Below are 56,745 nucleotides of genomic sequence, written 5' to 3' on the forward strand. Positions count from 1 at the left end.
GGAGGTGACACCGGCGGGCAGGGCCGCGTGGAGTGAACCCGCCGTGTGCGACCGCTCCGTGCGGCTACCCGCCCCTCAGAACTTCCCCGCAAGCCCGCACCAGCCGCTCGTCGTCCAGCACGTCATGGCTGCCGTGCCCACCGGACGGTGATGGCAGATGCCGTCGCCGGGCCGCCAGTTCCGTGTGAAGGAGATCGTGGAGGGGTGCGCCTGCCGGGCCCAGGGCGGCCAGGCAGGCGGTGATGGTCCGGCGGGTGGACGGATTCTCCGTCCACGCCGTCCGCAGGACCGGCGCGGCGAGCTCCCCGTCCCCGGAGATCCGCCAGACCGCACACCCGGCGGACACCCGCTCCCACAGATCCTCCGCCGTGACCAACCGCCGCAACCCCGGCAGCGCCGGCCGAGCCTCCGGCCCAAGCCGCACCAACGCCTCCGCGGCCGCCCGTCGTCGTGGCCTTCCGTCCGTCAACTCGCGGATCAACACGGGCAGTACGACCGACGCGTCCCCCTCGACGGACCACAGCGCCTCCGCCGCGACCGCCGCGCACTCCGTCCCCAGCAACTCACGCAGCACCGGTATGACCTCGGCGGCCGCCGCGTGCCCGAACGTGCCGAGAGCACGAACGGCCGACTCCACCACGGGATCCCGCAGCGGCAGCCCCATGGGCAGCCCCCGCAACAGCCGCAGCACCTCCGGTACGGCCTCCGTGTCGCCCAGCGCGGTGAGCGCCGACCACAGCGGTACGGCCCGTTCGAACGTCCCGGGGGAGTCCGGCACGACCTCGCCCAGCCGACGACGCAGTGCGGGCGCGAGCGGGGCCGCCCCCGTCCCCAGGTGTCCGATCACATGGCCCAGATCATCCGGTACGACAGGAGCGGCCAGCACCTGCGCCAGTACCGGTGTCGCCCGGGAATCCCCGCTCCTGGCAAGGGCCTTGAGCGGCCCGCCCAGTGTCGGCGCCCCGCGCTCCCGGCGCCGTACCCACAGGTCGGGCCGGGAGGCCACCAGGGCGGCCAGGTCGTCGGCGGCCGGTGCGGCCAGACCGAAGAGGCCCTCCAGGACGGACACCGCGGCATCGCGCAACCTGTCCTCCTCGGTGCCCAGTTGAGCACCGACCAGAGCGACCGGCTCGGTCCAGTCGGCACGCCACTCGCGGAACAGCCCCGCCGACATCCATACGGCGTTGCACCGGTCGACGGCGTCCGGACTGGTCAACTGCCCCTTGAGGAGGGCCGTCCGCTCGTCGAGCCGGTCACCGAGCCCGCGGTGCAGGGTCCGCAGCAACTGCGAGCCCTGCTCGTCAGAGGGACGCAGCCGCCGCAGCCGAGTCACGAGGGGATCGGAGTGGGGGCACCCGACGCCGGTCCGTCTGCCGGCCCGCCGCGCGGAGCGCTCCCGGAGCAGCCCGACGGCGACCGTCACCAGGTCGGGCGGAAGCCGGTCCGGAGCGCAGTCGGCGAGCTGACCGAGGGCGGCGAGCCGCAGCCCGGGGTCGTACGGTGCCGCGCTCCGCGCCGTCAGCAACTCCAGCGCCCCGGCGGCGTGCCCGGGGTGCCGCCGTACGAAGAGGCCCAGGCTCTCGGTGAGGGCGTGCAGGACCCGGTCGTCCCGCTCCAACGCGCAGCGCTCGCGCAACAGGCCCAGCACGCGGGCCGGTTCGTCCATGAACCGCACGAGGGCCTCCGGGGCGGCCCGGCGGACGGAGGGGTCGGCGTCCTCCGTCAGCCGGACGAACACGTCGGCTCCGGCGCGCACGCCGCCCCGCGCCCGCGCGCCCAGCCCGCTCCCGCCATCGTCCTCTCGTGCCGCGTCCTGCGCCCCGATGCTGACGAGGAGTTCGAGGATGCCGGCCCGGTCCTCGATCTCCCCGCTCGCCGCGAGCGCGAGCAGAAACGGAACGCAGGCCAGTGTCGAGTCGTACACCTCTCCCTGGTGGTGCAAGGCGCCGTACATTCCGTCGAGGGCCGTCTCCCGCTCGGCGGGATCCGCGGAGGCCAGCCCCCGCAGCAGCCCGGGCACGTCCTCCGCACTGCCGTACGCATGCCGCAGCGAGGCCCAGTCGACCTCGTCGATCCCCGTGAACACGTTGTCCTCCCCAGGCGAAGTACCAACTGATCGGAGTCTGCACCACGGGACTGACAACCCAAGCGGAATCGGCAGGTGACGGTGAGCGATCCGGACAGCGGGGGAGGGATCAGTTCCGGCCAGGCAGTGCTCGGTCGAGGACCGCGTCCACGTCCGCCGCGTCGGGCAGGGTGCCGAAGGAGTGTCCCCAGTCGCCACCGAGCCGTGTCGCGCAGAAGGCGTCGGCGACCGCGGACGGGGCGTGCCGGACGAGGAGGGACGCCTGGAGGGTGAGGGCCATGTGCTCCACCAGTCGGCGGGCGCCCGCCTCGGACGTCGTGGCCAACAGGTCCTTGAGCCGGGCGACGGCCGCGTCCAGGCGGGCGTCCGCCCCCTGGGCCAGGGCGAGTTCGCCGAACAGCGCCTGAGCGGTGTCCGGCGCACGGCGCAACGCCCGCAGGACGTCGAGGGCGTTGACGTTCCCGGACCCCTCCCAGATCGACAGCAGAGGTGCCTCCCGGTAGTGCCGGGGCATGCCCGAGTCCTCCACGTAGCCGTTGCCACCCAGGCATTCCAGGGCCTCCGCGGTGAAGGCCGGGCCCCGCTTGGTGACCCAGTACTTGCCGACTGCGGTGGCGATACGGCGGAACGCCTGCTCGCCGGCGTCTCCGCGCACCGCCCGGTCGGCGGCGCCCGCCAGCCGTAGCGTGAGGGCGGTGGCGGCCTCGGACTCCAGGGCCAGATCGGCCAGGACATTGCGCATCAGCGGCTGGTCCACCAGCCGGGCGCCGAACGCGCTGCGATGCCGAGCATGGTGTCCCGCCTCGACGAGCGTCCGGCGCATCAGGGTCGCCGACATCATCACGCAGTCCAGGCGCGTGCAGTTGACCATCTCGATGATCGTCTTGACGCCCTGTCCCTCGGGACCGACCAGCCAGGCGACCGTCCCGTCGAACTCGGGCTCGGAGGAGGCGTTCGACCGGTTGCCGAGCTTGTCCTTGAGGCGCTGGATGCGGAAGGTGTTGCGGCTGCCGTCCGGCAGGACGCGCGGGACGAGGAAGCACGACAGCCCGCCCGGCGCCTGCGCCAGCACCAGGAACACGTCGCACATCGGCGCCGACGTGAACCACTTGTGCCCGCGCAGCGTGTACACGCCCGACTCCGCGGTGGGCGACGCCGTCGTGGTGTTCGTGCGGACGTCGGAGCCGCCCTGCTTCTCGGTCATCCCCATGCCGGCGAGCAGACCGCGCTTCTCGGCCGGCACCCTCAGTTCCGGCTCGTACTCGCGGCCGGTCAGCAGGGGTTCGTAGACCTTCGCCAGCTCCGGCTCCTTGCGCAGCGCCGGGATCGCCGCGTACGTCATCGACGTGGGACAGCCGTGGCCCGCGTCCGTGTGCCCCCACACCAACCCGCCCGCCGTACGGGCGACATGGGCGCCGGGCCGGTCCTCGGACCACGGGGTGCCGGCCAGCCCCTCGGCGACGGCGGTCCTCATCAGGTGGTGCCAGCTCGGGTGGAAGTCGACCTCGTCGACGCGGTTGCCGTACCGGTCGTGGGTGCGCAGTACCGGCTCGTGCCGGTTGGCCTGATCCGCCCACTCCTGGGCCTCGGCGCTCCCGGCCCGCAGACCGAGCCGCCGGATGCCCTCCTCGGCCCAGCCGGCGCCCTCGCGGCGCAGCCCTTCCAGCAGGACGGGATCGTCGGAGGCGTCGTACGGGGCCAGCGGAGGCGGCTGGTTGGTGACGGCGTGGGTGGCGGCCTGTTCGGGCGCGGGTATGGAGACCATGGCCACCATGTTGCACTCCTGCTGCGACCGTAGCAATAGTGCAACAATGAGGGAGTCGTACAGTACGTGACCATGCGCAGGAACGTGTCGGAGCAGCTCGGTGAGGTCGACCTGCGGCCGCTGTCGGCCCGGTCGGTCGTGCTGAGCCTGCTGCTCGGCGCGCATCCGCCGGAGATGCCCGTGAAGGACCTGCTCCGCGCGGTGGAGCCGTTCGGCGTCGGCGGCTCCACGCTGCGTGCCGCCCTCAGCCGGATGGTGAGCGCCGGTGACCTGCGACGCGCCGACACCGTGTACGGCCTCAGCGACCGGCTGCTCGCCCGGCAGCGCCGTCAGGACGACTCCGTGCACCCCCGCACGCGCGCGTGGAGCGGCGACTGGGAGATGGTCGTGATCACGGCGACGGGCCGAGGACCGGCCGAACGCGCCGAGCTGCGCGCACGGCTGACCGCCCTCCGGCTCGCCGAACTCCGTGAGGGCGTCTGGCTGCGCCCCGCCAACCTGCTCCGATCGCTGCCGGACGACCTCGACGCGGTCGCCCAGTGCTACACGGCTCGCCCCGGTCGCCCCGGGCCGGAACTGGCAGCCGAGCTGTGGTCCCTCGGCGGCTGGGCGGCCCGGTCCCGGGCGCTGCTCACCCATATCGGGCGCGCGGACCGGCCCGCGGACCGGCTCACCGGCTTCGCGGCCGTCGTACGGCATCTGCTGACCGACCCGGTGCTGCCGCTCGAGCTTCTGCCGCCCGACTGGCCGGGCGCGGAACTGCGGTCCGCGTACGCGGACTATCAAGGGGAGCTGGCGGACACCGTGCCCCAGAATCAGCTCCGCACATGACACGGCGGCCGTGCGAAGCGCCGTGCGGGGACGCTTCGTACGGCCGCCTTCACCTACCGAGCGGCTACTTGTAGGTGATGTCGGACGTGGCGTACTTGCAATAAGTACTGTCCGGTCCGGAGCCGTTCGTGGTCGGCTCCTTGCCCGTGTTGTTCCCGATGTACTTCTGGCACGGGACGATCTTCTTGCTGGTGTCGCCGACGATCGTGATCTTCTTCAGGGTCGCGCTGTCGCCGTAGTTGGTGTTGATGCCGACGAGCTTGTTGCCCGAGTAGGTCGCCTCGATGGTGTTGAGGTTGATCGTCCGCTTGTACTGCGTCGAGCAGTTGCCGCAGGACCGCACGAAGGTGCCGAAGTTCTGCACGGCGAAGTTGGAGACGTTGAGCGTCCCGGCGCCGTTGAACTGGAACACCTTGTCGCTCGCCGACTTCGCGCCACCGCCGGAGACGGTGTACACGTTCGACGACGAGGAGCCGCGGAAGGTCGCCGCGTCCTCGCCGACGTCCTCCCACCACACGTTCTGCAGCGTGCAGCTGCCCGCGCAGTGGATGCCGTCGGCGGCGGGAGCCCCGATGATGACGTTCTTCAGGACGGTCCCGGCCGCGAGGTTCAGGATCGGCCCCTGGTCCTCGTCCTGGCTGTCGCTGCCCAGGTCGCCCGTGCCGTACAGGCGCTTCATCCCGTAGTCCTTGGTGCCGGACAGCTCGATGGTCGAGGAGACCGCCTGGCTGCCGTTCGCCGTCGGCCAGGTGGCGGCGCTGGCCGTCGGCGCGTTGAGTGTCATGATCATGCCAACTGAGAGGCCGAGTGCGGCCATGGCTCCGGTCAGCGCGCGGGTACGCGCGCGTGGACGTGCCGAAGAAGTCATGTCCCGATTCCTTCTTCCGTGTCGGGGGGTGGACGGGTTGAGGGTGGTCAGATCTTTCCGGTGCCCGCGCCGCCGGTCACCGAGGCGACGACGGAGGAGGCGGGCTCGGCGGTGTAGCTGTACGGAGCGGTGGTGAAGGTGCCGACCTGGGAGACCTCGGTGGCGGCTCCGCCGAGGTCGTTGCCGCGCAGGTTGGCGTAGCCGTCAACGTCACTGTTCCGATTCGTGGTGACAGCGACTCCGGTGCTCCGGAAGACGTTGTTCTCCACGAGCATCTGGGCGCCCATGCGCGAGTGCACCGCGGTCTCGGCGCCGACGACGTAGTTGTCGTAGAAGTGCCCGGTGCCGAAGCGCAGACTGGGGATGCGCGAGTTGACGTTGTTGAACCAGTTGTGGTGGTACGTCACCTTCAAGTGGCCGGTGTCCTGGCTCGCGTTGTTGTCGCTGTGGCCGACGAGCGAGCCCTTGAAGTGGTCCTTGAAGGTGTTCCAGGACACCGTGACGTTGTCGGAGCCGTGGTTGATGTCCAGCAGCCCGTCGTAGTAGTCCTTGTCGTGATCACGGTCCGCCGAGAAGGAGTTGTGGTCGATCCACACCTTCGTCGAGGCCTGCACCTCGATGCCGTCGGCGGGCGCGAGGGGCTTGCTGATGTTCAGGTTGCGGACGACGACGTTCGTGACCTTCTTCAGCCGCAGCCCGCCGCCGGTGAACCCGGAGGACGAACCGACGCCGAGCACCGTGGTGTTGGAGCCGACGTCGACCGTACCGCTGAGCGAGATCAGGCCGTTGACCTTGACGACCTTCGCCGTGCTGCCGGTGACGGCCGTTTTGAAGGCGCTCAGCGTGGAGACGGTGACCGCGGAGGCGCTGCCGCCGCCGGTCGTTCCGGCGCCGAAACCGATGGGGGAGGTCTCGGCGGCCCCGGCCGGCTGCGGCACGGCCAGGGCGGCCGCCGTCGCGAGCGCGGCCGCACCGGCGGCCAGAGCGGATCTTTGCGCGTGTGTACGTGGGGGGCGAGTACGCATGCGGGTGCGTCCCTTCGTGGTGCCTGCGTAGTGCTTGGTCGGTCATGTACGTGAGAGTTGTTCGCCATGTTGAACGACGTGCGCAGTGCAGAGCGGCAATGTATGGCCCTGTGGGGATGGGCTGGTCACATCGCTGAACGGAACGTAGACGGTAAGCGCTTTCTGGTCAACGCTTTGCGCAGAAGACATTCAGCCGTCCAGGTGGCGGGCGGGCCGACGGGGGCGAGCGAATTCTTTCGACGTGTGGGAGCGCTTCCATGGCGGCCATGTGCATGCCACGATGCTCGCCGGACGCTTCCCTTCCGAGAGATTTCCAAGAACTTCCGAGAGGGGCGAGTCGGTGGCGACTCCACCTGTGCGTACGTTCTTCAGCGGCGAGTTGCTCACCTTGCTCGCCCGGGGACTCGCGGCCCTCGCCCTCGGGCCGGCGGCGGCGGGCCCGCTGCCGGGTTCCTTCGGCTGGTTCTCCACCGGTCCGCTGATCGGCCCCGACCCGGACGCCGGCCATCCGATCGTCTCCACGAAGGACCCGACGGCCCTCCGGTACAAGAAACGTCCGCACGTCCGCATGACGACCGCGGACTGTGCCGGCGCGCGGAGCCTCGCCCGGCCGAGCTTCGCCGACCGGTCGCGGGCGGCCGACGCGCCCCCGACCTTCCTGGGCGCCGACCCGGACAACGGCAACAGGTACGGGGTCGCGCCCCAGGTCGTCTGCTTCGCGCCGCAGAAGCGCTGGTACATGGTCAACTCCCGGTTGCCATGCCGGTCGGCCCGGTCGACCAGGACGAACTCCTCCCGCTGATACCGCTGACCGAAAGGGGCAAGGACATGTCCACCACCCCCAGGAGACCGTTGAGGTCGGTGCTGCCGGCCCTGCTGCTGTTAATCGCGGCGGTGCTCGTCGCCGCCCCCACCGCATCGGCCCGCACGGAGGCCGCCCCCACGGCGACCCTCACCGAGATCACCGGCTTCGGTACGAATCCCAGCAATCTCCAGATGTACCTGTACGTGCCGGACAACGTCACCGCGCACCCCGCGGTCGTCGTGGCCGTGCACTACTGCACCGGCTCCGGACCGGCCATGTACAACGGCACCGAGTGGGCCCAACTGGCCGACACCTACGGCTTCGTGGTGATCTACCCCTCGGTCACCCGGTCCAGCAAGTGCTTCGACGTGTCCTCGCCACAGGCGCTGAAGCGGGGCGGCGGCAGCGACCCCGTCGGCATCAAGTCGATGATCGACTGGACGGTGAGCACCTACTCCGCCGACACCAGCAGGATCTACGCCACCGGCATCTCCTCCGGCGCGATGATGACGAACGTCCTGCTCGGCGACTACCCGGACGTGTTCGCGGCGGGCGCGGCCTTCTCCGGCGTCCCCTTCGGCTGCTTCGCGACGACCGACGGCTCGGAGTGGAACAGCGCCTGCTCGGGCGGCACGATCACCCACACCCCGCAGGAGTGGGGCGACCTGGTCCGCGCCGCCTACCCCGGCTACACCGGCACCCGGCCGCGCATGCAGGTGTGGCACGGCACCGAGGACGACGTGCTGCGCTACCCCAACTTCGGGGAGGAGATCAAGCAGTGGACGAACGTCCTCGGCGTCAGCCAGACGCCGGCCGCCACCGACTCGCCGGTCTCCGGCTGGACCCGCACCCGCTACGGCGCCACCGGTGACCGTGCTCCCGTCGAGGCGATCAGTCTCCAGGGCGTCGGCCACAACCTCTACGCCTGGGGCATGGCCGCCCGCGCCCTCACCTTCTTCGGCCTCGACGACTCGGGCCCGGCACCCCAACCCCAGCCGGGCGCCTGCAAGGTGACGGCCACGACCAACGCCTGGAACACGGGCCTGACGGCGTCCGTGACGATCACCAACACCGGCACCACCGCGATCAACGGCTGGCAACTGGCCTTCACCCTCCCCACCGGCCAGACCATCACGAACGGCTGGGGCGCCACGTACACCCCGTCCTCCGGCACGGTGACGGCGACGAACGCGGCGTACAACGGCACGATCGCACCGAACGCGAGCGTCAGCATCGGGTACCAGGCCAATCACGGCGGGAACAGTGCGGCGCCGGGTGGCTTCACGCTCAACGGGACGGCCTGTACGGCGAGTTGACGCTCACCGGCCATCGCGGTCCTCCGGCGGGGCGTTCCGGCTCAGTGTGCGGGCGCCCCGCCGGGAGCGCGGCAGAACCCGCTCGTCAAACGGACCGGTGGTACTGCTCCGGAACACGCACCGCTTCGCCCAGCTCCCGCGCGGCATGCCGCGCCCAGGACGGGTTCCGCAGCAGTTCGCGGCCCAGCAGCACCGCGTCCGCCTCACCGTTGGAGAGGATCTTCTCGGCCTGTCCGGTCTCCGTGATGAGGCCGACCGCGGCGACCGGGAGGGTGGTCTCCGCCTTGACGCGGGCGGCGAAGGGGACCTGGTAGCCGGGGCCGACCGGGATACGCACGCCCGACGCGTTGCCGCCGGTGGAGACATCCAGGAGGTCGATGCCGTGGGCCTGGAGGTCACGGGCGAAGCGGACGGTGTCGTCCGGGGTCCAGCCGCCCTCCTCCAGCCAGTCGGTCGCCGAGATGCGGAAGAAGAGGGGCTTGTCGTCGGGCCAGACCTCGCGCACCGCGTCGACGACCTCCAGCGCGAAGCGGGTGCGGTTCTCGTAGGAGCCGCCGTACTCGTCGGTGCGGTGATTGCTGTGCGGGGAGAGGAAGTTGTTGATCAGATAGCCGTGGGCGCCGTGGATCTCGGCGACTTCGAAACCGGCGGCGAGAGCGCGACCGGCCGCGTCCGCGAACTGGCCCACCACGTGCTTGATGTGATCGGCCGTCAGTTCTGTCGGAACCGGGTGCTTCGCGTCGTACGCCAGTGCGCTGGGGCCCAGCGGCTGCCATCCCCCCGCGGCCGGGGCGAGCGGCGCGCCGCCCTTCCACGGCTGGTCGGTGGACGCCTTGCGGCCGGCGTGAGCGAGCTGGATTCCCGGGACCGTGCCCTGGGAGACCAGGAAGCGGGTGATGCGGCGGAACGCCTCGACCTGGGTGTCGTTCCAGATGCCGAGGTCGTAGGGGGAGATGCGGCCCTCGGGGCTGACGCCGGTGGCCTCGACGATGATCAGGCCCGTGCCGCCGGTCGCGCGCGCCGCGTAGTGCGCGAAGTGCCAGTCGTTCGGGGCGCCGGTATCGGGACCCTCAGGAGCGGCCGAGTACTGGCACATCGGCGGCATCCACACCCGGTTCGGGATCGTCACGTCGCGGAGGGTGCGGGGCTCGAAGAGTGCGCTCACGGCGGGCTCCATCCATCAAGGCCGGTGGTGGTCGACTCGTACGATAGGCATCGTAGTACGTCGAATGTCAAACTACGAAAGGTCTCGTACAATGGGATTCCCGAGGACCGGCCCCCGAGTCCGAAGACCCCGGGAAACCTGGAGAAGTGGAGCCGCCGTGACCTCCCCCGCCGTCAGCAGTCGTGCCCTCCCGCACCCCGAGCGCGGCGAGATCCGGCTGGAGGGCATCCTGCACGCCCTCTCCGACCCGATGCGTCTGCAGATCGCGCGAGAGCTCGCCGCGGTCGGCGACGAGCTCTCCTGTTCGCACTTCGATCTGCCCGTGACCAAGTCGACGACCACCCACCACTTCCGGGTGCTGCGCGAGAGCGGAGTGATCCGCCAGGTCTACCGGGGCACCGCCAAGATGAACGGCCTGCGCCGGGACGACCTAGACGACCTCTTCCCGGGACTTCTCGACGCCCTCCTCGGCGCCGCCGCCCGCCAGGCCGTCCGGCTCGGGAGCGGCTGAACCGGCCTTCGCGGGCAGGTGGTTGAAGAGCAGGTTCAGCACGATCGCCGTCAGACAGCCCGCGCTGATGCCGCTGTTCATCACCGTCTGGAACCAGTCGGGGAACTTCGCGTAGATCGTCGGCACGCCCACCGGCAGCACGCCCATGGCCACCGAGACGGCCACCACGGTCAGGTTGTGGTTGCCCTTGAAGTCCACCCGGGTGAGGGTCCGCAGGCCACTCGCCGCGACCGTCCCGAACATCACCAGGCCCGCCCCGCCCAGCACCGGAGCCGGCACGGCCGCGACCACGGCCCCCAGCTTGGGCAGCAGGCCCAGCAGGACCAGGATGCCGCCGGCCGTGGCGACGACCCAGCGGCTGCGCACCCGGGTCATGCCGACGAGACCGACGTTCTGGGCGTACGCCGTGTACGGGAAGGTGTTGAAGACACCGCCGAGCACGGTCGACAGGCCGTCGGCGCGCAGACCGTCCGAGAGGGAGTGCGGTTCGACCCTGCGGTCGGTCATCTCGCCCACCGCGATCAGGTCGCCGGTCGTCTCGGTCATCGTCACCAGGGCCACGACCAGCATCGACACGATCGCCGAGAACTCGAAGGTCGGCGCCCCGAAGTGGAACGGCGTGCTGATCCCGACCCAGTCCGCGTCACCGACCCCCTCGAAGTCCGTGAACCCGAAGGGGACCGCCACCGCCAGGCCGACTCCGATGCCGATCAGTACCGCGATCCGGCTCAGGAACGCCGGCGCGAACCGCTGCACAACCAGCACCACCACCAGGACGAACATGGCGAGCGCGATGTTCTTCGGGGCGCCGAAGTCGGCCGATCCCGCGCCGCCCGCGACCCAGTTGCCGGCCACCGGCAGCAGCGAGATGCCGATGATCAGGATCACCGTGCCCGTGACCAGCGGCGGGAAGAAGCGGAGCAACCTGCCGAAGACGGGTGCGAGCAGCATGATCGCGAGGCCCGCGACGATCACCGAGCCGTAGATCGCCGGGAGTCCGCCACCCGTCGTGCCGATCAGGACCATCGGTGACACGGCCGCGAAGGTGCAACCTTGCATGATCGGGAGCCGTACGCCGAAACGCCAGAAGCCGACGCACTGGATGAGCGTGGCGATACCGCACACCAGGAGGTCGGCGGTGATCAGATACGCCAGATCCGCGGGCGACAGCTTCATCGCGCCGCCGACGATCAGGGGAACGGCCACGGCGCCCGCGTACATCGCGAGGACGTGCTGAAGGCCGAAGGCGGCGAGCTGCCGTACCGGGGGTACTTCGTCAACGGGGTGCACAGGGGTGGTTTGAGCCATGTCCGAGACCGTAAATGTGTTGAACAGTTTGTTGATTTCGCGGGTGTTGCCGGTTCGTTGCCCGGGGCGGGCCGGGGGCGCACGGACCTCTAAGAGGCACTGCCGTGCACCGCGTTCATCAGGGCCTGCCAGTCCGGGAGCTTCACCACCCCCCGGCCCAGGGACGCACCGAGCTCCGCTTCCGCTCGCTCGATCGCACACCAACCCGCCCACTCCACGGGTTCGGCGCCCGCTGCCCGCAGCGCGTCGAGCGGGTCATCGCGCAGATCCTTGTGTACGAGCGTGGGGGGCGTCCTCGAGCAACGAGGTCACCGTCTCCTTGGCGTCCGGGCGGTTGGTGCCGATCACGCCGGTCGGGCCGCGCTTGATCCAGCCGGCCACGTACTCTCCCGGGACGGCGGAACCGCCGCGCACGACACGTCCGTCGACGTTGGGTACCGTGCCGCTCCCCGCGTCGAACGGCAGACCCTCCACCGGCATGCCCCGGTAGCCCACCGAGCGCAGCACCAACTGGGCCTCGATCTCCTCGAATTCACCGGTGCCGCGCACGCCGCCGCGCCCGTCCGGCACCGTCCTCTCGAAGCGGACCGCGCCCACGCGGCCGCCGTCGGCGAGGAGTTCGACGGGACGCAGGAAGAAGCGCAACGAGATTCTTCGGGAGACCGGTCGTGGCTCGGCGGCCGCCCAGCCTCGCAGCACCTCCACGTTCCGCCGCTGCGGCGCCGGCAGGGGGGAGGGGTCGAGGTACGCCGGGTCCAGTGCCAACTCCGCCGCGCTCACAGTTACTTCGGTGTCCGGCAGTGAACCCAGCTCGCGCAGCTCCTTGGTGGTGAAACGGGCCTGGGAAGGGCCCCGCCGACCCACCATGCGGACCTCCGTCACCCGGCTCGCGGCCAGCGCGTTGAGCGCCGGATCCGGCATGTCGGTGGGGCTGAGCTCCGTCACCCCGCGGGCCAGCATCCGTGTCACGTCGACCGCCACGTTCCCCACGCCGATGACCACCGCCGACCGGGCGCCGATCACGAAACCGTCGGCCGTGGAGTCAGGGTGCGCGCTGTACCAGGACACGAACTCCGTCGCCGACCAGCTGCCCGGCAGATCCTCGCCCGGGATCCCCAGATGCCGGTCGGTCGCGGCGCCCACGCAGTACACGACGGCGTGGTACAGCTCGCGCAGCCGCGCGGCCGGCACCCCGCCCGGGCCGATCTCGATGCCGCCGAGAAACCGCACCCGCTCGTGCTCAAGGACCGTCCGAAGATTGTTCTGGAGCGATTTGATCTTCTCGTGGTCCGGTGCCACGCCGTAGCGCACCAGGCCGTACGGGCACGGCAGCCGGTCCAGGACGTCGACGAGCACGTCGGGATCCTGCTGGACGAGGCTCTGGGCGGTGTAACACCCGCTGGGCCCGGAGCCGACGACGGCGACACGCATGCTTCCAGGATCGCACCGCCCCCGCTCCGCTGACAGGGTGCCGCGCGTGGCAGGCGTACGCGTGTCCGTTCGGAAGGAGTGTGATCATGCGGTTACGTTGCGTGTGTGCTGGAAGCATCCTTTCTTCATCTTTCCGAGCGTCGTCCGGCGGACGGCAGCGTGTCCGTGTGGCCCGCGTGGGAAGTGCGGGAGGACGGCGGCACGATGACGTGGTTCCATGTCCGGCTGGCCTTCGCCGACGGCGCCCGGGTGGACACGCTCGTGGTTGTGGCCGGAGGAGGCGTGTCCCTGGAGGACGTACGGGCGCAGCCGGCGTTGTCGCTCGAGGACCTGGGCGACCTCGCCGACTGGATCGAGGGCCCGCTCTTCGAGGCCTGCGGAGTGACGCCCTCCGGTGCCGCGGAACGGCTGGTCAGCCATGCCCGCCCCGCCTGGCCGTGCGGCATGGAAGGGCGCTGGTTGATCGCCCAGGAGTACCGAGCCGCCCAGGAGGGCGGCGTCGACCCGGTCCTCGCGGTGATGTGCGCGACCGGGCACAGCCGCCGCAAGTCGCTCCGGCTCATCTCCCAGGCGCGCGACGCGGGCTTCCTGACGCCACGTCACGCAAGGCGCTGAACCGAACAGTTCACCGAAGCATCCCGCTCAGAGCATGTCCCGCATCCGGTTGATCTCGCTCGTCTGCTGGGCGACCACGTCGTCGGCCATCTCCTCGATCCGGATGTTGTTGCCCTGCCCCTTCACGTCCGTCGCCATGGTGATCGCCCCTTCGTGGTGAGTGATCATCAGCGTCAGGAAGAGCTCGTCGAACGCCTTCCCCTTCGCCGCTCGCAGCTTCTTCAGCTGGGCCCCTGTCGCCATGCCGGGCATCGTGGCGTGCGTGTGGTCGTCGCTCTTCTCGGGCTGGTCGTACTCCTTCAGCCAGGCCCTCATCGCGGCGATCTCCGGCCCCTGGGCGGCCGAGATCCGCTCGGCGAGCGCCTTGAGCCTCGCCGACTCGGCGCGGCCGGGGGCCAGTTCGGTCAGTTCCAGCGCCTGGGTGTGGTGCTCGATCATCATCCGCGCATACGAGACGTCCGCCGAGTTGGGAGTGTCGTCGTCGGCCCGCTGCTCCTCCGCGTCCTGAGCGGACAGCGTGCGGTTCGCCTCGCCCGGCTTGCCAGGTGCGAGCACCGAAGGCCCGGTCCCCGAGGCCGACTTGGGATCCGCGTCGGAGTCGCAGCCCCCGATGGCCAGGGCCGCCACGGTGGCCAGGGTCGCCGTCAGCACGGGCGCACGGCGGAAAAGCACAGTGGCCGCCCATGGTCCCTTCATTACAGGTTCGTTGCCCTCTGTTGATCTGTGCATGGTGAAGACGATACTGCGGTGACGCGTGAACCGTTCCACATGAACGGCACAGGGAGGAAAACAGTGATCCTGTTGAAAGAGTCCCGAACCCGGCGCAGACGCCTGGGAGTTGCTGCGGCCGCCGCGGGTCTCCTGGCCGCGCTGCTGACCGCAGGACCGGCCGTCGCGACCCCCGACCCCGGGGACGGTCCGGCCGCGGGCAAGGGAGTCTCCAAGAGCACCGAGGCCGAGGTGAAGGCGGCGATCGCCGACGGCGAGATACCCGGCCAGGACGAGATCGTCCACTCCGACAACATCGAACACCTCGTCAACATCCCCAAGGACGCACTGCCCGGCACCAATTCGGACCTGGCCTTCCAGGGCAGGTACGCCTTCTCCGGCAACTACGACGGCTTCCGCATCTTCGACATCAGCAACCCGAAGGCACCCAGGACCGTCGCCCAGGTGCTGTGCCCCGGATCGCAGAACGACATCTCCGTCTCCGGGAACCTGCTGTTCCTGTCCACCGACTCCTCGCGCAGCGACAGCAGTTGCAGCAGCACCACGCAGCCCGCGACCGAGAAGTCGTCGTGGGAGGGCATGAAGGTCTTCGACATCAGCGACAAGACGAACCCGAAGTACGTCGCCGCCGTCGAGACCGCCTGCGGCTCGCACACCCACACGCTGGTGCCCGAGCGCAGGAACGTCTACCTCTACGTCTCCTCGTACTCGCCGAACGCGACCTACCCCGACTGCCAGCCGCCGCACGACGGCATCTCCGTCATCAAGGTGCCCCGCGACGCGCCCGAGAAGGCGGCGGTCGTGGACTTCCCGGTGCTCTTCCCCGGCGAGGGCCCCGACGGCGGCGGCAACCCGGGCGCGCCCACCAACCCGGGTGTCTCCAAGACCACCGGCTGCCACGACATCACGGTGCTCCCGGACAAGGACCTGGCGGCGGGTGCCTGCATGGGTGACGGCATCCTGTTCTCCATCAAGGACCCGGAGAAGCCGAAGGTCATCGACCGGGTGCAGGACAACGTGAACTTCGCGTTCTGGCACTCGGCCACCTTCAACCAGAAGGCGGACAAGGTCGTCTTCACCGACGAGCTGGGCGGCGGCGGCGCGGCCACCTGCAACGCGGAGATCGGTCCGAACCGCGGTGCCGACGGCATCTACGACATCGTTGGCAAGGGCGACAAGCGCAAGCTCGTCTTCCGCAGCTACTACAAGATCCCGCGTCACCAGGCCGACACCGAGAACTGCGTGGCCCACAACGGCTCGCTGGTCCCGGTCAAGGGCAAGGACATCATGGTCCAGGCCTGGTACCAGGGCGGCGTCTCCGTCTGGGACTTCACCAACTCCTCGAAGCCCAAGGAGATCGCGTACTTCGAGCGCGGCCCGCTGACCACCGGCGCGCTCACGGTGGGCGGCTCCTGGTCGGCGTACTACTACAACGGCTACATCTACTCGAACGACATCGCCAAGGGCTTCGACGTCCTGAAGCTCAGCGACCGCCGCACGGATCCCGCCAAGAAGGTGCGGCTCGGCGAGCTCAACGTCCAGACGCAGCCGGACTACTTCGACTGATCCCCTGAGTCCTGGCCCGTCTCGAAGAAACGCGACAGATCCCTGTCGTACGTCCCGTCGGGTGCCTCGGTGCCCGGCGGGACGCCCTGCTCCCAGTCGAGCCGGTAGCGCGTGAACAGCTCGGCGCGCAGCGTCGCCATCGACATCGGGACGTTCGGTACGACCATCGCGTAGACCGCGCCCATGAGCTGCGAGCGCAGCATCGGGTAGTCGGTCTCGACCGTCTGCGAACCGTGCCGTTCCATCGTGTCGCGCAGCAGCTCGGCGAGGCGCTGCTGCTCCGGGCACTCCACGAAGCCGGCGGTGTCCAGCAGGCCCGCCATGTGCTGGCGCATCAGCACGGTCCGGTCCCGGGCCAGGCCCAGGACCGCGTCGATGGCCCGGGCCATCCGCTCCCTGCCGTCCTCGGTACGCGGCTCGCGCTCCAGCGCCTCCTCCAGCGTGCGGTGCATGAGCCGGTGCACGGCGGACTGCACGAGTTGGCGCTTGCCGGGGAAGTAGTACGACACCAGGCCGCGTGCCGAACCGGCCCGGTCCGCGATGTCGCCGAGAGTCGTGGCCTCGTAACCGCGCTCGGAGACGAGTTCGATCGCCGCCTGCAGGAGCCGCTCCCGGGAACGACGGCGCAGCTCTTCATTGACCGAGGCGCTGCGCGGGGACATGCTGTAACTCCTGCGTTGACTGGCTCTCAGCCAACTATACTCAAATGCGTCCGGACCGGCCCGCGAAAGGCCAGGTCGGGGCTGCCGCCTGCTCTGGGCGACGCGGGGGATCGTCCAGAGTGGGCGGGTATACGACCTGATGGTGTCCTCAGGCGACCACTCCGGCGGGGTGACCACCCGGTTTTCGGACACCTTTCTGGTGTCGATTCCGGGTGCCGACGCTGAGTGCCGATCCGGGTCTCAGCCCACCAGGCCGAGGACCGGCCGCAGCCCGTCGGGCCGCTGCGCCGCCGGCAGGTGATCCACGAAGTGCACCCCGCAGCCCAGGGCCGCCGCACCGCCGTCCGCCCGCCGGTCGTCGCCGACCATCAGGACGTCCCGCGGCTCGACGCCGAGCGCCGTGCAGGCGGTCCTGAACAGCCGGGGGTCCGGCTTCTGGATGCCGTGTTCGTACGACAGCACATACGCGTCGACATACGGATCGAGCCCGTGCGCGCGGAAGACGGGCCGCAGGTCCCAGCCGATGTTGCTGACCACACCCACCCCGATCCCGCGCTCCCGCAGCCCACGCAGGACCTCGCCGGCATCGGGATACGGCTGCCAGGCGGCGGGGGACATGTGCCGGTCGTACAACGCGTCGTGCAGGGCGGGATCCGGCAGCGGGACCAGTCGTGAGAGCCCGGTGTACGCGGCCCGGTGCAACTCGGCACTCTCGTCCCGGACCCCCCACACGGCGGCGACCGCGTCCGGTATCGGCGCCCGGGGTGCCACCCCGCCGGGCAACGCCCCCACCCTCTCCAGCTCCAGCGCGGCCCGCGTCAACTCCGCCTCGGCGAGGGCGATTCCCGCCTCGTCGAGAGCAGCCCTCAACCAGGACTCGGTGGACTCGATCCGGAAGAGGGTTCCCGAGAAGTCGAACAGGACGGCAGCCATACGATGATCTTACGGGCCCGCGTTCCACTCGGCGGGGAGCTCGGCCTCGCAGAACACGCAGACGAAATCCGCCTCGCGCACGATCGACCGCTCCCCGCACTCCTCGCAGCGCCGGAACACCACCTCGTGCGTGAACCGGCCGGGGTGCTCGACGCCGGCCCGGTCGAGCGCGCGCCCGACCGCCTGCCATGAATCGAGGTCCGGGCAGTAACCCGTGGAGTGGTTGGTGACCTCATGGACCGCCCAGCGGCCGGAGGCCCGGGCGAACCCCATCTCGCCGGCGGCCCGCACGTCCGCGCCGCCCGCGCAGGCCACGTGCTCGCTCCTCCGGGGCGCGAGCCGCAGCAGACCGTCGAGGGCGACGACGAAGGTGAAGGGCTCCAAGGTATCGGCCGCCCCGCGCCCGGACAGCCAGGCGTCGAGGTCGGCGGCGCTGCGGATGATCCGGCCCTCGCTGTCCGGCCGTACCGTCGAGCGCAGCTCGGGCGGGCCCACATAGCCGTAGACCCGGCTCGGGCCGTCGGTCACGGCCGGTGCCGCTGGTGGACCATCACCGCCAGTGCCACCAGCATCGCGCCCAGGAGCCAGCCGCCGAGCACGTCGGAGGGCCAGTGGACGCCGAGCCAGATACGGGTCAGGCCGACGCCGACCACGGAGAGCGCGGCGAGAGCCAGGGCCGTGAACCACAGGGCGCGGCCGACGCCGTAGTGGTGGAGGAGCCACAGGAGGAGTCCGCAGACGACCGTGGCCGTCAGGGCGTGGCCCGACGGGTAGGCCGCGAAGTGCGCGGTGTCGACGGGGTCGGGCCAGACAGGACGCGGACGGCCGACCGCGGCCTTCAGCACCTGCTGGACCAATGTGCCCAGCGCACACGTGGCCGCCAGCCATACGGCGGTCCACCATGCGTTCCGCCGCCACACCAGCCACAGCACCGCGACCGCAGCCAGGACGCGCATCGCCCAGGGGTCCCAGACCCAGTCCGTGAGGATGCGGAAGACGTGGGTGACCCCCGGCTCGTCGACCGCCCAGCGGTGGGTGGTGTCGGCGATGTCGCCGTCCACGGTGAGCAACGGATGCCACTCGACCGCGACCAGGACGAGCAGCAGCACCGAGCACAGGGCGAGAACACCGGCCGCTCGGGCGGCGGTCCGGTGCTCCGGGGTGCGAGTCGGGGAGTCGACGGACGGCGTGTGCATACTGCGATCCTCGCCGACCGGTGCGGCTTGAGGCCAATTCCGGGGCGGGGGCGGGCCTGAGCGACCGTTGCGCGGGGGCGACCGGCGCTGTCCCGGTCCAAGTGATGCACCCGCCGTGGGACATGGCCGGAGGGCGGGGCAAGGGACGAACACGCCCCGGTTCTCGTCGAGTTCGCCCCGCATACGCGGCCAGTGGTTGCGTGCGCCGCCCCTCGCCCGGCCGGCCGCCTCAGAGCGTCAGCAGCATGGCCACCATCGCGATCCCCATCGACAGCCGACACGCGCGCGCGAGTTCGGGGCGGTCGCCCCAGCCGACGGTTCCACCACCGGCGGTCACCGGGATCAGGCGGACACCGGACAGCAGGACAAAGCCCGCGAAGTAGAGGAGCAGCACGCCCGTCACCACGGGCACTCCCGCGCCGCCGTGGTGCCCGGGGGAGGTCGCCATCACCACCGCCATGTAGACCATGGCCCCGGCTCCCACCAGGTGGTGCAGATGATGGGTGCTCGTGCGCGCCGCCCACAGCGCGCGCAGCGCGGCCCCGCCGAACACGGCCGCACAGAGCGGCCAGGCCCACGACGGTGGCGTGAACACGGCGGCGGGTACGGCCATCGCGGCCATCCCGAAGCCCATCAGCGCCTCGCCGCCCGCGGCCCGGCGCTGTTCCTCGACGCTGCTGCGCATCCGCAGCAGGCAGTACGCCCCGGTCGCCGCGCAGAGCGCCACCAGCAGCCAGCCGGGCGAAGCCGGTCCGTGCACGCCCACCTCCCCGCTCGACGTCGGTCAAGAAATGCCCGGGCCATGCGGCGCGCAATCGAGCGCAAGGGTGTACGCGGGGAGCGTGCGACGGAGCACAGCAGGTCAGAGAGGTCACCCTCCTACTGTTTACGAGTAAAACACCTGCTAAAGTATTGACTCATGAGCAGTGCGACCCCTTCTGCCGGCGCCCCGCGCGTCCGCCGTCTCCCCCTGGCCGGTGTGCTGCGCCTCGGCAGGCCCTCCGACATCTGGTTCAAGCCCGCCCTGAGCGTGGTCGTCGCGGTCGCCCCGCCCAACCTGACCCTCCTGGCCCTCGGCCGCCTGGACCTGGCGATGTACACCATGGCCGGGTCCCTGTGCGCGCTGTACGCCCACCACCGGCCCTACGCCGCCCGGGCCCGCGCCCTGGCCTGGGTCGTGCTCGGCATGGTCGCCGGGCTGGGCGTCGGCCTGGTCGCCGCCTCGCTCACCGGCAGCGCGGTGGTGCTGGTCACCGTCGGTGCCCTGGTGGCCGCCGTACAGAAAGCGCTCTGTGACGCGACCCGGATCGGCCCGCCGGGTCATGTGGTCCTCACCTTCATCAGCTCCGCCTCCCTGTTCGCCCCGCAGACCCTCGCCCAGGTGCCCGGCCACCTCGCCCTGGCCCTCGCCGCGGGCGCCTGGGCCTGGCTGGTCGGCATGGCACCCGGTCTGTTCCGGCCGCACGGCCCGGAGCGACGGGCCACCGCCCACGCGCTGAACGCGGCTGCCGCATACGCGGAGAACCGGCGCCCGGCTGCAAGCGGAGCCGCCCATGCCGCCGTGCAGGCCGCCTGGCAGACCCTTCTCTCGGCCGGCGCCCGCTCCAAGACCCGACGTGCCCTCGAACGTCTCGTCGTCCGCGCCGAGGTCGCCCTCGCCGCTCCCGCCGACGCGGACCCGCACCGCCTGCGCGCCTGGGCCCGCGAACTGCGTGGCACGGGGCCGGTCCCGTGGGCGGCGTACGACGTCGAACTCCTCGGCGTGGACGCCGAACTCGCCGCCCCGGCCCGCCGGTGGTGGCGTGCCCTCGGGCCGCTCGCCCCGATCGCGATGCGCACCGCCCTGGGCTGCGCCTTCGCCGGCTACGCGTCCCTCGCGCTCGGCGTCGGCCGCCCCTACTGGGCGCTGGTCACCGCCGCCTCGCTCTACCAGGCCAACGTCACCCTCACCTGGAGACGGGGCGTCCAGCGCGTCGTCGGCAACCTCGTCGGGGTGCTCGTGTTCGCCGCCGTGGTCCCGCTCGCCCACCTCGGGCCCGCCGCCCTCGTCCTGTGCTGCCTCGCCTTCAACTTCGGCGCCGAGGCCCTCATCGGCCGCAACTACTGGCTCGGCAGCATCTGTGTCACCCCGATGGCGCTGCTCATCACCGAGTTCGCCGGATACCAGGAGCCGGGCCGGCTGATATCCGAGCGGGTCGTGGACACGCTCGTCGGGGCGCTGGTCGGACTCGTCGCCGCCATGGCCGTCACCAACCGGCGCGCGGGCGACCGCGTCGAACACGCGCTGGCCGCCGTGGAACGCGCCCGCGCCCGCGCCGCCCGCCTTCTCGCGGAGCCGCACCCCGCTCCCGGAAGCCTGGACTCCGCCCACCGTGCACTCGCCGCCGCCCTGGTCGACCTGCGGGCCGGCGTCGAGGCCGCGTCCGGCGAATGGTGGCAGCGTGCCCTGCCCCAGGAGAGGGTCGTACGCGCCGAACAGGCCGGACACCGTACGCTCGCCGCGACGATCCGGCACCACAGAGCGGAGGGCGCACGCCCATGACGGCACCGAACGGACGACCGGAGGAACCGGCGAGGCACGACACCGTCGCCGCCGTCGTCCGGCAGTGGCAGACCGTCCACCCCGGCCTCGACACCGGCCCCATGGAGATCATCGGCCGCGTCAACCGCTGCGCGGCCCTCCTCCAGCAGGCCGAGGACGCCCCCCTGCGCCGGGCCGGACTCAGCCGTCCCGAGTTCGACCTGCTCGGCGCCCTGCGCCGCACCGGCCACGAGCTGACCCCCGGCGACCTGGCCCGTGAGACCTTCTCCTCCGGAGCCGCCGTCACCAAGCGGCTCAAGCAGCTGACCGAGCGGGGTCTGGTGGAGCGCCGGGGCGACACCCGCGACCGCCGCGTCGCCCACGTCAGGCTCACCGAGGCCGGCCGCGACCTCGTCGACGGCATCCTGCCCGAGCAACTGGCGTACGAGACAGCCGTGCTGTCCGTCTTGACCCCCGAGGCGCGCGACGAACTCGCCGGTCGGCTGGGGGAACTGCTCGGCCGGCTGGAGGGCACCCTCGGAGTGCTGCGCGCCTGACGGCTCCGACCTGCGGTTTCGGAACTTTCGAAGCCCGCTGCCTGTTGACGCGGTCCCTCCGCGCTTTCTACGTTCGTCCAGGTCGGTGCGGATCATCGACTGTCGTACGGAATGTCGAACGAAGGATGATGCCGTGGCAGCCGAAGGCCCCGCCCCCGAGAAGCTCACCATCGATCTCGGGACCGAGACCGGACCCTTCCACGGGGGAGCGAGCGGCACGCTCTACGGGCTTTACGGCGACGGCGTGCCCAGCCGCGTCGTGGTCGAGGGCATGTACCCGCGCACGGTGACGACCAAGGCCCAGGACGGCACCCAGCATCCCGGCGGCGACGCCCTGGAGATCCTGCCCGCCTTCGTCGCGGCGGGCGGCAAGGACGTCTACGTCTATCTGCCCGACTTCTACCGGGGGTTTCCGTACGAGTGGCCGGGCGCCACGGGTAAGGAGCGGCTCGCCGGACATCTGGACGTGATCCGCCGTCAGGTCGAACACGTGCTGACCCTGGGTGAGTTGAAGGAACACGTCGTGTACGTGCCGTTCAACGAACCCGAGGGCAACATGTTCGGCGAGGAGGAGTGGAGCTACGACCAGGTCTCCTGGCGGACCGAGCCGGACCGCTACTTCGCCGCGTGGGAAGCCGCGTACCGCCTCATCAAGGACCTCGACCCGGACGCGCGCGTGGCCGGACCCAACACCTGCATTCTGTACCCCGAGGTCAGGGACTTCCTTCAGTTCGCGAAGGCGCATGGCGTGCTGCCCGACATCGTCACCTGGCACGAGCTGTCCTCGCCCGCCGAGGTCCGCACCAACATCGCCAAGTACCGGGATCTGGAACGGGAGCTGGGCATCGGCCCGCTGCCCGTCAACATCAACGAGTACGCGCACAACTACCACGTCTCCGTCCCCGGACAGATGATCCAGTGGATCGCGGCGATCGAGGAGTCCAAGGTCGACGCCGACATCGCCTACTGGAACATCGCCGGGAACCTCAACGACTCGGCGGTCGAGGCGAACAAGGCCAACGGCCAGTGGTGGCTCTACAACGCCTACGGGCAGCTGACTGGTAACACCGTCCGGGTGCTCGCCCCGCACCCCAACGAGCAGTACACGCTGCAGGGCGTCGCCGCCCTCGACCGGGACAAGCGGCAGGCGCGGGCGCTGTTCGGGGGAGCGGACGGCGCGGCGGACGTCGTCTTCGAGGGCGTGGACGCGGAGGTGTTCGGTGGAGTGGTCCACGTCCGTGTCATGGAGATCCCCTGGACGGGGCAAGTGGGCGCCGCGGAACAGCCGTTGCGACTGCGGGACGAGGAACTGCCGGTCACCGACGGGAAGGTGACGCTCGGTCTGACCGGCCTCGACGCGATGTCCGCCTATCAGGTGATCCTGTCGCCGGGTGGCAACGGGGCCGTGGCCCTGCCGCCCGCGGTGCGTTGGAGGCGGACCTACGAGGCCGAGGACGCCACCTACACGGGAGGCGGTTACTCGAAGAACGGGCCCGAGGGGTCCCCGTCCGCCGTCGACCGGTTCGCGACCTCCGGTGGCTTCCACGTGAGCGGCCTGCGCACCGGCTCCGACGGCGTGCTCGCCTTCGACGTCGAGGTGCCGCAGGACGGGACGTACGACCTCGCGGTGTTCGCGGGCTCGCACAACCTCGCCGACCTGGTGCGCGAACAGGGCCCCACCAACGTCTTCCTGCGCGTCGACGGCGGGAATCCTCGCGAACTGCGGCTGCCGCTCGGCTACAAGCCGGCGGTGTGGGGGCACACCGACACCCGGGTGGAGCTGACGGCGGGCCGGCACCGGATCACCCTCGCCGCCCAGGACCCCGACCTCGGAGTCACCAAGGGTGACGCCGACGTCGACAAGCTGGATCTCGTACTGCGGAGCGAGGACGAAACGGCCCTGTACGACGCCGAGTTCGCGGACCTCGCCGACGGGGCCCGGGTCAGTCACGCCCACCGCGGCGCCTCGGGGCCCGGGGTCGCCGTGCTCCCGCGAGGTGGCACCGTCACCTTCTGGACGTACGCGGCCGATGACGGCGAGGCCTCCGTGACCGCCGACCTGCTCGGTCCCGGCGAGGGCGTGTGGAGCGTCAACGGCGAGGAGCTCGGACGCGTCGAGCGCGGCGCCGTACCGCTCTTCCTGGCCGGGGGCGTCAACAAGGTGACGGTCACCGGGACTTCGGACCTGCTGATCGTCGACCGGCTGCGGATCGCCCCTTCCCGCGGCCTCCTGCCCACCACCGTGTACGCCGCCGAGGAAGGCGTCCTGACCGGCACGGCGAGGGTGACCGGATACCCGTACGCCGTCGGGGGCAAGGCGGTTGACGGCATCGGCGCCGGGTCCGCGAACGCGCTCACCCTGACGGTCACGGCGGACCGCGCCGGACGCCACGCGCTGACGATCCGCTACTCCAACGGCGAGCAGCCCCCCTCCACCCACTACAACCCGGACCCGGTCTGCCGCCACGCCGACATCTGCGTCAACGGCGGCCCCGCGCACCGCGTTCTGTTCCCCACCACCTTTCACTTCAACAACTTCTGGAACCTCTCCGTACCCGTCACCCTGCGCCCGGGCCTGAACACGATCACGTTCACCGCCGACGAACTCCCCGACTTCGCCGGCGACACCAGGAACACATTCGGCCAACGCTCCGCCCACGCCCCCGTCGTCGACCAGGTCACGGTGACACCGCTCGCCCCTGCGGAGGCCGAGGTGCGGACGCACTGACGAGGGAAGCCCGGCCGTCGCCGCCAGTTCGGGCGGCGATGCGGCAGTGGCCGGGGTGGGCAGGACCAGGGCCTCGCCGTCGACGCCGACGGCGGACGCCGGGTTCAGATGCCGGGCCGGTACCGGATCGGATGGTCCGCCGGCACCTCGACCAGCACGATCGGTGTGCCGTCCGGGTCCGCCACCCACATCTCGACCAGCCCCCACGGCTCCTTCACCGGGGGCCGTACGATCTCGACGCCCTTGGCCAGCAGTTCCTCGTGCGCCGCGGTCACGTCCGGGACCTGGAGCCACAGCCGCACGTCCGCGGCCGGTGGAGCCTCGGACCGTCCCGACAGCTCCAGGAATCCACCGCCGAGGAAGTAGACGGTGCCCCGTTCCGGCCCCGTACCGAACTCGCGGTACACCGCGAGGCCCAGCTGGTCGCCGTAGAAGACTCGGGAACGCTCCGGATCCGTGGGCCGCAGCAGGACGCGGCCGCTCAGTACGTGCACCATGCGGGGGAGCCTATCCGGGGCGTTACTCTCGACCGTGCCCCAGTCGTGCCCCTGAAGTGGAGACGTGCCCCATGGAGACCACCCCTGGCCTCACCTTCCGTGACGCCACCGACGCCGATGTGGACACGCTGGTCGCGCTGGTCGAGGCGGCGTACCGCGGGGACGACAGCCGAGCCGGGTGGACCACCGAGGCGGACATCCTGGAGGGGCAGCGGACGGACCCGGAGGGTGTGCTCGAGGTCATCAAGTCGCCCGACAGCCGGCTGCTGACGGTGGAGCAGGACGGCCGGGTCGTCGCCTGCTGCCAGGTCGAACACCGGGGCACTCACGCGTACTTCGGGATGTTCGCGGTCAGCCCCACGCTCCAGGGCGGCGGCCTCGGCAAGGTGATCATCGCGGAGGCGGAGCGGATCGCCCGGGAGACCTGGGGCGTCACCGAGATGCACATGACCGTGATCTCGGTGCGAAACGACCTCATCGCCTGGTACGAGCGGCGCGGCTACCGCCGTACGGGAGAGATGACGCCCTTCCCGTACGGCGACGAGCGCTTCGGCGTTCCGCAGCGCGACGACCTGCAGTTCGAGCTGCTGGTCAAGCCGCTGGTGTGACGTTCCTGCCCCGGTTCACGCGGTGAAGCGGCCGGTGCGCTTGATCTCGGGGTAGTCGGTCGTCGCGCCGTCCAGTTCCAGGGCCCGCACCAGCTTCAGATGGTCCTGGGTGTTCACCACCCAGCCGATGATCTTCAGATCCGCCTTGCGGGCCGCCTCGACGACCTCCAGGGTCAGCCGGCGGATGTTCAGACAGACCGTTCCCGCGCCGGCCTCGACGGCACGTTCCACGATGTCGGGGCCGAACCGGCTGCCGATGAGGGCGGTCCGTACGCCGGGCACGAGACGGCCGATCTCGGCGATCGCCTCGTCGTGGAACGAGGACACCTCGACCCGGGCGACCAGATTCCGCCGGATCATGACCTCGGCCAGCGCCCGGGCCGCCGCGATGTCCTTGATCTCGGCCTGGAGCGGCGACCGCACGGCGTCCAGGACTTCCTCGAACACCGGGACGCGTTCCCCGCGGCCCGCGTCCAGGGCGCGCAGTTCGGTGAGGGTCTTCTCGGCGATCGGGCCGGTGCCGTCGGTCGTGCGGTCCACGTCGGTGTCGTGCATGACGACGAGGGCGCCGTCCTTGCTCAGATGAAGATCGAGTTCGATGACGTCGAGGCCGGCCTGCTGGGCGGCGGCGAACGAACGGAGGGTGTTCTCGGGTTCGGTACCCATGACTCCGCGATGACCGATGGTAAGGAAGTTCAAGGTTCAACTCGCTTCCGTCGACGGCGGCTCGGTGCAGAGCCGCAGCCTAACGGCTACACCGCGTGATGGACCCGTACGTACACGAGGGATCGCAGTGACGTGCGGGGAAGTGATCTCTCTTACCCGGAATCCTCGTGTTCATGGCGCTCGACAGGAAAAAGTTCCGTGACCATTGGGTTGCGCAGGATAACTTCCCGAGTCCGCTCTTGCTGGACGGAAGCTCGTATGTATACGGTCTCCATACGAGAGCTTCTCCCGTGGAGGATGGGACATGACGGAAATTCTTGTGCAGGCGGCTTCGGGGGACCAGGTTCCTCCCGTGACCAGGGTGGTGGAGCACCCGGCATGGCCCGTGCTCAAGGATGCCGTGGAGCGGATCCGGCCATGGCAGTCCAAGGACGGGTCGATCGACTTCGAGGCCGAGAGCGCGCCCGCGCGCGGGGACGCCGAGGCCGCCGTACGGCGTGTCGTCGACGCGGTGCAGGAGCTGTCGCCGGCGCTGCCGCACGACGCCGACTACCACGCGGCCCTCGTCAAGGACCTCAGGCGCTGGTCCGAGGGCGGCTTCGAGGTGCCCGACTTCCTCGACTCCCTGCTGGCCTTCCAGCCCGCCGCGAACCGCGCGGACGGCCTGCAGCACCTGGTCGTCTTCCCCATGTACACGCAGAACGGCAACCCGGACCGCAATCTCGAGGCGGTCGTGCTGCGCATGGTCTGGCCGGAGTGGCTGGCCGAACTGGAGCGCACCCGCTACGACAACCCGCTGTTCTGCGGCATCAAGTTCGAGGACTTCACCGCCGGTTACGACACCAACTCGGCCGTCCTCTTCCCGGAGACCATCGCCGTGCGCGAGGCGCCGGAACGCTTCTCCTGGGGCGGTATCTTCTGCGACCGCGAGGCCGCCCGGTTCCGCCGGGTCACCGACGCGGCCGTCGACATCCTGGGCCTGGAGCTGCCCGAGGACATCGCCGCGATGGTCCACGACCAGAAGCGCTGCGAGGAGGCCTTCGTGCTGTGGGACATGGTCCACGACCGCACCCACAGCCACGGCGACCTGCCCTTCGACCCGTTCATGATCAAGCAGCGCCAGCCGTTCTGGATGTACGGCCTCGAAGAGCTCCGCTGCGACCTCACCGCCTTCAGGGAGGCCGTGAAGCTGGAGGCGGACGGCGTTCCGCAGGCCCGTGACGTGCAGTACGCGGTCCTGTTCGACCGGATGTTCCGCTTCCCGGTCACCGGCGAGCGCGTGCGCAACTACGACGGGCTCGGCGGCCAGCTCCTCTTCGCCTACCTGCACAAGCACGATGTCGTCCGCTGGACCGACAACAAGCTGTTCATCGACTGGCAGCGCGCCCCCGAGGTCACCAACGAGCTGTGCGCCGACATCGAGCAGCTCTACCGCGACGGCATCGACCGCCCCAAACTCGTCCACTGGTTCGCCGGCTACGAACTGGTCTCCACCTACCTCGCCCCGCACCCCGGCTCCAAGTGGGCCAAGGGCCCCGACGCCCTCGACCTGTCGCTGCCGCCCCGGAAACTCGTCGACGACGTGCTTCCGGACGAGTTTCCGCTGAGCATGTTCTATGAGGCCCTCTCCAAGAAGCTTCGCCATGTGATCGCCTCGACCCGGGGTATCACTGCGGAGAACGCCGAGCGGGTCGCCGCGTGAGCGATCGCGGCGCCGGGAACACTGCACAGGCCGTCGAGGCGGCTGCTCAGGAGGCGAAGAACATGGCGGGGAACGGAGCTCTCAGCGGTGCGGTGATCGCGGTGGCCGGCGCGGGCGGCCCCGCGGGCCGCGCGGCCCTGCTGCGGCTGGCCGAGGCGGGCGCGACCGTCGTCGGCGCGGACAACGACCCGGAGCGGCTCGCGGAAGCCGTGGACGCGGCACGCTACGCGTCGGGCGGCGCCAGCGTCACCGGCGAGCCGGTCGACCTGCTGGACCTGGGATCCACCCGCGACTGGGCCGAGCACATCGAGAAGGACTTCGGCCGCGTCGACGGCCTGGTCCACCTCGTCGGCGGCTGGCGCGGCAGCGAGACCTTCATCAAGACGAGCCTGGACGACTGGGACTTCCTGGAACTACTGCTCATCCGCACCGTGCAGCACACCTCGCTCGCCTTCTACGAGGGCCTGCAGCGCAGCGACCGCGGCCGCTACGTCCTGATCAGCGCCGCCGGCGCGACGAAACCGTCCGCGAGCAACGCCTCGTACGCCGCCGCCAAGGCCGCCGCCGAGGCCTGGACGCTCGCTCTCGCGGACGCCTTCCGCAAGGCCGGGGGCGCCGACGGGCCGACGTCCGCGGCTACGATCCTGGTGGTGAAGGCACTGGTGCACGAGGCCATGCGCGCCGACCGGCCCAACGCGAAGTTCGCGGGCTTCACGCACGTGCAGGACCTGGCCGAGGCCATCGCCGGTGTCTGGGACAAGCCCGCCGCCGAAGTGAACGGAAACCGTCTGTGGCTGACCGAGAAGCCGTGAACGCTCAGAAGGCCTCTTTTACGCAGGCTCGCCGCCACCACGACCCGCAGGTACGCGGTTTCGCCAGCGACAACTACGCCGGGGCCCACCCGGAGGTGCTCGCCGCCCTGGCCCTGGCCAACGGCGGACACCAGGTCGCGTACGGCGAGGACGATTACACCGAGAACCTCCAGGGCGTCGTCCGCAGCCACTTCGGTGCCACGGCCGAGGCGTTCCCGGTCTTCAACGGCACGGGCGCCAACGTCGTCGCGCTCCAGGCGGTCACCGACCGCTGGGGCGCGGTGATCTGCGCCGAGAGCGCGCACATCAACGTCGACGAGGGCGGCGCCCCCGAGCGCATGGGCGGCCTCAAGCTGCTCACCGTGTCCACCCCGGACGGCAAGCTCACGCCCGAACTCATCGACAAGCAGGCCTGGGGCTGGGAGGACGAGCACCGCGCGATGCCGCAGGTCGTCTCGATCACCCAGTCCACGGAGCTCGGCACCCTCTACACACCCGACGAGATCCGCGCGATCTGCGACCACGCCCACGCGCACGGCATGAAGGTCCACCTGGACGGCTCCCGCATAGCCAACGCGGCCGCCTCCCTCGACGTCCCGATGCGGACGTTCACCAACGCGGTCGGGGTCGACATCCTCTCCCTGGGCGGGACGAAGAACGGCGCCCTGTTCGGCGAGGCGGTCGTGGTGATCAACCAGGACGCGGTCTCCCACATGAAGCACCTGCGCAAGCTGTCGATGCAGCTCGCCTCCAAGATGCGTTTCGTGTCGGTGCAGTTGGAGGCTCTGCTCGCCAAGGACCTGTGGCTGCGCAACGCCCGCCACTCCAACGAGATGGCCCAGCGCCTGGCGGAGGGCGTCCGCGCCGTTCACGGTGTCGACATCCTCTACCCGGTCCAGGCCAACGGCGTCTTCGCCAAGCTCCCGCACGACGTGAGTGAGCGCCTGCAGAAGCGCTTCCGCTTCTACTTCTGGGACGAGGTCGCAGGCGTCGTGCGCTGGATGTGCGCCTTCGACACGACCGAGGACGACGTGGACACGTTCGTGGCGGCGCTGAAGGAGGAGATGGCGCGCTAGGCGCGTACCGAACCTGAGGCGGTCTGTGTTTGCATGCCGGGGTGGACGAGACACAGCGCCGGGTCCGGCCGAGGACCGATGACGACGTCGCGGCATGCGTGCGGGTGCTGGCGGACGTGCACCGCCGCGACGGCTATCCGGTGAACTGGCCTGCCCGGCCCGGCGAGTGGCTGTCGCAGGATGCCGCACTGGGCAGCTGGGTCGCCGAGCTGGACGGCCGTGTCGTGGGCCACGTCAGCCTCTCCCGCAGCGCCGAAGGCGACGTGGCCCCTGTCCTGTGGAGCGAGCGGAACGGCGCGAGCGTGCAACGGGCCGCCGTGGTCGGCCGGTTGTTCGTCGACCCGCAGGCGAGAGGGCACGGGATCGGTGCCCTGCTGATGGGCAGAGCGGTGGCGGAGGCCCGCCACCACGGCCTGCATCCGGTGCTCGACGTCGTCGCGTCCGACACCGCCGCGGCGGCCCTGTACGAACGGCTGGGCTGGACGCGGCTGGCCACGGTCGAACAGCGCTGGAGTCCGTCCCAGGTGGTCGCCGTCCATTGCTACTCCGCATAAATATACTGATGTCTGTAAAACAATTGACCTTGGAGAGGTCCTTTTTCTATGCTCTGCGGGCATGGAGCTGATCCAGAACACCCCTGACCTTTCCGCATACCTGGCCGCTGACGACGTCATCGACCACGACCACCCGGTCGTCCGAGAGGTGGCCACCCGTCTCGCCAAGGAGGCGGCCGACTCGTATGCCTATGCACGGCTGGCCTTCGAGTTCGTCCGCGACACCATCCCGCACTCCCAGGACTCCGGCGATCTCCGCGTCACCTGGCGGGCCTCCGACGTCCTGGAGCAGGGCACCGGCATCTGCTACGCCAAGGCCCACGCGCTGGCCGCCCTGCTGCGCGCCGAGGACATCCCGACCGCACTCTGCTACCAGAAGTTCGACGTGGTGCACGGCCTGGTCGCCGTGCGGTTCAACGGCGCCTGGCACCGCCAGGACCCCCGGGGCAACAAGCCCGGAGTGGACGCCCAGTTCTCCCTCGACGGCGAGCGGTTGGCCTTCACGTCCGACCCGGAGTCCAAGGAGATGGACTACCCGGTCCTCTACGCGAAACCGCACCCCGCCGTCCTGAGCGTCCTGAAGGCCGCCCCCGACCGGCCCTACCTCTGGAAAACGCTCCCCGCCGCACTCTGAGGCGCTTCGCCACCGAGGCCCATGGACTCGTCAACGGGCCCAGCTTCGAAGCCGGTTCGGCACTGCTCGACGAGGCGGCCCGCCGTCTCGCCGTACGTCTGGACGGGCGCGTCCCGCACGAGGACCCGCACATGGCGGCCTGACGGGAGGTCTACACGGCGTTCGGCTCGAAGCTGTCACGCACCCGCAACTCGGTGGAGGCACTGGCGAAGAGGGCCTCGTCGGACGCGGCCCTGCCCCGCATCAACCTCCTGGTCGACCTCTGCAACGCCCGGCGTCGCGCACCTCGTCCCCGTCGGCGGTCAGGTGATCCGGCGGAACGAGGAAGGGGTGACCTGTCGCCGCTGGAACTGGCGCCAGGGCCCCCCGCACTCGGCTCACCGAGGAGGCTCGCCGACACGGGCCACTACCGAGCGTCGGCCTCGCGCACCTGCTCGGGTGTGGGCGCCGTACCCCCGAGATGCGCCGGCATCCACCACGTGTCGTCCGGCCCCTTGGGGCGCACGGGGTAGGCCCGCTGGGCCGCTTCCAGCAACTCGTTGACCCGCTCGCGCACTTGCCGCGTGATGGCACCGGCGTACTTGTCCCGAGAAGCCTCGATCGCCTCGCCCACCCTCATGGTGATCGGGATGTGGCTGCGCTTGAAGTTGCGGGGGTGCCCCTTGGTCCACAGTCGCTGCGTACCCCAGACGGCCATCGGGATCAGGGGGACACCCGCTTCCTGCGCCATCCGCGCCGCACCCGACTTGAAGCTCTTCAGCGTGAAGGACTGCGAGATGGTCGCCTCCGGGAAGACCCCGACGATCTCGCCCGACCGCAGCGACTCCAGGGCATGGGCGTAGGCCGTCTCGCCCTGCGTGCGGTCGACCGGGATGTGCTTCATCCCGCGCATCAGCGGACCGGACACCTTGTGGCGGAAAACGGACTCCTTCGCCATGAAGCGCACGAGACGCTTCTGCGGGAGCGCCGCCAGGCCGTTGAAGACGAAGTCCAGGTAGCTGATGTGGTTGCTCACCAGCACGGCACCGCCCGAGCGCGGGATGTTCTCCGAACCCCGGCAGTCGATCTTGAGGTCCCAGGCCTTGAACAGCGCCTGAGCGAATCCGACGACGGGACGGTAGACAAGCTCTGCCATGGGCGGGGTGAGCCCTTCCTGCTCTGCCTGGGAAGTTCCCGGCATTAAGTTACGCAGCCGTAGGTTTACGGCATCTCGCAGATCGTGCCCCAAGAACGGGCGGGGAGCCAGTCTTGGTGCCCGCCCGGCGAGAGATTCTCGTCACGTCCCTCCAGTGATCCACCTTGGGCTTTTAAGCCTCCTTTACTCCGCGCGTACCGTCACCCGCCGCACGAGCAGGTACATCTCGCAACCCAGGCAGTACCCGAACGTGGCGTTCAGGAAGGCGGCCGCGAGTGCCGCCGCGGTCGCGGCGAGCCCGAGCCACTCCGCTCCGATCCCGTAGCCCACGAGTCCCAGAACCGCGAAGGCGAGCCCCACCGCCTGCGCGAACCGCGGCGGTTCCGGCGCCTCGAACTCGGTCGGCGGCCCGATCCGAGGGCGAATGGCCTTACGGAACAGCCAGCCGTACGGCGAGCGGCCCACCCCGCCCGCCGCGCCCAGGGCGAACGCCAGCGTCTGCCAGGCCAGCAGCCAGACGCTGCCCGTGATCAGAACGGCCGCCAGTACGACCGTCGTCACGGCCGCGCCGAAGCGCGGCCCTCTTGCATCGATGTCCATGAATCAAGCATTCCGCAACGGGGAGACTTGGGGGAGTCGGGAATCTTTGCAGTCTCGTGAATGCTGTGCAGGTGATGACCGGACTTGTGGTGTGCGTGGTGGTGCTCGCGGCGGCGAGCGCCTATGGGGTGCTGCAGCGGCGGCGGAGCGGGAGAGTGCGGGTGCGCGGGCGCGACGACGGCAAGAGGCTCGGCGCGGCCGAGTTGGGCGAGGAACTCGGCGAACGCGCCACGCTCGTCCAGTTCTCCAGCGCCTTCTGCGCGCCCTGCCGGGCGACCCGACGGGTGTTGGGCGAGGTCGCCGGCATGGTCCCGGGCGTGGCCCATGTCGAGATCGACGCCGAGAAGAACCTCGAACTGGTCCGCGAACTCGACATCCTCAAGACGCCGACCGTACTGGTCCTCGACGCCGACGGCCGGGTCGTACGGCGGGCCACCGGCCAGCCGCGCAAGGCGGACGTCATCGCGGCGGTCGGAGAGGCGGTTTGACGCGGGATGCGCCCACGGTGAGGCATCTCCCAGATGCCGGAACGAACTTGACTGCGCACCACACCTATCGTCAGCCTGACCGTATGCCTACGGAACTCCTTCTGTTCGGGCGGGTCCACGTCGACCTCGCCCGCACCGCGAGCGCTCGCTGTCCGGCTTGTTGAGCACCCACGGTCCAGCTCGACACTCCTCGCAGAAGGACATCCCCATGACGGCCACGCCCGACCTCGGCGCCCCCCGACTCGCCTCTCCCGACCTCCTGCGCTCCGTCTTCCGGCAGCACGCGGCAGGCGTCGCCGTGATCACCGCGAGCGGTGACGCCGGCCCGGTCGGCTTCACCGCCACGTCCCTCGCCTCGGTCTCCGCCGAACCCCCGATGCTCTCCTTCGGGATCGGCACGGGCGCCTCCAGCTGGCCCGTGATATCCCGGGCCGAGCATGTCGGCGTCCACATACTCGGCGAGCACCAGGAGGACCTGGCGGCCACCTTCGCCCGCAGCGGTGCCGACCGCTTCGGTGCGCCCACCGCCTGGCGCGAGGGGCCCGAGGGAGTGCCCGTCCTCGACGACGTCCTTGCCTGGCTGGTGTGCCGGGTGGTCGCGCGCGTGCCCGCCGGGGACCACCGCGTCGTGCTGGCCGAGGTGCGGCTCGGCGACCCCGACGGCGCCGGCCGACCGCTGCTCTACCAACAGGGCCGGTTCAACGGCCTGCGCGACTGATCGGCTCACCGGCCCTTCCGCCGTGGTGCGCGGCCGTCGAGTTCCGATTACGCTGCGTTGCGAAGGTCACAGTTCAAAGCGCTTGCTTAGCGGGCAGGAACTGGATGTACTGGTGAGTAATATTGCGGTCGGAACGCAGCCCGCCCCGACCGGGATCGGCCGCTTGGGGCGCCTATGCTGCCTGCAAGAGGCAGCCGAAAAATGACGATGCAGTAGGAGAGCCGGCGTGAGCTTGAGGATCGTTGTCACTGTGAAGTACGTGCCCGACGCCACCGGCGACCGGCACTTCGCCGATGACCTGACCGTCGACCGGGACGACGTGGACGGTCTGCTCTCCGAGCTCGATGAGTACGCGGTCGAGCAGGCGCTGCAGATCTCCGAGAACTCCGACGACGACGCCGAGGTCACGGTCCTGACCGTGGGTCCCGAGGATGCCAAGGACGCGCTGCGCAAGGCGCTGTCGATGGGCGCCGACAAGGCGATCCACGTGGAGGACGACGACCTGCACGGCACCGATGCCCTGGGCACCTCGCTGGTGCTGGCCAAGGCGATCGAGAAGGCCGGCTACGACCTGGTGATCTCCGGTATGGCCTCCACCGACGGCACGATGGGTGTGGTCCCGGCGCTGCTGGCCGAGCGTCTGGGTGTGCCGCAGGTGACGCTGCTGTCCGAGGTCTCGGTCGAGGACGGCACGGTCAAGGGCCGCCGCGACGGTGATGCCGCCTCCGAGCAGCTGGAGGCCTCGCTGCCGGCGGTGGTGTCGGTGACCGACCAGTCGGGCGAGGCGCGTTACCCGTCCTTCAAGGGCATCATGGCGGCGAAGAAGAAGCCGGTTCAGTCCTGGGACCTGTCCGACCTGGACCTGGAGGCCGAGCAGGTCGGCCTGGAGGGCTCCTACACCACGGTCGACTCCGCAGCCCAGCGTCCCGCCCGCACCGCGGGCACGATCGTCAAGGACGAGGGCGAGGGCGGCAAGCAGCTCGCCGAGTTCCTCGCGAGCCAGAAGTTCATCTAAGGGTCACTGGCCCGCTGAGGCTCAACCCCGTACCGCCCCCTCAGACTTCGCAATCCGCAGGAGAGCATTCCCATGGCTGAAGTTCTCGTCTATGTCGATCACGTGGACGGTGCCGTCCGCAAGCCCACCCTGGAGCTGCTGACCCTGGCCCGCCGTGTCGGCGAGCCGGTCGCCGTCGCGCTGGGTGCCGGTGCCGGTGACACCGCCGCCGTGCTGGGCGAGCACGGCGCCGTGCGTCTCCTGACCCACGACGCCTCCGAGTACGCCGACTACCTGGTCGTGCCCAAGGTCGACGCGCTGCAGGCGGCCGTCGAGGCCGTCTCCCCGGCCGCCGTGCTGGTGCCGTCCTCCGCCGAGGGCAAGGAGATCGCCGCCCGCCTCGCGCTGCGCATCGGCTCCGGCATCATCACCGACGCCGTCGACCTGGAAGCCGGCGAGGCCGGCCCGGTGGCCACCCAGTCGGTGTTCGCCGCCTCCTTCACCACCAAGTCCCGCGTCGCCAAGGGCACCCCGGTCATCACCGTCAAGCCCAACTCCGCCGCGGTCGAGGCCGCCCCGGCCACCCCCGCGGTCTCGGAGCTGAGCGTGACGTTCTCCGCGCAGGCCACCGGCACCAAGGTCACCGGCCGTACCCCGCGCGAGTCGACCGGGCGTCCGGAGCTGACCGAGGCCGCGATCGTGGTCTCCGGCGGCCGCGGCGTCAACGGCTCCGAGAACTTCGCGATCATCGAGGCCCTGGCGGACTCCCTCGGCGCGGCCGTGGGCGCCTCCCGGGCCGCGGTGGACGCGGGCTGGTACCCGCACACCAACCAGGTCGGCCAGACCGGCAAGAGCGTCTCGCCGCAGCTGTACATCGCCAACGGCATCTCCGGCGCGATCCAGCACCGCGCCGGCATGCAGACCTCCAAGACCATCGTGGCGGTCAACAAGGACGCCGAGGCCCCGATCTTCGACCTCGTCGACTACGGCGTCGTCGGCGACCTCTTCGACGTCGTCCCCGCCCTCACCGAGGAGATCAACACCCGCAAGGGCTGATCCCGCTCCGGGCGAACGAGGCCCCCGTGACCGCCGACGCGGTCGCGGGGGCCTCGGCTCATCCCAGGGTGACAGTGGCCTGCACCGGCAGATGGTCGCTCGGGAACTGCCCGTTCATTTCGAAGGTGTTGATCGAGGCCCGGTGGACGGTGGTACCGGGCGAGGTGAGGATCCAGTCGATGCGGTCGCCGTCGGGGGTGAGGGGTTTGTAGCCGTGGAAGGTGGCGTACTGCTTGCCGCGTTCCGCGGCCGCGTCCCAGGTGTCGACGAGACCCGTGGCGAGCAGGATGTCGTACGCCGGGTTGTCGTGGGCCGCGGCGTTGAAGTCGCCGGTCACCACCACCGGTGACGAGGGGTCGAACTCGGCGATCTTCTGGGCGAGGAACTCGGCGGACCGCTCGCGGGCGTACTGGCCCACGTGGTCGAAGTGGGTGTTGAGGACGTGGAACTCCCGTCCGCCGACGGCCCGGTCACGGAAGCGGACCCATGTGACGATCCGGGGGAGCGCGCCACCCCAGGTGTTCGAGCCGATGACCCGGGGTGTGTCGGAGAGCCAGTACGTGTCGTGCTCGAGCGGGGCCAGGCGCCGGGTGTCGTAGAAGATCGCCGTGGACTCGTCGTGGCTGCCGCCCTCGCGGCCGGTGCCGATCCAGTCGTAGTGCGGTCCGAGGTCGGCGTGGATGTCGCGCAGCTGCTGGTACAGACCTTCCTGGGTGCCCATCAGGGTAGGGGCCTCCCGGCGTAACAGCCGGCGCATCACCGGGCGGCGGGCGGTCCAGCTGTTGGGTTCGGTGGTGCCGGCGAAGCGGAGATTGAACGTCATGACATCGAGTCGGCGGTTGGACGGTTTGGCGGCGGAGGCCGGCAGCGTGCCCATCAGCGGCACGGTGACGGCGGCGGCCATGGCGGTTCTGAGGCCCATACGACGCGTCATTCTGTGGGTGTCCGACATGTTGTTCCCTCCCGACGGGACAGGATGAATGTTCGAACCGGAGTGCGGTAGAGGGCGTAGGGGTTCTCGGCGTCTTGAATGAACGCGGTGGCTCATGCTGTGGACGGGGTGTTGACCGTCCGAAGGCTTCATGGATAACTTCGCTCTACGGATTGTTGATTCCGTAGAGCGGAAAACAGGAGGGTGTGGGATGGGCCAGGGCCAGCAGGAGCAGGTGGCGACGAGCCTCGCGGGTGCCGTCAGCGAGGAGATCAGCGCCTCCCTCGCGCCGGTCGACGCCGAACTGGAGCGCCGCTACCCCGGAGACCCCGGCACCCGCCAGCCCGTGCACACCGTCTACGTCCCCGGTGACGTCTTCGCCTCCGACACCATCCGCTCCTGGGGCGAGAAGGCCCTCGCCGCCCTCGACGAACACGCCCCGGACGCCGCGTCCTTCGCCGCCGTTCTCGGCCTCCGCGACGAACTGGCCGAACCCGTCTACGCGCGCGTGCGCGCCAAGCTGGAGCACGAGCCGATCGAGGATCTGCGCGTCGACTTCGAGGACGGCTACGGCCCGCGTCCGGACGCCGAGGAGGACGAGACGGCGGCCCGCGCGGCACGACTGATCGCCGAGGCGTACAAGAACGGCACGGCGGCCCCGTACATGGGCATCCGCATGAAGTGCATGGAGGCGGCCGTCCGGGACCGCGGCATCCGGACCCTCGATGTGTTCCTGACGGGTCTCATGGCGGCGGGGGGCCTGCCCGAGGGGCTGGTGCTGACGCTGCCGAAGGTGACCTACGCCGAGCAGGTCACCGCGTTCGTCCGGCTCCTGGAGTCCTTCGAGAAGGCGCACGGACTGGACTCGGGCCGACTCGGCTTCGAGATCCAGATCGAGACCAGCCAGTCCATCCTCGCCACTGACGGCACCGCCACCGTCGCCCGGATGATCCAGGCCGCCGAGGGCCGGGCCACCGGACTGCACTACGGCACCTTCGACTACAGCGCCTGTCTCGGCGTCTCCGCCGCCCACCAGGCGAGCGACCACCCCGCCGCCGACCACGCCAAGGCGATCATGCAGGTCGCGGCCGCGGGCACCGGCGTACGGGTCTCGGACGGCTCCACGAACGTCCTGCCGGTCGGCCCGACGGCGAAGGTCCACGACGCCTGGCGACTGCACTACGGCCTGACGCGCCGGGCGCTGGCCCGCGCCTATTACCAGGGCTGGGACATGCACCCCGGCCACATCCCCACCCGGTACGCGGCCGTGTTCGCCTTCTACCGAGAAGGCTTCGAGCAGGCTGCCGGCCGACTCGCCCGGTACGCGGGCCGGGTCGGCGGCGATGTCATGGACGAGCCCGCCACCGCCAAGGCGCTCAGCGGCTATCTGCTGCGCGGTCTCGACTGCGGCGCCCTCGACATCGCCGAGGTGGCCCGGCTGACGGGTCTGACCCGGGCCGACCTGGAGGGGTACGCGACGCCCCGGCGCGGTGACCTGACCGTCTCCACGAAGTAGTACGAAGGAGGCGGAGACGTAGCGGGCCTGTCACGGTCGCAACCACCGGCTGAAGTCGTCACCCCTGCCCCGTAGTCTGTACGGCACTCATTGACGTGTTCACAGGAACGGGGCAGCGGTGTCTTCGGGGGAGACCAACGGAAAGGGCCAGGACGACGCCGGTCGGCTGCTGGCCGGGCGTTATCGTGTCGTGGCCCAGCTCGGTCGCGGCGGCATGGGTGTGGTCTGGCGGGCCGTCGACGAGGTCCTCGGCCGTGAGGTCGCCGTCAAGGAACTGCGCACCTACACCGACGCCGACGGCCCCGAACTCGCGGATTTGCGGCTGCGGATGCAGCGCGAGGCCCGTGCGGCGGCCCGGGTCCGGCATCCCGGCGTCGTCGCGGTGCACGACGTGGCCGAGGTCGACGGGCGTCCGCTGATCGTTATGGAGCTGGTCGACGGGCCGTCCCTGGACGCCGTGCTGCGCAAGAGCGGCCCCCTCGACCCACGTGAGGCGGCCGGTATCGGCGCCAAGGTCATGGACGCCCTGGCCGCCGCCCACGAAGCCGGCGTGCTGCACCGGGACGTCAAGCCCGGCAACATCCTGCTCGACCGCTCGGGCCGCGTCCTGCTGACCGACTTCGGCATCGCCACCATGGACGATCCGGGCGACGGCTCGGCCACGAACCTCACCCGCACCGGCCATCTCGTCGGTTCCCTGGACTACATGGCCCCCGAGCGCGCCCAGGGTGCCGATCCGGGACCGGCCTCCGACGTGTGGGGCCTCGGCGCCACGCTGTACGCGGCGGTCGAGGGAGCCTCGCCGTTCCGCCGTACCTCGACCTTCTCCACCCTCACGGCGATCGTCGGCGAACCGCTGCCCGAGTCCCACCGGGCCGGCCCCCTCGGCCCGGTTCTCCAGCGCCTGCTGGACAAGCGCCCCGAGGCACGCCCGGGGGCCGGGGAGGCGCGCGAGCTGCTGCAGGCGGTGGCGGACGGGGCCGGCCCGGACAGCCCCACGACGACCTTGCGGGGTACGGCGGGTTCGGCGGGGCGGGCCGAGAGGGCGCCCGACGTTCCGGTGGCGCCGGTGGCATCGTCAGGTCTTGGGCCGACGGATCCGACGAGGCCGGGGGCGGTGCCGGGGGCTGAGCGGGACCAGGGTCCAGGTGAGCATGAATCTGCGGGGACGGTGGCGGCGCAGCCGACCGCGCGCGAGGCGGCGGCAGAGCCCGGGACTCCCGGGCATGGCACACCGGGTGCTGCGGGGCAGGTCGAGGCCGCGGCGTCGTGGTGGGTGGCGTCCGCCGGTCAGGACGGTGCTCCCGGACAGGCCGGTCTCCCGGGGCCGGGTCCCGGGGCGCCCACCTCTCAGCACGGTGGTCCGGGGCAACCCGGGCCCTCGGAACACGGCGCCGGAGCGTTCGTCGCCGCTCCGGGACAGCCAGGGTCCCCGGCTTACGGGCACGGCGCGCCCGGGCCCCACGACCCGCTCGCGACGGGCCCCATGACCGCCGCGCCCCCACCCCGCCGCAAGGGCCGCGTCCTGCTCGTCGCCGCGGCCGTCACCGTCGTTCTCGCGGTGGCCGGAACAGCGGTCGCCGTGCTGAACAACTCGGGTGACGCCGAGGCCGACGCCCGTCCCACCCCGACCGCCCCCCTGGCGACGGCCTCCACGTCCGCCCGCACCGACGCCGACCGGTCCAGCAGTCCCGAGCCCACGGACGGGGACGGCAAGAAGACCCCGAGCGCGAAGGAGACGTCCGGCGACGGCGGGGGCTCCAAGCCCACGAGCCGGGCCTCCGCGTCCGACACGGCCGACTCCTCCGGCGGTGGCACCTCAGGGGGCGACGACTCGGACGGTTCCTCCGGCGGTAGCGGCTCGGGTGGCAGTGGCAGTGGCAGCGGCCCCGGGGACGACGGCGCCGACACCCCGGCCCCGGCCTGCACCGCCATCGGAGGCGGCAAGTACAACTGCACCCTCTGGAAGACCGCCACGTCCTACACCGCCTCCGGTGCCCAGGCCGGTGTGCTCAACGCGGGCACCAACTACTTCTACTGTCAGTCGAACCTGGGTCGCCGCGAGACGTCCGGCGAGTGGACCAACGTGTGGTGGGCGAAGACGGACGACGACAGCGGCAACACCGGCGTCTACGTCAGCGACGTCTACGTCAAGGGCGGGAACAACGACGAGCCGGTGCCGGGACTCCCGGTCTGCTGAACGGTCACGTACCGCTCCAGGCCGGACTCCGTGACCCGCTTCTCGTCGGCGAACAGCCGGGTGCCCGCCGCGCACAGCTGCCGGTCGGCGCGGGCCCGTGCCACGAACTCCTCCGGTGTGACGCCGAACAGCGCCCGCAACCGGGCCGATCCCACGAGGAGTTCGGTCAGCAGCTCCCGCTGGCCGGGGTGGGTGCGCGCGACGCCGGTGCCGTCGTGCAGGACGCCGTGGCGGTTGACGTACGAGTGGACGCCCGGCAGGGTCACGCCGCCGGGCAGCTCGACCCGCACCTCGGGCGCGGGCAGCCAGGCGCGCCCGTAGTTGCCGTTCGGCAGCGGCACGCCCTCGCTCGCGTCGATGACGGCCAGTTGCTCGGCGTCCAGCCAGATGACGAACAACTCCCGTACGGCGTCCGGGGCGTGGAAGGGCGACGCCGACACGTATCCCATGCGGCTCACGTGCGCGGACACGCCCACGTCGACGCCGGTCACCCGTGTTTTCACCATCGGGATCGGCGAGGTGATCCCGAACTCGGCCATCTTGTGCCGCAGTTGGCCGGGACTGGCGTTGGAGCCGACCGCGAGGAGGGGAGCCCGCTCCTCGTGCACCAGCTGGTCGTGGGGCAGCGGCACCAGCCGGTCACCGTCGAGCAGCGCGGAGTCCGCCGGCCAGGCGCCGGGATACCGCAGCGGGTGATCGCGAGGTGCCTCGGCCAGGCCGAGGGTCTCCAGGGTGAAGGCGTCCACGGCTGCTCAGTCCGCCGGCGGCAGCTCGCCCGAGCCCCGGGTGATCAGTCGGGTCGGCAGTTCGATCCGCTCCGGTGTCAACAGTGTGCCGTCCAGCTGGCGGAAAAGCCGCTCGGCGGCGGTGCGTCCCAGTGTCGCCGCGTCCTGGGCGACGACCGTGACGCCCGGCTGCAGCAGATCGGCGAGTTCGATGTCGTCGAAGCCGACGAGGGCGACTCGGCGGGTGTGTTCGGCGAGGACTCGGACCACGGTGACCGTCACCCGGTTGTTGCCGGTGAAGATCGCGGTGACGGGGGAGGGCCCGGAGAGCATCCCCTCGGCCGCCCGGCGCACCCGCTCCGGGTCGGTGACGCCCAGCGACGTCCAGGCGTCCGCCACCTCGATGCCGGCGTCCTCCATGGCGGCCCGGTATCCGCGCAGCCGCTCGGCGGCCGTGTGGATACGGGGCATGTCGCCGATGAAGCCGATCCGCCGGTGGCCGTGGGCGATGAGGTGGGCCACGGCGTCGCGGGCACCGCCGAAGTTGTCGGAGAGGACGACGTCGGCATCGATCCGGCCCGCCGGACGGTCCACGAACACCGTGGCCACGCCCGCCTTCAGCTCCGGCTCCAGATAACGGTGGTCGTCACCGGCCGGGATGACCACGAGGCCGTCCACGCGCCGGGCGCACAATGCCAGCACCAGTTCCTGCTCGCGCTCCGGGTCCTCGGCGCTGGAGCCGTTGATGAGCAGGGCGCCGTTGGCCCGGGCCACCTCCTCCACCGCGCGGCTGAGGGGGCCGTAGAACGGGTCGGCGAGGTCCTCCAGGACCAGGCCGATGCTGGCGGTACGGCCCTTGCGCAGGACGCGCGCGCTGTCGTTGCGGCGGAAGCCGAGGGCCTCGATGGCCTCGCGCACCCGGTGCTCCGTCTCGGGCGTGACCCCCGGTTCGCCGTTGACCACACGGGAGACCGTCTTGAGCCCGACGCCGGCCCGCGCGGCCACGTCCTTCATGGTCGGACGGTTGCCGTACCGGGTCGTGGCGAGGCGGTCTGCTCGGCTGTGGGTGTCGGGCACGATAAGGCGTCCTGTCCTGTGGTCGACGGGGATGCGGCGGTCCATGATTTTGTATGAGGATGTGGCGTCGAGCATAGAGCCTGGACAACGTTGTCAGAACCGGGAGACACTGTCCACCGCAATTGTCGGCCTGCGCCCCACCGCGAGTCCGGCCTGTCCATTCCTCAAGGTTGAACCGGGGAGAACTGACACTGATGCACACCGACCTCGTGGCTGCGCTCGACATCGGCGGCACCAAGATCGCCGGAGCGCTGGTGGACGGCCACGGCCGGATCCTGCTCCGGGCGCAGCGGGCCACGCCCGCGCAGGAGGACGGCGACACCGTGATGCGTGCCGTCGAGGAGACCCTCGGCGAGCTTACGGACTCGCCGCTGTGGGGGCGCGCGGGTGCCCTCGGCATCGGCAGCGCGGGACCGGTGGACGCCTCCACCGGCACCGTGAGCCCGGTGAACGTGCCCGGCTGGCGTGACTATCCGCTGGTCAGCAGGGTCCGTGAGGCGGCCGGCGGGCTCCCCGTCGAGCTGATCGGCGACGGTGTGGCCATCACGGCGGCGGAGCACTGGCAGGGCGCCGCCCGCGGGCACGACAACGCGCTGTGCATGGTCGTGTCGACCGGTGTGGGAGGCGGTCTGGTGCTGAACGGCCAACTGCACGCCGGGCCCACCGGCAACGCCGGGCACATCGGGCACATCAGCGTCGACCTCGACGGCGACCCGTGCCCGTGCGGCTCGCGCGGCTGTGTGGAGCGCATAGCCAGCGGTCCGAACATCGCCCGGCGGGCGCTGGAGAACGGCTGGCGGCCCGGTCCCGACGGCGACACGTCCGCCGCCGCGGTGGCCGACGCGGCCCGGGGCGGTGATCCGGTCGCCGTGGCCTCCTTCCAGCGGGCCGCCCAGGCGCTCGCCGCCGGGATCGCCGCCACCGCGACCCTCGTCGAGATCGACATCGCCGTCATCGGCGGCGGGGTCGGCAAGGCGGGCGACGTCCTCTTCGAACCGCTGCGCAAGGCGCTGGGCGACTACGCGACCCTCTCCTTCGTCCAGCGCCTGACGATCGTGCCCGCGCAGATGGGCACGGACGCGGGGCTGGTGGGCGCGGCCGCGGCGGCGCTCGCGAGACAGGCGGACACCGCGGCGGCGGTCTGACGCCGGGCGCGGTGCGAGGCGCCGGCGAGGTCGGCAGAAACGTTCACTTGGCGGCCGGGTCCACGGGCCCGGCCGCCAAGCGCCGTCAGCAGCTCAACCGCGCGTCCGCCCAGTCCGCGTGGTCCGAGTCGATGCCGTCCCCGCCGTCGGTGACGACGAGCCGGACCAGCCGGGCACCGGTGATGTCCGCGGTGAGCGGCTCGGCCGGCATGGCGTTGGTGAGGACGCCGGTGGACGCCACCTTGGTGCCGTCCGCCCAGACCTCGAAGGCGACGGTGCCGTTCGCGCCCTTCTCGTCGTCGACGCCGACGGCGGCGGTGACGGTCTCGCAGGCCGCGCCCGTGTAGTACTCGACGGCGCTCTCCGCGTGCACCCCGAGCCCCTTGGCGTACACCACTCCGCCGATGGTGATCGGATGACCGTCGCCCGCGGCGCTCTCCCCGTTGCTGGTGTTGCGTTCCACGGGACCGAAGCCGTTGGCGGCCGACAGCCACGGAAGGTCACCGAGTTCCGAGGTCCCCGCCGGCGGTGGCACCACCACGGTCGCGGTGAACGGCAGCACGTTCTCGACCCGGACACCGGCCGGGGAGCGGTAACTCGCCTTGAGTGTCAGGTCGTACGACCCCGTCGGCGTCCCCTGTGGAGCGGTGACCGTCCACTTCGTACGCAGCGAGCGGCCCGTGGACAGGGCCTTGGAGGTGGTCGGCGAGGTCGGCTTCACGGACCAGCCCGCGGGGCCGGAAAGCCGTACGGAGACCTGCCTGGCGGGGGTGCGTCCCAGGTCGGTGACCGTGGTCGGCAGCGTGGCGGGCAGCCCCGCCTGGACCAATGGGCTGCCGTCCAGGCCGAGTTCGACGGCGGGCGGGTGCTGGTTCCACCTGCGGTCGGCGGAGACCCGTACGAGGACCGTTCCGTGCGCCGGGACGGTCGCCGAGATCGTGCCCGCGGTGTTGTAGCTCTTGTGCTGCCACAGGTCGCGCAGTGTGTACGCGGCGGCGTCGGGCAGGCCGACGGCCGCGGCGGTGGTGGCGACGCGCTGCGGGCTGCCCGTCTCGTTGAACAGGGCGACCGCGCGGCTGCCGTCCTTCATCTCCTTGGCGACGACCCAGCGTCCGCCCTCGGAGGAGACGACGGATCCCTGCTTGCCCAGCGGGTCCTGGTCGACAGCGATGACCTCCTTGTTGCCGAGGATCTCGAAGGTCTCGTCGGAGGCCGTGCGCAGGTCGCTGCCGATGAGCAGGGGGGCCGCCATGACCGACCACATCGAGAAGTGCGAGCGGTACTCGGTGGCCGTCATGCCGCCGTTGCCGACCTCCAGCATGTCGGGGTCGTTCCAGTGCCCGGGGCCCGCGTGCGGGGCGAGGGGCAGGTTCTGCTTGAGGATCGACAGCATCGAACCCCAGGTGTCACTGATGTCACCCGTCGTGCGCCACAGGTGCCCGACGTCGGCGGCCCACTCCCAGGGCTTGTTCTGGCCCCACTCGCAGATGCTGTAGACGATCGGTCTGCCGGTCGCCTTCAGGGCGTCGCGCATGGTCGTGTAACGCAGCTTGGCGTCCACGCCCTGGTTGTTGCAGTTGTCGTACTTGAGGTAGTCGACGCCCCAGTCGGCGAACTGCTGTGCGTCGCTGTACTCGTGGCCCAGCGCGCCCGGGAAGCCGACGTCGCTGCACGTCTTCGTCCCCGCGCTGGTGTAGATGCCGAGCTTGAGGCCCTTGGAGTGCACGTAGTCGGCGACGGCCTTGATCCCGTTCGGGAAGCGGGCCGGGTCCGGGACGAGCTTGCCGTCCGCGTCCCGGGCCGGCAGCGCCCAGCAGTCGTCGAGGTTGACGTACTGGTATCCGGCGTCCTTGAGGCCCTTCTCGACGAAGATGTCAGCGATCCCCTTGACCATGGACTCGTTGAACTCGGCCCGGCAGTGGGTGGAGTTCCAGTTGTTGAAGCCCATGGGCGGGGTGAGGGCCAGGCCGTCGGCAAGGGCGGGTGACGCCCGCCCCTCCTCGTTGGCGACGGCGGGAGCCCCGGGTACCGCGAACAGCAGCACGGTGAGTGCGGCGACCATCCTTCGGGCGGCTGTGCGGGTGTGAAGGTGACGCATCGTTACGTTCCTCCGAACCGGCAGAAGGTGCGATGACGGCATGTACGCGTCATTCGGTGTGGGTTAAAGGTAGGACCTGTTTGACTGTGGTGGAAGAGAGCGGCACGGCGCACGGCAGCGTGACCCATTCCGTGCGGCGACGTTGATCAGGCCATGAAGAAGCGCAGCATGCTCGCCATCGCCTCCCTCGCCACCGGCTTCGTCGTCGCGGCGGTCACTCCCTCGCACGCCCTGGGCGAGGACCTCGACCACGTCGACGTCGACAAGACCGTCAGCTCCCTCGACCACACCGTCGCCGGCGACAGTCTGGACGGAGTGGACGGGTCCGCCCTCGGGGGGAACGGCTGACGAGGCCTGCGCGGACCGCGGCACCGGGGCCCTTGGACGAGGGGCCCCGGTGCCGCGTTCGTGCGCCCTCATCTGCGGCTGGTTTCCGTGGCAGGGTGGAGCGGGCAAGCCTCAGGGGGCCAAACAGAAGAGGGGGAGTCCGTGATCGTCTGGATCAACGGCGCGTTCGGTGCGGGGAAGACCACCGCCGCACGGGAACTGATCGAACTGATCCCGAACAGCACGCTCTTCGACCCCGAGGACATCGGCGCGGCGGTCGTGCGTCTGCTGCCGCCCAAGCACCTCACCGAGGTCGGCGACTTCCAGGACCTGCCGATCTGGCGGCGTCTGGTGATCGACACGGCGGCCGCGATGCTCGCGGAGCTCGGCGGGACCCTCATTGTCCCCATGACCCTGCTGCGCCAGGAGTACCGCGACGAGATCTTCGGCGGCCTCGCCGCCCGCCGGATCGCCGTCCGGCATGTTCTCCTCGCTCCGGCGGAAACGATCCTGCGCGAGCGAATAGCCGGGCGGGGGACCCCGCCGACCCTTCCGCTCGGCGAGATGGGGCAGGGGCACTGGGCGTACGACCACATCGAGCCCTACCGGACCGCCCTCGCCTCCTGGCTCACCGCCGACGCCCACCTGATCGACACCGGCGCGCTCACCCCGTACGAGACGGCCGCCCGCATCGCCGAGGACCTCGGCGCCGGGACCGTGCCGGTGTGCGACATCGTGCAGACCCCCGAGCCCACCGCCGAGACCGTGGCCGCCGGGGTCCTCCTCTTCGACGAGCAGGACCGGGTGCTGCTCGTCGACCCCACCTACAAGGCCGGCTGGGAGTTCCCCGGCGGTGTCGTCGAGTCCGGAGAGGCGCCTGCCCGGGCCGGTATACGCGAGGTCGCCGAGGAGACCGGCATCCAGCTGGACGACGTACCGCGTCTCCTCGTCGTCGACTGGGAGCCGCCCGCGCCTCCCGGATACGGCGGACTGCGTCTCCTCTTCGACGGCGGACGGCTCGACTCCGACCGGGCGCGGGCGGTACTGCTGCCCGGCCCCGAACTGCGCGGTTGGTGTTTCGCCAGCGAGGAAGAGGCCGCCGAGCTGTTGCCGCCGGTGCGCTACGAGAGGTTGCGGTGGGCGCTGCGGGCCCGGGAACGCGGGGCCGCCCTGTACCTGGAAGCCGGGGTTCCGATCGGCTGATCTCCGGGGAGGCCCCGTCGGCATGTGGTGCCGGCGGGGCTTCGCCATGTTCGAGGCAGGTTGGACTCAGGCAAGCGGACGGCGAGAACCCGCCAAGGGAATCGTCGCGTTACCTCCATGTCAGAGCTAACGAAACGTCCCGCCCTCGCCAACTCTTGGCAACGAGCGCAAACAATCCCCTTTAGGTCATTTTCTGCCTTGACCGTCCTCTCGGCGTGTTGCGACAGTCCGCTCTGTCTCACGGCGCCGACAACGGCCGGCGACCGACGCATTTCCCCCAGGGAACCAACAGCCCCATGACGAGACCCTGTCCGCCGGCGACGGCGAAAATTCCGCGCCATCCCCAGCACATACCCGGGACGTCCGCACGATGACGACGCAACAGCAGCCGATGCCCGCCGGCGCCGGCACCACGCAAGCCGGTGAACCGTCGCCGCGCCCGCCGAGCGACGGCACGGTCATCACCGGGCGTTCGCCCGCCCGTATGGCCTGGCGGCGCATCAGACGGGACAAGGTCACCCTGGTCGCGTTCGTGATCACCGTCCTGTTCATCCTGGTCGCGCTGCTGGCTCCGGTACTGACGGCGATCACCGGCTGGGGGCCGATCACCCCCGACGGCAAGGCGATCGACCCGGACACCGGCAACTTCCCGCGCGGCGCGCTGGGCGGCATCGGCCTCACCCACCTGCTCGGGGTCGAACCGGGCACCGGCTACGACCTGTTCGCCCGGATCGTGTACGGCCTGCGCACCTCGCTCCTCGTCGGCTTCGCCTCGGCCGTGCTGTCCACCGTCGTCGGTGTCGTGGCGGGCCTCGCCGCGGGGTACTCCGGTGGCTGGGTCGACTCCGTGCTGTCGCGGATCATGGACGTGATGCTGGCCTTCCCGCAGCTGCTGTTCATCATCGCGCTGACCCCGGTCATCCAGAACGCGATGCAGACCAACAGCCACGGCGGCACCGACGAGAACCTCCGGCTGCTGGTCCTCGTCCTCAACATCGCGGTGTTCGCCTGGGCCTACACCGCCCGGCTGGTGCGCGGGCAGGTCCTGTCCCTGCGCGAACGGGAGTTCGTCGACGCCGCGCGGATCATGAGCGCCGGCCGGTGGCACATCCTCTTCCGGCAACTGCTGCCGAACCTGTGGGCGCCGGTCCTGATCTCCTTCGCGCTGGCCGTCCCCCAGAACATCACCACCGAGGCGGCCCTGTCGTACCTCGGCGTGGGTGTCATCCCGCCCAACCCGGACTGGGGGGCGCTGCTGTCGGACGCCTCCCAGTACTTCCTCCAGGACCCGATGTACCTGTTCGTCCCCGGCGTCCTGCTCCTGGTCCTCGTCCTCGGGCTCAACCTCCTCGGAGACGGAGTCCGGGACGCCCTCGATCCCCGCGCGGCCCGCAGCTGACGCGGTCCCCCTCCACACCGGCACGCACGACCCCACCCGGGTCGCACCGCCGAGCCGTAGAAGAAACGGAGTACCACCCAATGACGCGCAGAAGGCGCTCGATCGCGCTCGCGGCCACCGCCGTGGCGATCGCCCTGGGGGCCACCGCATGCGGGGGCTCCTCCAGCACCACCGGGAGCGGCTCCCCCACCAAGGGCGGCACGCTGACTGTCCTCGACCACGCCGACTTCGACCACCTCGACCCCCAGCGCACCCTACACGACCGAGGGTTCGAGCATGGACCAGGAGCTCGTGCGCACCCTGACCGGATGGGACGAGACGGGCTCCCAGCCCAAGCTCGTCGGCGACCTGGCCACCGACACCGGAACGCCCAGCAAGAGCGACACGGTGTGGACCTTCCACCTGCGCAAGGGCATCGTGTGGCAGGACGGCACGCCCGTCACCGCGCAGGACGTCAAGTACGGCGTCGAGCGGACCTTCTCGCCCGACATCAACGGCGGTCCGCCGTACGCCAGTCAGTGGCTGGTCGGCGGCTCCTCCTACAAGGGGCCCTACTCGGGCAAGGAGCTCGCCTCCATCCAGACGCCGGACGCGTCCACGATCGTGTTCCATCTCGGCGAGCCCGTCGCGGACTTCAACGAGACGACCGCCATGCCCGGCTGGTCCGGGGTGCCCAGGGCCCATGACACGGGGTCCACGTACGACACACACATCTGGTCCGACGGGCCGTACATGATCAAGTCGTACACCAAGAACAAGGAAGTCGTCCTCGTCAGGAACACCCACTGGAAGCAGTCGACCGACCCGATCCGGCAGCAGAACGTCAATGAGATCGACGTGAAACTCGGCCAGGACCAGTCGGCGATCGACCAGCAGATCAAGTCCGACGCCGGCACCGCCCAGACCTCGATCATGCAGTGGCCGATCGCGGGCTCCGATCTGACGACGATCTCGAGCGACCCGTCACTGAAGTCACGCCTCTACAAGATCCCGGCCCCGGGCATCAACTACCTCGCGATCAACACCACCCGGACCAAGGACCTGAAGGTCCGTCAGGCCATCGAGTACGCGATCGACAAGACCACCGTCCGCGGCGCGTTCGGCGGCTCGGCGTACGGCGACTACGCGAGCACCATGATCAGCCCCGGCATAGACGGCTACCAGAAGTTCAACCTCTACGGCACCAACCCCGCGGGCGACCTCACCAAGGCCAAGACGCTGATGAAGCAGGCCGGGAACCCCAAGCTCACCATGTCGCTGGCGGTGGAGAACACACCGACCCTGGAGCACTTCGGTGACGCTGTGAAGACGTCGCTCGGGAAGATCGGCATCACGGTGAACATCACCCCGATCGACGCGTCGAACTACTTCAGCAACATCGACAACGTGAAGAACCAGTACGACCTGACCTGGGTCGACTGGATCGCGGACTGGCCGAACGCCTCCACCGTGCTGCCCGTGCTCTTCGACGGACGGCAGATCGCCAAGCTGCCGCAGTCCAACCAGGACCAGGCGTACCTGAACGACCCCGCGGTCAACGCGCAGATCGACAAGATCGCCAAGATGACCGACGTCAAGCAGGCCGACGCCGCCTACGGCGCCCTGGACGAGCAGATCATGAAGGACGCCGCGGTGGTCCCGCTGATGTACATGAACTTCAGCGAACTGGCGGGCTCCAAGGTCGGCGGGGTCATCCCGGACCCCATCCTCGCCGAGCCCAGCCTCGTCCACGTGTACGTCAAGAGCTGACGCACCCCTCCTCGGCCCGCCGGCGCCCCCGGCCGGCGGGCACCCCCTCTCACGTCAGGTCCAGCACGACATGGTTCGTTACCTCATCCGGCGCCTGCTGGCAGCGGCCGCGATCCTGCTGGTGATCACCGTGATCACCTTCGTGATCTTCTTCGCGCTGCCGTCCGATCCCGCACTCCTGGCCTGCGGCAAGACCTGCTCGCCCTCCCGGCTGACCGAGATCCAGCATTCGCTCGGGCTCGACAAGAGCTTCCTCACCCAGTTCTGGGAGTTCTTCAAGGGCCTCTTCGCCGGCCGTGACTACGGAGACCAGAGCCTGCGCGTGCACTGCGGAGCGCCCTGCCTCGGCATCTCCTTCCAGACCGACACCCCCGTCCTCAGCACCCTGCTGGGCGACTTCCCCGCCGACCTCTCGCTCGGACTCGGCGCCGCGGTGTTCTTCCTGATCCTCGGCGTCGGCCTCGGCACGCTCGCCGCCGTCCGCCGGGGCAAGGCCGCCGACAAGGCGGCGGTGGGACTCGCCCTGCTCGGTGTCTCCGTGCAGATCTACTTCGTCGGGCTGCTGCTGCTCTACCTGTTCGTCGACAAGTGGCAGATCCTGCCCGCCTCCGGCTACACCCCGATCACCCAGGACCCGGGCGCCTGGTTCGAGGGCCTGATCCTGCCGTGGGCCACCCTGGTCATCGTCTACCTCGCGCTGTACACCCGGCTCACCCGCTCCTCCATGCTGGAGGTCTTCGCCGAGGACTACATGCGCACCGCCCGGGCCAAGGGCCTGTCCAGCGGCAAGGTCGTCCTCAAGCACGGCCTGCGGGCCGCCATCACCCCGATCCTCACCATCTTCGGCATGGACGTCGGCTCGCTGATCGGCGGCTCCGCGGTCATCACCGAGTCGGTGTTCGGCATCAACGGCATCGGCAAGCTCGCGGTCGACTCGGTGCAGAACTCCGACCTGCCCGTCATCCTCGGCACCACGCTCTTCGCGGCCACCTTCGTCGTGCTCGCCAACGTGGTCGTCGACGTGGTCTACGGCCTCGTCGACCCCCGTGTCCGCCTCGCCTGAGCCCCCTCACCGCAGCAAGGAAAACCCCGTGTCCCTGCAGACCTCACCGCAACCGGCGGACGTCGATCCCGCGGCCGCCCCCTTCCTCGACGTACGGGACCTGCGCGTGCACTTCCCGACCGAGGACGGCATCGTCAAGGCCGTCGACGGAGTCTCCTTCACCCTGGACAAGGGCAGCACCCTCGGCATCGTCGGCGAGTCCGGCTCGGGGAAGTCGGTCACCTCGCTGGCCCTGCTCGGACTGCACAAGGGCACGCGTGCGGTCGTCTCCGGGGAGATCCGGCTGGACGGCAGGGACCTGGTCGCCCTCCCGGAGCACGACATGCGCGCGCTGCGCGGCCGGACCGTCTCCATGATCTTCCAGGACCCGCTGTCCGCCCTGCACCCCTACTTCACCGTCGGCGCCCAGATCGCCGAGGCCTACCGGGTCCACCACAAGGTCTCGAAGAAGGAGGCCCGGGAGCGGGCCGTGGAGATGCTGAAACGGGTCGGCATCCCGCAGCCCGAACGCCGCATCCGGGACTATCCCCATCAGTTCTCCGGCGGCATGCGCCAGCGCGCCATGATCGCCATGGCCCTGGTCTGCGATCCCGAACTGCTCATCGCCGACGAGCCGACGACGGCCCTGGACGTCACCGTCCAGGCACAGATCCTGGACCTGATCCGCGATCTCCAGGAGGAGTTCGGCTCCGCCGTCATCCTCATCACCCACGACCTCGGTGTGGTGGCCGACATCGCCGACGACATCCTGGTGATGTACGGCGGCCGCCGTATCGAGTACGGCACCGTGCGCGACGTACTCAAGGAACCCCAGCACCCCTACGCCTGGGGGCTGTTGGAGTCGATGCCGCAGATCACCGGGGACGTCGAACGGCGGCTGAACCCGATCGCCGGGTCACCGCCCAGCCTCATCACCCCTCCCGCAGGCTGCGCCTTCCATCCCCGCTGCACCTACAAGGGCTGGGTGCCGGAGGGGCGTTGCGCGACGGAGCGGCCCGAGCTGGTGGCCGTCCCCGGCACCGGCCGGCACCTCGCCGCCTGCCACCTCACCCCGGAGACCAGGCAAGAGATCCGCGTTCGTACGGCCGCCGGGACCGCGCAGTGACCGCGGCGGACGAACAGGAGCATGCCGTGAGCACCACTCAGCCCGCCGCCGGGGAGCACCTGCTCGAAGTCAGCGGCCTCACCAAGCACTTCCCGATCCGCCACGGCATCGTCTTTCAGCGGCAGATCGGCGCCGTGCACGCCGTCGACGGCATCGACTTCACGGTCGGCGCGGGCCAGTCGCTCGGCCTGGTCGGCGAGTCCGGCTGCGGCAAGTCGACGACGGGCCGGCTGATCACCCGGCTGCTGGAACCCACGGCCGGGAAGGTCGTGTTCGACGGCGAGGACATCTCCCACATCCCGGAGAACCGGATGAAGGAGGCCCGCCGGAACCTCCAGATGATCTTCCAGGACCCGTACTCCTCACTGAACCCCCGGCACACGGTCGGCACGATCGTCGAGACGCCGATGCGGCTCAACGGCATCAACCCGCCGCAGGGCCACAAGAAGCGCGCCCAGGAACTGCTGGAGACGGTCGGCCTCAGCCCCGAGCACTACAACCGCTACCCCAACGAGTTCTCCGGGGGCCAGCGCCAGCGCATCGGGATCGCCCGCGCGCTCGCGCTGCGGCCCAAGCTCATCGTGGCCGACGAACCCGTGTCGGCGCTGGACGTCTCCATCCAGGCGCAGATCGTCAACCTGCTGCAGGACCTCCAGCGGGAGTTCGGCATCGCGTTCGTCTTCATCGCCCATGACCTCGCTGTCGTACGGCACTTCTGCGAGCGGGTCGCGGTGATGTACCTCGGCAAGATCGTTGAGGTCGCCGACCGGCAGACGCTGTACACGGGGCCGCGGCACCCTTACACCCACGCACTGCTGTCCGCGGTGCCCGAGGCCGATCCGGACGGCGTCCGCCGGCGCGAGCGCATCCGGCTCGCCGGGGACGTGCCCTCGCCGGTGGACCCGCCGTCCGGCTGCCGCTTCCGTACCCGCTGCTGGAAGGCCCAGGACAGGTGCGCGACCGAGGAGCCGCCGCTGGTGCGGGTGGCGGGCAACGCGGAGGGTCACCTGACGGCCTGTCACTTCCCGGAGGAGCCCAGCGTCGGGGCCCGCGAGGAGGACATCGTGCTCGATCCGGGCCTGACCGCACTGGAGGACAGCGCCTCGACGTCGTCGTGAGGGTACGGCGTGAGCCTGCTCTCCTGCTCCAGTCGCCTGTTGAAGTCGCCGACCACGATGGCAAGTCGGGCGTGCCGCGAGATGAGTGCGGCGGCCGCTTCGGGGATCGCCTCGGGGCGCCTGCCGTCGGCGCATGAGCGGATGAACTCCTCGCGCTCGTCCCGGCCGAGGCCGTACTGGTCGACGACCAGCCAGTGCACCAGGTAGGAGAGGGCGTAGGCGCGGTCGTAGCTCTGGTGGCGGGTGTAGAAGTCGCTTTCATGTGAAGTGAGTTGGAAACGGCTCGACAGGGACAGCCCGTAGTCGGTCAGGTAGAGCCGGTGTCCGTCGGTGAGGATGTTGCCGAAGTGGGCGTCGAAGTGGATGAGTTGCCGCTGCTCCCGGAGGAAGTCGGTGACGGCTTCGAGGCCCTGCTCCACGAGGGCGCAGGCCGACTCGGCGTTCTCGGTGCGCAGTTGGGTGGAGAACCAGTCGTGGAGGGTGTGCGGAACGTACTCCAGGAACAGGGTCAGGCTCGCGGACGCCGTGCGCAGTGCCTCCACGCGGTCGCGGCCACCGCCCCAATAGGCCACGCACCGCTCCACGTCGGCGAGGTCACCGGGGAGCGGCTGCGGGAGGACCGGCAGCACCCGCCAGTGGTGCAGCAGCGGGAAGCCCGGGAAGTTGCCCGAGCGCACCCAGTCGGTCGTCATCTCGTGCACGGCCAGCTCACGCCAGGCGCCGAAGCCTGGGCTGCCGATCGCGCCGACCCCGTAGTGGAAGTGGGGCGGCAGCTCGAAGAGGTTCGCGGTGGAGCGGACGTGGTCCGGCCGGAGCTCGGTGGCGGTGAGCGGCACCTGCTTCACGAAGACCCGTACGCCGTCCACCTCCAGCAGGGTCGCCCGTCCGCCGATGCCGGTGCCTGCCGGTGTGCCGGATGCCACCAGGTCGGCGAGTGCGTCGTCGCTCAGGAGGGCGAGGGAGGCGGCGGTGTCGGCGTGGGCGCTGAGACGGGTGGGGGAGACCATGGGCCCATGATGGGTCCCCCGTGGCCGAAACAGGCGAGGTCCGGCTCGAGCTCCGCCAACTGCTCGAAGGAGTGCAGGGCCTGGGCCCTGTCCACGTTGAACACGCCGAGCATCACCTTCCCGTCGACAGGCGAGGCGGCCACGGCGTCCCCGGTGAACAGCACCCCGTGCTCCGGGAGATGGAGCGCGAGGCTGCCGGGTGTATGGCCGGGGACGTGGACGACCCTTGCCCCGCCACCGAAGTCGAGGACATCACCGTCGGACAGCTCGGTGAGCTGCGACGGCCGCGCGAACTCGCCCCGCGGCAGGTGCCGTAGGGCTTCCGCATGCAGGGGGCGCTCCCAGTCCTCGAACACCGGTGAGGGTTCCGGTGCTTCGCCTCGGACGACGGGCGCGTCCAGCCGGTGGGCCAGCACCTCGGCGCCGGTCAGCGCGGCCAACTCGCCCGCCGCGCCCACATGGTCCTCGTGGAAGTGGGTGAGCACGATCCGTCGTAGGCGCCCTCGCAGACAGGCGGCGATCGGCACGGCGGATCCTGCCGGGCCGGAGTCGATCAGGGTCGACTCGTCGCCGTCGCGCCAGAGATAGGCCTGGCCGACCGGGAAGCGCAGGAGGCGGAGGTGCGGGAGCAGCTCGATGACGTCCATGGCACGACCGTAGAAAGGCCCCCGTCCGTGGACGAGGGCCTTCTGCCGACAGCAGAGGCGGCGGTTCAGCCAGCCGCGTAGTTGCGCAGGAAGAGGGCCTCCGCCACCGACAGGCGCTCCAGCTCCTCGGGGGAGACGCTCTCGTTGACGGCGTGGATCTGGGCCTCGGGCTCGCTCAGGCCGATGAGGAGGATCTCGGCGTGCGGGTAGAGCCCGGCGAGGGTGTTGCACAGGGGGATGGAGCCGCCCTGGCCGGCGTACTGCATCTCCTGGCCCGGGTAGGCCACCGCCATCGCGTCGGCCATCGCCGCGTACGCCGGGCTGGTGGTGTCCGCGCGGAACGGCTGGCCCTGGCCGATCTGCTCGGTGCGCACCCGCGCGCCCCACGGCGTGTGCGTCTCCAGGTGCGCCTGGAGCAGCTTGGTCGCCTCGGCCGCGTCGATGCCCGGCGGCACCCGCAGGCTGACCAGCGCGCGGGCGCTCGCCTGCACCGACGGGGTGGCGCCGACGACCGGCGGACAGTCGATGCCGAGGACCGTCACGGCCGGGCGGGCCCAGATGCGGTCGGCGACCGTGCCGTCGCCGATCAGCTCGACACCGTCCAGAACCTTGGCGTCCGCCCGGAACTGCTCTTCCTCGTACTGGAGACCGTCCCAGGACGCGTCCGGCGTGAGCCCGTCGATCGTCGTCGTGCCGTCCTTCCCGCGCAGCGAGTCCAGTACGCGGATCAGCGCGGCCAGCGCGTCGGGGGCGGCGCCGCCGAACTGTCCCGAGTGGAGGTTGCCCTGCAGCGTGTCGACCTGGACGCGCATCATGGTCATGCCGCGCAGGGTGGCCGTGACGGTCGGCAGGCCGACGCGGAAGTTGCCCGCGTCGCCGATGACGACGGTGTCCGCCTCCAGGAGCGCGGGATGTTCCTCGGCGTACCGCTCCAGGCCGCCCGTGCCCTGCTCCTCCGAGCCCTCGGCGATGAACTTGACGTGGACCGGTACCCCGCCGTTGGCCTTCAGGGCGCGCAGCGCGAGCAGATGCATGATCACACCGCCCTTGCAGTCTGCGGCCCCGCGCCCGTACCAGCGGCCGTCCCGCTCGGTGAGTTCGAACGGCGGGGTCGTCCAGCCGGCCTCGTCCAGCGGCGGCTGCACGTCGTAGTGGGCGTACAGCAGGACCGTCTTCGCGCCCGCGGGGCCGGGCAGGTAGCCGTACACCGACTGGGTGCCGTCCGGGGTGTCGAGCAGCGCCACGTCCTCGAAGCCCTCGGCGGTGAGCGCGTCCGC

53 protein-coding genes and 2 pseudogenes (2 of these 55 only partly in view) are annotated in these 56,745 nt (G+C 70.5%); 31 read left to right on the top strand and 24 right to left on the bottom strand.

The window, feature by feature from the left end:
• On the top strand, positions 1–8 hold the final stretch of the coding sequence (locus BFN33_RS25875; RefSeq protein ID WP_069762542.1) for a hypothetical protein. The gene continues 580 nt to the left of window position 1, outside the view; the window shows 8 of its 588 coding nt (coding positions 581–588); the start codon falls outside the window, past its left edge; its stop codon occupies positions 6–8.
• Positions 9–64: 56 nt separating this feature from the next.
• Here the strand turns inward: BFN33_RS25875 and BFN33_RS25880 are convergent, their stop codons facing one another.
• Positions 65–2,086 (bottom strand): HEAT repeat domain-containing protein, encoded by a 2,022-nt coding sequence (locus tag BFN33_RS25880; RefSeq protein WP_069762543.1) that lies wholly within the window; start codon positions 2,084–2,086, stop codon positions 65–67.
• A 109-nt stretch (positions 2,087–2,195) separates the two neighbouring features.
• Positions 2,196–3,851 (bottom strand): DNA alkylation response protein, encoded by a 1,656-nt coding sequence (locus BFN33_RS25885; protein WP_370743320.1) that lies wholly within the window; start codon positions 3,849–3,851, stop codon positions 2,196–2,198.
• 72 nt (positions 3,852–3,923) lie between these two features.
• On the opposite strand from BFN33_RS25885, the gene BFN33_RS25890 reads away from it, so the two are divergent.
• Positions 3,924–4,682 (top strand): PaaX family transcriptional regulator C-terminal domain-containing protein, encoded by a 759-nt coding sequence (locus BFN33_RS25890; protein ID WP_069762545.1) that lies wholly within the window; start codon positions 3,924–3,926, stop codon positions 4,680–4,682.
• Positions 4,683–4,746: 64 nt separating this feature from the next.
• Here the strand turns inward: BFN33_RS25890 and BFN33_RS25895 are convergent, their stop codons facing one another.
• On the bottom strand, positions 4,747–5,550 hold the full coding sequence (locus tag BFN33_RS25895; protein ID WP_069762546.1) for a pectate lyase: 804 nt from the start codon (positions 5,548–5,550) through the stop codon (positions 4,747–4,749).
• Between the two features lie 47 nt (positions 5,551–5,597).
• A complete protein-coding gene (locus tag BFN33_RS25900) occupies positions 5,598–6,575 on the bottom strand; it encodes a polysaccharide lyase family 1 protein (RefSeq protein ID WP_069762547.1) in 978 nt (325 codons plus the stop codon).
• A 340-nt stretch (positions 6,576–6,915) separates the two neighbouring features.
• Here BFN33_RS25900 and BFN33_RS25905 point away from each other — a divergent pair, with 340 nt between their 5' ends.
• Both BFN33_RS25905 and BFN33_RS25910 read left to right on the top strand, forming a co-directional pair.
• Positions 6,916–7,377 carry a hypothetical protein gene (locus BFN33_RS25905; protein WP_141757993.1) on the top strand — a complete coding sequence of 154 codons (462 nt, stop codon included), beginning with the start codon at positions 6,916–6,918 and terminating at the stop codon, positions 7,375–7,377.
• 26 nt (positions 7,378–7,403) lie between these two features.
• A complete protein-coding gene (locus BFN33_RS25910; RefSeq protein WP_069762626.1) occupies positions 7,404–8,696 on the top strand; it encodes a PHB depolymerase family esterase in 1,293 nt (430 codons plus the stop codon).
• Between the two features lie 85 nt (positions 8,697–8,781).
• On the opposite strand, the gene BFN33_RS25915 is transcribed toward BFN33_RS25910, so the two are convergent.
• Positions 8,782–9,861 (bottom strand): NADH:flavin oxidoreductase/NADH oxidase, encoded by a 1,080-nt coding sequence (locus BFN33_RS25915; RefSeq protein ID WP_069762549.1) that lies wholly within the window; start codon positions 9,859–9,861, stop codon positions 8,782–8,784.
• Positions 9,862–10,018: 157 nt separating this feature from the next.
• Here BFN33_RS25915 and BFN33_RS25920 point away from each other — a divergent pair, with 157 nt between their 5' ends.
• Positions 10,019–10,372, top strand: coding sequence for a helix-turn-helix transcriptional regulator (locus BFN33_RS25920; RefSeq protein ID WP_069762550.1), 354 nt, complete (start codon positions 10,019–10,021; stop codon positions 10,370–10,372).
• Here the strand turns inward: BFN33_RS25920 and BFN33_RS25925 are convergent.
• Positions 10,292–11,680, bottom strand: coding sequence for a nucleobase:cation symporter-2 family protein (locus BFN33_RS25925; protein WP_069762551.1), 1,389 nt, complete (start codon positions 11,678–11,680; stop codon positions 10,292–10,294). The genes BFN33_RS25920 and BFN33_RS25925 overlap by 81 nt on opposite strands.
• Positions 11,681–11,769: 89 nt before the next feature.
• Positions 11,770–13,111 (bottom strand): annotated as a pseudogene (locus BFN33_RS25930) (FAD-dependent oxidoreductase).
• 159 nt (positions 13,112–13,270) lie between these two features.
• Between BFN33_RS25930 and BFN33_RS25935 the strand changes: the two are divergent.
• Positions 13,271–13,726, top strand: coding sequence for a DUF6214 family protein (locus tag BFN33_RS25935; RefSeq protein WP_069762627.1), 456 nt, complete (start codon positions 13,271–13,273; stop codon positions 13,724–13,726).
• A gap of 27 nt (positions 13,727–13,753) precedes the next feature.
• On the opposite strand, the gene BFN33_RS25940 is transcribed toward BFN33_RS25935, so the two are convergent.
• Positions 13,754–14,422: a DUF305 domain-containing protein gene (locus BFN33_RS25940; RefSeq protein WP_069762552.1), complete on the bottom strand. Its 669-nt coding sequence runs from the start codon at positions 14,420–14,422 to the stop codon at positions 13,754–13,756.
• A 96-nt stretch (positions 14,423–14,518) separates the two neighbouring features.
• Here BFN33_RS25940 and BFN33_RS25945 point away from each other — a divergent pair, with 96 nt between their 5' ends.
• On the top strand, positions 14,519–16,021 hold the full coding sequence (locus BFN33_RS25945) for an LVIVD repeat-containing protein (protein WP_069762553.1): 1,503 nt from the start codon (positions 14,519–14,521) through the stop codon (positions 16,019–16,021).
• On the opposite strand, the gene BFN33_RS25950 is transcribed toward BFN33_RS25945, so the two are convergent.
• From BFN33_RS25950 to BFN33_RS25970, 5 genes are all read right to left on the bottom strand, one after another.
• Positions 16,009–16,683 (bottom strand): TetR/AcrR family transcriptional regulator, encoded by a 675-nt coding sequence (locus BFN33_RS25950; protein WP_069762554.1) that lies wholly within the window; start codon positions 16,681–16,683, stop codon positions 16,009–16,011. The two genes, BFN33_RS25945 and BFN33_RS25950, sit on opposite strands and share 13 nt — an antisense overlap.
• Before the next feature lie 240 nt (positions 16,684–16,923).
• Complete coding sequence (locus BFN33_RS25955) at positions 16,924–17,616, bottom strand: HAD family hydrolase (protein ID WP_069762555.1); 693 nt, start codon at positions 17,614–17,616, stop codon at positions 16,924–16,926.
• Positions 17,617–17,625: 9 nt separating this feature from the next.
• Positions 17,626–18,144: a hypothetical protein gene (locus tag BFN33_RS25960; RefSeq protein WP_069762556.1), complete on the bottom strand. Its 519-nt coding sequence runs from the start codon at positions 18,142–18,144 to the stop codon at positions 17,626–17,628.
• Positions 18,141–18,812: a phosphatase PAP2 family protein gene (locus BFN33_RS25965; protein WP_069762557.1), complete on the bottom strand. Its 672-nt coding sequence runs from the start codon at positions 18,810–18,812 to the stop codon at positions 18,141–18,143. The genes BFN33_RS25960 and BFN33_RS25965 overlap by 4 nt, the downstream gene beginning before the upstream one ends.
• Before the next feature lie 229 nt (positions 18,813–19,041).
• Positions 19,042–19,572: a DUF5134 domain-containing protein gene (locus tag BFN33_RS25970; RefSeq protein ID WP_069762558.1), complete on the bottom strand. Its 531-nt coding sequence runs from the start codon at positions 19,570–19,572 to the stop codon at positions 19,042–19,044.
• A gap of 159 nt (positions 19,573–19,731) precedes the next feature.
• Here BFN33_RS25970 and BFN33_RS25975 point away from each other — a divergent pair, with 159 nt between their 5' ends.
• The 3 genes from BFN33_RS25975 to BFN33_RS25985 all read left to right on the top strand — a co-directional run bounded on the left by BFN33_RS25975 (position 19,732) and on the right by BFN33_RS25985 (position 24,618).
• Entirely contained in the window at positions 19,732–21,354 is a 1,623-nt protein-coding gene (locus tag BFN33_RS25975) for an FUSC family protein (protein ID WP_069762559.1), read from the top strand.
• Positions 21,351–21,890 (top strand): MarR family winged helix-turn-helix transcriptional regulator, encoded by a 540-nt coding sequence (locus BFN33_RS25980; protein WP_069762560.1) that lies wholly within the window; start codon positions 21,351–21,353, stop codon positions 21,888–21,890. The genes BFN33_RS25975 and BFN33_RS25980 overlap by 4 nt, the downstream gene beginning before the upstream one ends.
• Before the next feature lie 133 nt (positions 21,891–22,023).
• Positions 22,024–24,618 (top strand): cellulosome protein, encoded by a 2,595-nt coding sequence (locus tag BFN33_RS25985; RefSeq protein WP_069762561.1) that lies wholly within the window; start codon positions 22,024–22,026, stop codon positions 24,616–24,618.
• A gap of 104 nt (positions 24,619–24,722) precedes the next feature.
• On the opposite strand, the gene BFN33_RS25990 is transcribed toward BFN33_RS25985, so the two are convergent.
• On the bottom strand, positions 24,723–25,115 hold the full coding sequence (locus BFN33_RS25990) for a VOC family protein (RefSeq protein WP_069762562.1): 393 nt from the start codon (positions 25,113–25,115) through the stop codon (positions 24,723–24,725).
• A 71-nt stretch (positions 25,116–25,186) separates the two neighbouring features.
• Here BFN33_RS25990 and BFN33_RS25995 point away from each other — a divergent pair, with 71 nt between their 5' ends.
• Positions 25,187–25,723: a GNAT family N-acetyltransferase gene (locus BFN33_RS25995; protein WP_069762563.1), complete on the top strand. Its 537-nt coding sequence runs from the start codon at positions 25,187–25,189 to the stop codon at positions 25,721–25,723.
• Between the two features lie 15 nt (positions 25,724–25,738).
• On the opposite strand, the gene BFN33_RS26000 is transcribed toward BFN33_RS25995, so the two are convergent.
• Positions 25,739–26,422 carry a glycerophosphodiester phosphodiesterase family protein gene (locus BFN33_RS26000; protein WP_069762564.1) on the bottom strand — a complete coding sequence of 228 codons (684 nt, stop codon included), beginning with the start codon at positions 26,420–26,422 and terminating at the stop codon, positions 25,739–25,741.
• Between the two features lie 271 nt (positions 26,423–26,693).
• Between BFN33_RS26000 and BFN33_RS26005 the strand changes: the two genes are divergently transcribed.
• From BFN33_RS26005 to BFN33_RS54570, 6 genes and pseudogenes are all read left to right on the top strand, one after another.
• Positions 26,694–28,091, top strand: a complete 1,398-nt coding sequence (locus BFN33_RS26005) for a DUF6421 family protein (protein ID WP_069762565.1) — start codon at positions 26,694–26,696, stop codon at positions 28,089–28,091.
• A gap of 62 nt (positions 28,092–28,153) precedes the next feature.
• On the top strand, positions 28,154–28,903 hold the full coding sequence (locus tag BFN33_RS26010; RefSeq protein ID WP_069762566.1) for an SDR family oxidoreductase: 750 nt from the start codon (positions 28,154–28,156) through the stop codon (positions 28,901–28,903).
• On the top strand, positions 28,900–29,979 hold the full coding sequence (locus tag BFN33_RS26015; RefSeq protein WP_069762567.1) for a low specificity L-threonine aldolase: 1,080 nt from the start codon (positions 28,900–28,902) through the stop codon (positions 29,977–29,979). Before BFN33_RS26010 ends, BFN33_RS26015 begins: the two co-directional genes overlap by 4 nt.
• A 41-nt stretch (positions 29,980–30,020) precedes the next feature.
• A complete protein-coding gene (locus BFN33_RS26020) occupies positions 30,021–30,533 on the top strand; it encodes a GNAT family N-acetyltransferase (RefSeq protein WP_069762568.1) in 513 nt (170 codons plus the stop codon).
• Between the two features lie 61 nt (positions 30,534–30,594).
• On the top strand, positions 30,595–31,167 hold the full coding sequence (locus tag BFN33_RS26025) for a transglutaminase family protein (RefSeq protein ID WP_069762569.1): 573 nt from the start codon (positions 30,595–30,597) through the stop codon (positions 31,165–31,167).
• Positions 31,140–31,555 (top strand): annotated as a pseudogene (locus tag BFN33_RS54570) (cytoplasmic protein); the annotation flags it as partial. The gene BFN33_RS26025 and the pseudogene BFN33_RS54570, both read left to right, overlap by 28 nt.
• An 18-nt stretch (positions 31,556–31,573) precedes the next feature.
• On the opposite strand, the gene BFN33_RS26030 reads toward BFN33_RS54570, so the two are convergent.
• Together BFN33_RS26030 and BFN33_RS26035 are read right to left on the bottom strand one after the other, a co-directional pair.
• Positions 31,574–32,302 (bottom strand): 1-acyl-sn-glycerol-3-phosphate acyltransferase, encoded by a 729-nt coding sequence (locus BFN33_RS26030; protein WP_057609733.1) that lies wholly within the window; start codon positions 32,300–32,302, stop codon positions 31,574–31,576.
• 183 nt (positions 32,303–32,485) lie between these two features.
• Complete coding sequence (locus tag BFN33_RS26035; RefSeq protein WP_069762570.1) at positions 32,486–32,902, bottom strand: DUF4395 domain-containing protein; 417 nt, start codon at positions 32,900–32,902, stop codon at positions 32,486–32,488.
• 74 nt (positions 32,903–32,976) lie between these two features.
• On the opposite strand from BFN33_RS26035, the gene BFN33_RS26040 reads away from it, so the two are divergent.
• From BFN33_RS26040 to BFN33_RS26055, 4 genes are all read left to right on the top strand, one after another.
• Positions 32,977–33,390, top strand: a complete 414-nt coding sequence (locus BFN33_RS26040; RefSeq protein ID WP_069762628.1) for a thioredoxin family protein — start codon at positions 32,977–32,979, stop codon at positions 33,388–33,390.
• A 208-nt stretch (positions 33,391–33,598) separates the two neighbouring features.
• On the top strand, positions 33,599–34,108 hold the full coding sequence (locus BFN33_RS26045) for a flavin reductase family protein (protein ID WP_069762571.1): 510 nt from the start codon (positions 33,599–33,601) through the stop codon (positions 34,106–34,108).
• 226 nt (positions 34,109–34,334) lie between these two features.
• Positions 34,335–35,123 carry an electron transfer flavoprotein subunit beta/FixA family protein gene (locus tag BFN33_RS26050; RefSeq protein WP_069762572.1) on the top strand — a complete coding sequence of 263 codons (789 nt, stop codon included), beginning with the start codon at positions 34,335–34,337 and terminating at the stop codon, positions 35,121–35,123.
• A gap of 72 nt (positions 35,124–35,195) precedes the next feature.
• The gene (locus BFN33_RS26055; RefSeq protein WP_069762573.1) at positions 35,196–36,158 is read left to right on the top strand and encodes an electron transfer flavoprotein subunit alpha/FixB family protein; all 963 of its coding nucleotides are present in this window, start codon (positions 35,196–35,198) and stop codon (positions 36,156–36,158) included.
• A 58-nt stretch (positions 36,159–36,216) separates the two neighbouring features.
• Here BFN33_RS26055 and BFN33_RS26060 read toward each other — a convergent pair whose 3' ends face one another.
• Positions 36,217–37,080 (bottom strand): endonuclease/exonuclease/phosphatase family protein, encoded by an 864-nt coding sequence (locus tag BFN33_RS26060; RefSeq protein ID WP_370743318.1) that lies wholly within the window; start codon positions 37,078–37,080, stop codon positions 36,217–36,219.
• A 220-nt stretch (positions 37,081–37,300) separates the two neighbouring features.
• Here BFN33_RS26060 and BFN33_RS26065 point away from each other — a divergent pair, with 220 nt between their 5' ends.
• Positions 37,301–38,605: an aldolase/citrate lyase family protein gene (locus BFN33_RS26065; protein ID WP_069762575.1), complete on the top strand. Its 1,305-nt coding sequence runs from the start codon at positions 37,301–37,303 to the stop codon at positions 38,603–38,605.
• Positions 38,606–38,723: 118 nt separating this feature from the next.
• Positions 38,724–40,805: a serine/threonine-protein kinase gene (locus BFN33_RS26070; protein ID WP_069762576.1), complete on the top strand. Its 2,082-nt coding sequence runs from the start codon at positions 38,724–38,726 to the stop codon at positions 40,803–40,805.
• On the opposite strand, the gene BFN33_RS26075 is transcribed toward BFN33_RS26070, so the two are convergent.
• Together BFN33_RS26075 and BFN33_RS26080 are read right to left on the bottom strand one after the other, a co-directional pair.
• On the bottom strand, positions 40,751–41,551 hold the full coding sequence (locus tag BFN33_RS26075) for a hypothetical protein (RefSeq protein WP_069762577.1): 801 nt from the start codon (positions 41,549–41,551) through the stop codon (positions 40,751–40,753). The two genes, BFN33_RS26070 and BFN33_RS26075, sit on opposite strands and share 55 nt — an antisense overlap.
• Before the next feature lie 6 nt (positions 41,552–41,557).
• On the bottom strand, positions 41,558–42,607 hold the full coding sequence (locus BFN33_RS26080; RefSeq protein WP_069762578.1) for a LacI family DNA-binding transcriptional regulator: 1,050 nt from the start codon (positions 42,605–42,607) through the stop codon (positions 41,558–41,560).
• 194 nt (positions 42,608–42,801) lie between these two features.
• On the opposite strand from BFN33_RS26080, the gene BFN33_RS26085 reads away from it, so the two are divergent.
• Positions 42,802–43,752 carry an ROK family protein gene (locus BFN33_RS26085; protein ID WP_069762579.1) on the top strand — a complete coding sequence of 317 codons (951 nt, stop codon included), beginning with the start codon at positions 42,802–42,804 and terminating at the stop codon, positions 43,750–43,752.
• 85 nt (positions 43,753–43,837) lie between these two features.
• Here the strand turns inward: BFN33_RS26085 and BFN33_RS26090 are convergent, their stop codons facing one another.
• Entirely contained in the window at positions 43,838–45,850 is a 2,013-nt protein-coding gene (locus BFN33_RS26090; protein WP_176742468.1) for an NPCBM/NEW2 domain-containing protein, read from the bottom strand.
• Between the two features lie 153 nt (positions 45,851–46,003).
• Here BFN33_RS26090 and BFN33_RS26095 point away from each other — a divergent pair, with 153 nt between their 5' ends.
• The 7 genes from BFN33_RS26095 to BFN33_RS26125 all read left to right on the top strand — a co-directional run bounded on the left by BFN33_RS26095 (position 46,004) and on the right by BFN33_RS26125 (position 53,814).
• On the top strand, positions 46,004–46,198 hold the full coding sequence (locus tag BFN33_RS26095) for a hypothetical protein (RefSeq protein WP_069762581.1): 195 nt from the start codon (positions 46,004–46,006) through the stop codon (positions 46,196–46,198).
• Between the two features lie 141 nt (positions 46,199–46,339).
• Positions 46,340–47,380: an NUDIX hydrolase gene (locus BFN33_RS26100; protein ID WP_069762582.1), complete on the top strand. Its 1,041-nt coding sequence runs from the start codon at positions 46,340–46,342 to the stop codon at positions 47,378–47,380.
• Positions 47,381–47,750: 370 nt separating this feature from the next.
• A complete protein-coding gene (locus tag BFN33_RS26105) occupies positions 47,751–48,779 on the top strand; it encodes an ABC transporter permease (protein WP_069762583.1) in 1,029 nt (342 codons plus the stop codon).
• A 276-nt stretch (positions 48,780–49,055) separates the two neighbouring features.
• Positions 49,056–50,528 (top strand): ABC transporter substrate-binding protein, encoded by a 1,473-nt coding sequence (locus BFN33_RS26110; protein ID WP_256122874.1) that lies wholly within the window; start codon positions 49,056–49,058, stop codon positions 50,526–50,528.
• A 70-nt stretch (positions 50,529–50,598) separates the two neighbouring features.
• On the top strand, positions 50,599–51,591 hold the full coding sequence (locus BFN33_RS26115) for an ABC transporter permease (RefSeq protein ID WP_069762584.1): 993 nt from the start codon (positions 50,599–50,601) through the stop codon (positions 51,589–51,591).
• A 28-nt stretch (positions 51,592–51,619) separates the two neighbouring features.
• The gene (locus BFN33_RS26120; RefSeq protein WP_069762585.1) at positions 51,620–52,696 is read left to right on the top strand and encodes an ABC transporter ATP-binding protein; all 1,077 of its coding nucleotides are present in this window, start codon (positions 51,620–51,622) and stop codon (positions 52,694–52,696) included.
• Positions 52,693–53,814: an ABC transporter ATP-binding protein gene (locus BFN33_RS26125; RefSeq protein ID WP_069762586.1), complete on the top strand. Its 1,122-nt coding sequence runs from the start codon at positions 52,693–52,695 to the stop codon at positions 53,812–53,814. The genes BFN33_RS26120 and BFN33_RS26125 overlap by 4 nt, the downstream gene beginning before the upstream one ends.
• Here the strand turns inward: BFN33_RS26125 and BFN33_RS26130 are convergent.
• From BFN33_RS26130 to BFN33_RS26140, 3 genes are all read right to left on the bottom strand, one after another.
• Positions 53,715–54,821, bottom strand: coding sequence for a hypothetical protein (locus tag BFN33_RS26130; RefSeq protein WP_069762587.1), 1,107 nt, complete (start codon positions 54,819–54,821; stop codon positions 53,715–53,717). The two genes, BFN33_RS26125 and BFN33_RS26130, sit on opposite strands and share 100 nt — an antisense overlap.
• Entirely contained in the window at positions 54,761–55,468 is a 708-nt protein-coding gene (locus BFN33_RS26135) for an MBL fold metallo-hydrolase (protein WP_069762588.1), read from the bottom strand. The genes BFN33_RS26130 and BFN33_RS26135 overlap by 61 nt, the downstream gene beginning before the upstream one ends.
• A gap of 65 nt (positions 55,469–55,533) precedes the next feature.
• Positions 55,534–56,745 carry the 3' portion of a dipeptidase gene (locus tag BFN33_RS26140; protein ID WP_069762589.1) on the bottom strand. 144 nt of this gene lie beyond the right edge of the window, so only the last 1,212 of its 1,356 coding nucleotides appear in the window; the start codon falls outside the window, past its right edge — the gene reads right to left on this strand; its stop codon occupies positions 55,534–55,536.

Origin of the sequence: Streptomyces sp. LUP47B (genome assembly GCF_001746295.1) — a bacterium.
Taxonomy (GTDB): domain Bacteria; phylum Actinomycetota; class Actinomycetes; order Streptomycetales; family Streptomycetaceae; genus Streptomyces.

Coding starts and splice junctions, on each gene's coding strand:
- BFN33_RS25965 (WP_069762557.1), bottom strand. CDS start 18,812: ATGCACACGCCGTCCGTCGACTCCCCGACTCGCACCCCGGAGCACCGG.
- BFN33_RS26110 (WP_256122874.1), top strand. CDS start 49,056: ATGGACCAGGAGCTCGTGCGCACCCTGACCGGATGGGACGAGACGGGC.
- BFN33_RS26045 (WP_069762571.1), top strand. CDS start 33,599: ATGACGGCCACGCCCGACCTCGGCGCCCCCCGACTCGCCTCTCCCGAC.
- BFN33_RS26035 (WP_069762570.1), bottom strand. CDS start 32,902: ATGGACATCGATGCAAGAGGGCCGCGCTTCGGCGCGGCCGTGACGACG.
- BFN33_RS26030 (WP_057609733.1), bottom strand. CDS start 32,302: ATGGCAGAGCTTGTCTACCGTCCCGTCGTCGGATTCGCTCAGGCGCTG.
- BFN33_RS26135 (WP_069762588.1), bottom strand. CDS start 55,468: ATGGACGTCATCGAGCTGCTCCCGCACCTCCGCCTCCTGCGCTTCCCG.
- BFN33_RS26115 (WP_069762584.1), top strand. CDS start 50,599: ATGGTTCGTTACCTCATCCGGCGCCTGCTGGCAGCGGCCGCGATCCTG.
- BFN33_RS25950 (WP_069762554.1), bottom strand. CDS start 16,683: ATGTCCCCGCGCAGCGCCTCGGTCAATGAAGAGCTGCGCCGTCGTTCC.
- BFN33_RS25925 (WP_069762551.1), bottom strand. CDS start 11,680: ATGGCTCAAACCACCCCTGTGCACCCCGTTGACGAAGTACCCCCGGTA.
- BFN33_RS25910 (WP_069762626.1), top strand. CDS start 7,404: ATGTCCACCACCCCCAGGAGACCGTTGAGGTCGGTGCTGCCGGCCCTG.
- BFN33_RS25995 (WP_069762563.1), top strand. CDS start 25,187: ATGGAGACCACCCCTGGCCTCACCTTCCGTGACGCCACCGACGCCGAT.
- BFN33_RS25980 (WP_069762560.1), top strand. CDS start 21,351: ATGACGGCACCGAACGGACGACCGGAGGAACCGGCGAGGCACGACACC.
- BFN33_RS26010 (WP_069762566.1), top strand. CDS start 28,154: ATGGCGGGGAACGGAGCTCTCAGCGGTGCGGTGATCGCGGTGGCCGGC.
- BFN33_RS26085 (WP_069762579.1), top strand. CDS start 42,802: ATGCACACCGACCTCGTGGCTGCGCTCGACATCGGCGGCACCAAGATC.
- BFN33_RS26060 (WP_370743318.1), bottom strand. CDS start 37,080: ATGGGCCTCAGAACCGCCATGGCCGCCGCCGTCACCGTGCCGCTGATG.
- BFN33_RS25895 (WP_069762546.1), bottom strand. CDS start 5,550: ATGACTTCTTCGGCACGTCCACGCGCGCGTACCCGCGCGCTGACCGGA.
- BFN33_RS26040 (WP_069762628.1), top strand. CDS start 32,977: ATGACCGGACTTGTGGTGTGCGTGGTGGTGCTCGCGGCGGCGAGCGCC.
- BFN33_RS25990 (WP_069762562.1), bottom strand. CDS start 25,115: ATGGTGCACGTACTGAGCGGCCGCGTCCTGCTGCGGCCCACGGATCCG.
- BFN33_RS25900 (WP_069762547.1), bottom strand. CDS start 6,575: ATGCGTACTCGCCCCCCACGTACACACGCGCAAAGATCCGCTCTGGCC.
- BFN33_RS26090 (WP_176742468.1), bottom strand. CDS start 45,850: ATGCGTCACCTTCACACCCGCACAGCCGCCCGAAGGATGGTCGCCGCA.
- BFN33_RS26130 (WP_069762587.1), bottom strand. CDS start 54,821: ATGGTCTCCCCCACCCGTCTCAGCGCCCACGCCGACACCGCCGCCTCC.
- BFN33_RS26005 (WP_069762565.1), top strand. CDS start 26,694: ATGACGGAAATTCTTGTGCAGGCGGCTTCGGGGGACCAGGTTCCTCCC.
- BFN33_RS25885 (WP_370743320.1), bottom strand. CDS start 3,851: ATGGTCTCCATACCCGCGCCCGAACAGGCCGCCACCCACGCCGTCACC.
- BFN33_RS26105 (WP_069762583.1), top strand. CDS start 47,751: ATGACGACGCAACAGCAGCCGATGCCCGCCGGCGCCGGCACCACGCAA.
- BFN33_RS25890 (WP_069762545.1), top strand. CDS start 3,924: ATGCGCAGGAACGTGTCGGAGCAGCTCGGTGAGGTCGACCTGCGGCCG.
- BFN33_RS25940 (WP_069762552.1), bottom strand. CDS start 14,422: ATGAAGGGACCATGGGCGGCCACTGTGCTTTTCCGCCGTGCGCCCGTG.
- BFN33_RS26065 (WP_069762575.1), top strand. CDS start 37,301: ATGGGCCAGGGCCAGCAGGAGCAGGTGGCGACGAGCCTCGCGGGTGCC.
- BFN33_RS26055 (WP_069762573.1), top strand. CDS start 35,196: ATGGCTGAAGTTCTCGTCTATGTCGATCACGTGGACGGTGCCGTCCGC.
- BFN33_RS25975 (WP_069762559.1), top strand. CDS start 19,732: ATGAGCAGTGCGACCCCTTCTGCCGGCGCCCCGCGCGTCCGCCGTCTC.
- BFN33_RS26095 (WP_069762581.1), top strand. CDS start 46,004: ATGAAGAAGCGCAGCATGCTCGCCATCGCCTCCCTCGCCACCGGCTTC.
- BFN33_RS26025 (WP_069762569.1), top strand. CDS start 30,595: ATGGAGCTGATCCAGAACACCCCTGACCTTTCCGCATACCTGGCCGCT.
- BFN33_RS25955 (WP_069762555.1), bottom strand. CDS start 17,616: ATGGCTGCCGTCCTGTTCGACTTCTCGGGAACCCTCTTCCGGATCGAG.